The sequence below is a fragment of the Erythrobacter sp. HKB08 genome (assembly GCF_004114695.1).
Classification (GTDB): domain Bacteria; phylum Pseudomonadota; class Alphaproteobacteria; order Sphingomonadales; family Sphingomonadaceae; genus Parerythrobacter_A.
On record NZ_CP035310.1, the window covers coordinates 1765306 to 1819193 of the forward strand.

Below are 53888 nucleotides of genomic sequence, written 5' to 3' on the forward strand. Positions count from 1 at the left end.
GTCCGCTCGTTCATCCCGACCGCAAGGTCACCGGGTTTCGTCCGTTCAAGGCGCTGCACCACTTCGGGAAGCTCACGAAGGACAAGGAAGATACCGAGCAGGTCTTTCACATTATCGAAGCCCTCAAGGGCAAGAAGGGCCTGCACCAGATGATGGACTTCGTGAACACTGACGAGGCGAAGGCATTGATCCGACGCGATGAGGACCTCGTCAGCATGCTCGACGATCACGACCGCTGGGCCGATTGCGCGCCGAATTCGCTCGCCCGGCGCTATGTCGAATTCATGGAGCGTGAAGGGCTCACGGCGGCGGGGCTGGTCGCCGAAAGCCACAAGTTCAAGCCGAAGTCGGAGCGTTTCGACGACATGTACGAATGGTACATCGAGCGCCTGCGCGATACCCACGACCTGTTCCACGTCCTTACCGGCTATGGCCGCGATCCGCTCGGCGAGCTGTGCCTGCTCGGCTTCAGCTACGAGCAGAACCATTCACCCGGGGTGCTGTTCATCGCCTATATGGGCGCACGCCAGATGAAGAAGGAAAGCGGGCTTTCAAAGCCGATTGCCGAGGCGCTGCGTGAAGGGCGCCGACTGGGCAGGGAAGCCAAGAAGCTGGCACACCAGGATCTCCTGCGGATGCTGCCGGACGATATAGACATGGTGCGTCGCCGGCTCGATCTCAGCCCGCCGATTGCCTACCAGCGGGCGCTGAAGATGCTGCGCGATCTCAATCCGGACTACGGCATCGTGGAGCAGCAGCTGGCGAAGGCTGCCTGAGGGTCAGCGATCCTTCTTGGGGATAACGAACTTCAGGCCCGACCAGGTTTCGTCGACCGCACATTTCTTCGTATCGACCAGCCCGGCATCGAGCCCGGCCTTGCGGACCATTTCCTGATCGACTTCGGTTTCCATGCCGGAGGCCTTCTTCGGCCAGCTGACCCATATCTGGCCGGTGGGCCCGATCTGCTGCCTTAGATCCGCAAGCTTGCTGCAGAGCGAGGCTTCGCAGGTAACGAAGATATGTGCTGCATCGATGTCGGCATCGGGCGACGGGCAGCGATGCAGGTCAATTTCCGCTTCTTCGATCTCTGCGAGAATGCTGTCCGGCATATCGTCGAACCAGACGCGCATCCCGTCCTTGAGCGTGAGTTTCTTGGCGAGCGGGGTTCCGGAATAGCCTGCACTCATCAGAGAGTTCCTTGCATCCAGCAGTCGCCCCCATCGACGGCCAGGTGCCAGAGGCATCCGATGCCGATCGCGCGCACCCACCACCTCGGGACGGCAAGCAGGGCGAGATAGAGGGCAGCCGCATAGATCGTGTGCAGCGGGTGGAAGCCGATGCTGCACCTGCCGGGATCGAAGATCGGGTCGGCGAGCAGGTGGTCGAGATCGATCAGGATCGTTGCGGCGATAACCAGGCCCGCCCGCTGCCATTTCTCGCGCCAGATCAGCCACGCGATGAGGAAGGGCGCGAGGAAGTGCCCGCCGTAATGCAGCAGAGGCTGGATCAGCCCCATACGCTAGCCGGTCAGGCTTCCATCCAGTCGCGGAAGAAGCTCTCGTTCGCCTCGCGCAGGTCGGCCAGCGTCGTGCCAAGTAGGCCTTCGCCGCCGACCGTACCGATACGGCGGAAGCCAATCTGTGCGGTTTCGGCGTTCTCCGTGCCCTTCGCCAGCGCCTCGTTGAGCGCCTCGGTATCGGGAACGGTGACGAGATAGCGGCCCTGGTCCTCGCCGAACCACCACTGGGCGGCAGTATATTCCGGGTTCGCTTCGACATCCGCGCCAAGGCCGCTGGCAAGCGCCATTTCGGCAAGGCCCACGGCGAGACCGCCGTCGGAGAGGTCGTGGACCGCGTTCACCAGCCCGTCCTCGATCAGTTCGAGGATGATCTTGCCGGCATTCCGCTCGATCACGAGGTCGGTCGGCGGGGTGCGACCATCGTCGCGGCCATGGACGACCTGCAGCCAGAGCGACTTGCCGAGGTGCGAACGGGTCGGGTCGGGCTTGGCCCAGAATTCCGGGCCAACGAGGTAGATCGCGTCGCCCTCGTTCTTGAAGCCCATGGTCATCATCTTGTCGTAGTCGGAAATGATGCCAACGCCGCCGATTGCCGGGGTCGGGAGGATTGCCGAGCCGCCGCCGGTCGCCTTGCTCTCGTTGTAGAGGCTGACATTTCCGCTCACGATCGGGAAGTCGAGTTCGCGGCAGGCTTCGCCCATGCCTTCGAGGGCATGGACGAACTGGCTCATGATTTCCGGCCGCTGCGGATTGGCGAAGTTGAGGCAGTTGGTCACCGCCAGTGGCTTTGCACCGACAGCGCACAGGTTGCGATAGGCCTCTGCGATTGCCTGCTTTCCGCCTTCGTAGGGGTCGGCATATACGTAGCGCGGCGTGCAATCGGTGCTGATCGCGAGCGCCTTCTTCGTGCCGTGCACGCGCACCACGCCGGCATCGCCGCCCGTCTGCAACGTATCAGCGCCGACCTGGCTGTCGTACTGCTCGTAAATCCAGCGCTTCGAAGCGAGGTTGGGGGAGGCCATCAGCTTGAGCAGGTCGCCGCCGACATCGGTGCTTTCCGGCACGTCGGTCATCGGCTTGATGCCGGCCCAGGCAGAGTATTCTTCCTTGGAGAGATAAGGACGGTCGTATTCCGGCGCATCGGCCGCAAGGGGCCCGAGCGGAATGTCGCAGACGACTTCGCCGTCGAATTCGAGGACCATGTGGCGGGTGTCGGTGACTTCTCCGATGACCGCGAAATCGAGCTCCCACTTGCGGAAGATCTCTTCGGCCATGGCTTCCTTGCCCGGCTTGAGCACCATGAGCATGCGCTCCTGGCTCTCGCTCAGCATCATCTCGTAAGGCGTCATGCCCTCTTCGCGGCACGGCACCTTGTTCATGTCGAGCCGGATGCCCGCCTTGCCATTGGTCGCCATCTCGACCGAGGAGGAGGTGAGGCCGGCTGCGCCCATGTCCTGGATCGCGACGATGGCATCGGTGGCCATGAGCTCGAGGCAGGCCTCGATCAGCAGCTTTTCGGTGAAGGGGTCGCCCACCTGTACGGTCGGACGCTTTTCTTCCGCATCCTCGGCGAAATCGGCGCTCGCCATGGTCGCGCCGTGAATGCCGTCGCGGCCGGTCTTCGAACCGACATAGACGATCGGGTTCCCGACGCCGGTCGCTGCCGAGTAGAAGATCTTGTCCGCATCGGCGACGCCGACGGTCATCGCGTTGACGAGGATGTTGCCGTCATAGGCCGGATGGAAGTTCGTCTCGCCCGCAACGGTCGGAACGCCGACGCAATTGCCATAGCCGCCGATGCCCGCGACCACGCCTTTTACGAGGTGCTGCATCTTCGGATGGTCGGGCCGCCCGAAGCGCAGCGCATTGGCATTCGCCACCGGGCGCGCGCCCATGGTGAAGACATCGCGCAGGATGCCGCCGACACCCGTCGCCGCACCCTGGTAGGGTTCGATGTAGGACGGGTGGTTGTGGCTCTCCATCTTGAAGATGGCGGCCTGTCCGTCGCCGATGTCGATGACGCCCGCATTCTCGCCCGGGCCGCAAATCACCCAGGGTGCCTCGGTCGGCAGTTTCTTGAGATGAAGGCGGCTCGACTTGTAGGAGCAGTGCTCCGACCACATCACCGAGAATATGCCCAGCTCGACAAGGTTGGGCTCGCGGCCGAGCGCATGCAGGACGCGCTCGTATTCCTCGGTGCTCAGGCCATGGGACTCGACGACTTCGGGTGTGATCTCGCTCATGCGAGCGGCATCTAGCGATAGGCGCTCGGAACTGCCAGCCCCACGCGCGATTTGTGCCACCGCGAATCCCCGACCCATTTGGCGATCAGGGTGACGATGCCGAATGCCAGCAGCCCCATGATGAAGAACACGGTCGGCGAAGGCGAAGGCTCGGGACCGAACCAGTTGAAGGCCTGGAGCGCGAGCAGCACGCCGAGCAGCACCAGCGGCGGTCCGACCGGCCCCTTGGTTCGGCGCATGTAATAGACGAAGGCACCGATGATCAGCGCCAGCTCGAGCGGGATGGCGATCAGCGGGTAATTCCACAGGCCGAGCCCGAACTTGTTCTCACCCCCGACGAGGGTGAGGTCGGGCGCATGCACCAGCCAGTCGAGAACGAAGTGCGAGAATACCACCAGGCCGGCGAGGATCGCCGCGCCCGGGTTCCGCCGCATGACCATGATGATAAATGCGAAGACCAGCGCGAACACCAACGTCCCGACCAAGCTGTGTGTGAAAGGCATGTGGTATAGGTCGAGCGGGCTCATGGTCGTGAACCCGGGCACCATGCGCATCTTCTCCAGCCCGACGAGGCCGAAGATCATGAAGCCCCAGTCGACGAGCTGGGCACCGATGAACAGCGTCGAAAGTTTCGGAGCGTCCTTGCTGACGGCTGCTGCCGCCAGTGCCGGTGCCCAGTGACCAATGAACATGCGCGCCCCCTCGCGATTATCTTTCTAGTTGGCGAAGCGCAGCGTTAGCCAGCAAGCGACCCCGCTGGCAACCGATGTTGCGAACGCGCCCCAAAGAATATCGGCGATACTAACATGCGTCGCCCACACTTTCATGACAGCCTGGCTCGTCAGGTCGAAGGTTGCATAGCATAGCGCCCCAAGCAGGGCGCCGTTGAGCATGGCGGTGGCGACATTGCCCGAGGTCAGGCCCGGCTTGATCGCGAACCAGACCATTCCGGCGATGTAGATCAGGTAGAAAGCGGCAGCGGGCGCGATGCGGAACTCGTCGGCCATGATCGACCCGATTGTCGGGCGATAGAGATTGGGGCCGGCCCAGCGCAGCCAGAAGCTGTCGAGCACGCCGAATGTCACGGCAGCTCCGAGATAGGCGATCAACCACTGCATAATTTCTCTCCTCTCGCTGCGCGGCCTTGACCCCGCATTTGTGCAGCGTCAATGCTTCAGCCATGGGAGAAGGTCCGAACGATCTCGCGGAAATGAGCTTCGAGGACGCGCTGCGCGCGCTCGAAGACGTGGTGCGCAAGCTTGAAAGCGGCGATGTGCCGCTCGACGAATCCATCGCGCTGTACGAGCGAGGCGAGAAGCTGCGCCAGCACTGCCAGAAGCGCCTCGATTCGGCGCAGGCGCGGATCCAGAAGATCGTCCAGGGTCCCGACGGGGCCGCCCAAGGCACGGTTCCGCTGGACGCGGACTCCTAAGATGAGCGTCACCACCTTTCCGGACAGCCTGCTGTCGGCTGGCCTCGTGCGCATCCAGCGCGAGGTCGACACGGCCTTCGACATGCTGCTCCCGGTGCCCGACGATTCGCGTTCGCGCCTGGTCGAAGCCATGCGCTACGCCGCAATCGGGGGCGGCAAGCGGGTGAGGCCTTTGCTGCTCGTCTCGACGGCAGAGCTTTACGGTGTCGACCGCGACGCTGCGGTTCGTGCGGCCTGCGCGGTCGAGGCGATCCACGTCTACTCGCTGATCCATGACGACTTGCCCTGCATGGACGATGACGACCTGCGCCATGGCAAGGCGACCGTGCACAAGGAATTCGACGAAGCAACCGCGGTTCTCGCCGGGGACTCGCTCCATGCGCTGGCGTTCGAGATTCTTGCGGATACCGCGACGAGCAGCGATCCGTTTACCCGCGCAGAACTGATCGCGACGCTGGCAACGGCGAGCGGCAAGGACGGCATGGCCGGCGGCCAGATGATGGACATGGCGTCGGAGGCGCAGGACTACGACCTCCACACGATCACGCGCCTGCAGCAGCTCAAGACCGGAGCGCTCCTTGCCGCATCGGTCGAAATGGGCGCTGTATTGGGGCGTGTGCCGCATGAAGGGCGCTCGCACCTCAGGGCCTATGCCCGCGACATCGGCCTCGCCTTCCAGATCGCCGACGACCTTCTCGATACCGAAGGCGACGAGGAGAAGGCCGGCAAGGCGCTTCGCAAGGACGAAGAGCAGGGCAAGCAGACTTTCGTGACGTTGATGGGTGTCGACGGCGCACGCGACCAGGCGCATGCTCTGGTTGAACAGGCCATCGGGCACCTGACGCAATATGGCGCCGAAGCCGAGCTTCTGCGCGCGATTGCCCGCTATATCGTGGAGAGGGACAGATGAGCGAGCGCATCGGGATCTATCCGGGCACTTTCGACCCGATCACATTGGGTCATGCCGACATCATCAGGCGCGGTGCCAAGCTGGTCGACCGGCTGATTATCGGCGTGACGACCAACCCGTCGAAGAACCCCATGTTCTCGACCGAAGAGCGCCTTGCCATGGTCGAGCGCGAAGTCGCCGGGCTCGGCCTCGCCAACGTCGAGGTCAAGGGTTTCAATGCCTTGCTGGTCAAATTTGCCAAACGCGAGAATGCGACGGTCCTCGTTCGCGGCCTGCGCGCGGTGGCCGATTTCGAATACGAGTACCAGATGGCGGGCATGAACCAGCAGCTGGACGATGATATCGAAACCGTCTTCCTCATGGCCGACGTCTCGCTCCAGCCGATCGCGTCGAAGCTGGTGAAGGAAATCGCCTTGTTCGGCGGCGACATCACGCCTTTCGTCAGCAAGCAGGTGTGCGAGGACGTCGTCGCGCGCGTCGAGAAGCGGGGCCAGCTTGGCGACTACTAGTCCCGGTTCATTCATTGTAACGTCAGCGCGCGGGCGCTAAACGCGGCATCCGAATTGAAAGTGTTTTACGAGAACTCCATGATCAAACGTCTCATTGCCGCCGGCGCATTCGGTGCCCTGGTCCTTTCGCCTGTCGCTGCAAGCGCGCAGGACGAAGGTGAAACCGAAGTTGCCGAAACCGTGCAGGAAGTTCCGCGCGTCTACGAGAAGGTGAGCTTCAACATGGAGGAAGATCGCGAGAACATCCTCCTGCTTGACCTTTCGAACGGCAAGCGCGTCGCAATCCGCCTGATGCCGAGCTGGGCGCCGAACCATGTCGAGCGCGTCAAGACGCTGACCCGGCAGGGGTTCTACGACGGGATCATTTTTCACCGCGTGATCGACGACTTCATGGCGCAGACCGGCGACCCGACGGGGACCGGTACGGGCGGTTCGCAGCTTCCCGACCTCGAGGAAGAGTTCAATCCGATGCCGCACCTTCGCGGGACCGTTTCGATGGCACGTGCAGAAGACGAGGACAGCGCGAACAGCCAGTTCTTCATCACCTTCATGCCGCGCTTTTCGCTCGACAAGCGCTACACGAACTTCGGCCGCGTAATCTCGGGAATGGACGGCGTCGACGCAATCACCCGCGGTCAGCCGCCGGCAAATCCGACTCGCATTCTCCAGGCCTCGATCGCGGCGGACAACAAGCCGGTTCCTGTCGGCGAGCAGGAAGCACCGCAGTATGACGGCGTGTCGATCGACGATCTCAACGCGCCGATCGGCGACTAGGCTTCCCTGAACGGGGCTTTGGCCCTAGGGCGCGGCGCATGCGTGTCGAGCTGTTCGATTTCGATCTTCCCCAGGAGCGGATAGCGCTGCGTCCGGTGACGCCGCGCGATGCTGCGCGGATGCTCGTGGTGGAGGGCGACAAGCCCTTTCGCGACATGGGGGTGCGCGACCTGCCCCAAATGCTGCGGGCAGGGGACGTGCTCGTCTTCAACGATACCAAGGTCATCCCCGCACAGCTCGAAGGACGACGCGGCGAGGCGCGAATCGGGGCCACGCTGCACAAGCGGATCGACCTGCGCCGCTGGCAAGCTTTCATCCGCAACGCGAAGCGCCTGCGTCCGGGCGATTTGGTCGAATTCGGCGCGGATGTGACGGCAATCGCCGAGGAGCGGCATGCCGACGGTAGCTTCACGCTGAACTTCCAGGGCGACGAGCCTGTCGAAGTGCTGCTCGAACGGGCGGGGCGCATGCCGCTGCCGCCTTATATCGCGGGCAAGCGCGATACCGACGAGCGCGACCGCAGCGACTACCAGACGATGTTTGCCGAGAAGGAAGGGGCTGTCGCGGCCCCTACCGCATCGCTCCATTTCACGCCGGAGTTGATCGCCGCGCTCGATGAAGCGGGCGTAGAGCGCGAAACCCTCACCCTGCATGTCGGCGCCGGGACATTCCTGCCGGTGAAGGCCGAGGACACGCAGGACCACGTGATGCACGCCGAAATCGGCACGATCGATGCCGAGACCGCCGCGCGCCTCACCGCCGCCAAGCGGGAAGGGCGCCGCATCATCGCTGCAGGCACGACCAGCCTGCGCCTGCTCGAAAGCGCGGCTACCGACGAGGGCAAGATCGAGCCGTTTTCCGGCGAGACCGACATCTTCATTACGCCGGGGTACCGCTTCAAGGCGATCGACGGCCTGATGACGAACTTCCACCTGCCCAAGTCCACGCTGTTCATGCTGGTCAGTGCGCTGATGGGACGCGAGCGCATGCTCGACGCCTACAAGCACGCCATCGCAAACGAATACCGCTTCTACAGCTACGGCGATTCCTCGCTGCTCCTTCCTTGACGGCAAAACCGCTTGGCGGTTCTGGTCCACGCCCCCATAGGTAGCGGATGGAAACCGTTCTCAAGATCGAGGGCCTGACGAAAGTCTACGCCGGGGGCTTCAAGGCGCTGGACGAGGTAGATCTCGAAATCCGCAAGGGCGAGATTTTCGCGCTGCTTGGTCCCAATGGGGCGGGAAAGACGACGTTGATCGGCGCTGTCTGCGGCCTCGTTCGCCCGACCGCCGGAAAGATCGAAGCGTTCGGCCACGACATGGCCCGCGACTGGCGAAGCGGCCGGTCGCGCATCGGCCTCGTGCCGCAGGAACTCTCGACCGACATGTTCGAGCCCGTCGAGCGCGCGGTCGCCTATTCGCGCGGGCTCTTCGGCCTCCCCCCGGACAAGCAGCGGATCGAGGAAGTCCTGCGAAGCCTCAGCCTGTGGGACAAGCGCAAGGAACGCATCATGGCGCTTTCCGGCGGGATGAAGCGCCGCGTCCTGATCGCTAAGGCGCTCGCCCATGATCCGGACCTGCTCTTCCTTGATGAACCCACGGCCGGCGTCGATGTCGAACTTCGGCGCGACATGTGGAAGCTGATCGGGGACATGCGTGAACGCGGCGTCACGATCATCCTCACTACCCATTACATCGAAGAGGCCGAGGAAATGGCCGACCGTGTCGGCATCATCCGCAAGGGCCGGATCCTCATGATCGACGAGAAGGAAGCGATCATGAGTCGCCTTGGGCGGACCGAGGCGATTTTCAGCCTCGCGCAGCCGCTTGATGCAGTACCGGAGGCGCTGGCGGACTATCCGCTTCACCTGGAAGATGGCGGCAGGACGATTTGCTATCGCGGCGGCGACGGCACCGGCAAGGGTAAGGCCGAGGTCGCGGAAGTCAGCAAGCTGCTGGTTCGCGAGGGGATCGACTACGACGGTATCGATATCCGCGATTCCAGCCTCGAGGACATCTTCGTCGACCTTGTTGCCGAACGGGAAGGGGAGCACGCCTGATGCACTTCAATGCCCGCAGCGCCTGGTCGATCTACGTCCGCGAGCTGATGCGCTTCCTGCGCACGGCGTTCCAATCGGTTATCGCGCCGGTCCTGACGACCTCGCTCTATTTCATCGTGTTCGGCGCCGCGATCGGCGGGCGCATGCCGGACCTCGGCGGTGTGAACTATGCCGCTTTCATCATTCCCGGCCTGCTGATGCTGACGCTGCTGGGGGAGACGACCTCGAATTCGAGCTTCGGCATCTACATGCCGCGCTTCACCGGCACGATCTACGAGCTGCTTTCCGCGCCCGTCGGCGTGGCGGAAACGCTGGTCGGTTTCGTCGGCGCCGCGATGACCAAGAGCCTGATCCTCGCGGCGATCATTCTTGCGACTGCAACGCTGTTCGTCGACTACACTATCGCCCATCCGCTGCTCGCGATGCTCTACATCATGCTTGTCGCGGCGAGCTTCAGCCTGTTCGGCTTCATCCTTGGCGTATGGGCAGACAATTTCGAGAAGCTCGGCATCATCCCGATGCTGATCCTGACCCCGCTGACTTTCCTCGGCGGCACGTTCTATTCGATCGAGATGCTGCCGGAGCCGTGGGACAAGATCGCGCTGGCCAATCCGATCGTCTACCTCGTCAGCGGGCTGCGCTGGACGTTCTACGGTTCGGCGGATGTGAACATCGCGATCTCGCTTGGACTTACCCTCGGGTTCCTCGCGGTCTGCGTCGGCATTATCGCCTACATCTTCAAGACGGGATGGCGCTTGCGCACGTGAGGCGCTAGGCGCACGCGCGATGAATCCGCGTTTCGAATTTTCGCTCCACGCCACCGACGGCAAGGCCCGGACGGGCGTCATCCGCATGCAGCGCGGGGAAATCCGCACGCCGGCCTTCATGCCGGTCGGCACGGCCGCGACGGTCAAGGCGATGAAGCCGGAGACCGTCCGCAAGACCGGCGCCGACATCATCCTCGGTAACACCTATCACCTGATGCTCCGCCCCGGCGCGGAGCGTGTCGCCAAGCTGGGCGGGCTGCACAAGTTCATGAACTGGCACCGCCCGATCCTGACCGACAGCGGCGGGTACCAGGTCATGAGCCTTTCCGACCTGCGCAAGCTGACCGAGGAGGGCGTCGAGTTTCGCAGCCACATCGACGGCTCGAAGCACATGCTCACGCCGGAGCGGTCGATGGAAATCCAGCGCCTGCTCGGCTCTGACATCGTCATGGCGTTCGACGAATGCCCGCGCGCAGATCAGCCCCGCGACGTAATTGCCAGTTCGATGGAAATGTCGATGCGCTGGGCCAAGCGCAGCCGCGACGGGTTCGACAGCGGAGAAGAGCACGCCTCGCGTGCGGCGCTCTTCGGTATCCAGCAGGGCGCTCTCGACGAGGAACTGCGCAAGATCAGTGCGGAGAAGCTGATCGAGATCGGCTTCGATGGCTACGCGGTCGGCGGCCTCGCGGTTGGCGAGGGGCAGGAAGCGATGTTCGCGACGCTCGAATTCGCACCCGGCCAGCTACCGCAAGACCGGCCTCGCTACCTGATGGGTGTCGGCAAGCCGGACGACCTGGTCGGCGCGGTCGAGCGCGGGATCGACATGTTAGATTGCGTTCTCCCGTCCCGCTCGGGGCGCAACGGGCAGGCTTTCACCTGGAACGGGCCGCTGAACATGCGCAATGCGCGCTTTGCGGAGGACCAGGAGCCGCTCGACAGCCGGTGTGCCTGCGACACCTGCGGCACCTACAGCCGCGCCTATCTCCACCACCTCGTGAAGGCGGGCGAGATCCTTGGCGCTATGCTCATGACCGAGCACAACATCGCCTTCTACCAGCAGCTAATGCAGTCGATGCGCGACGCCATCGGGGAAGGGCGCTTCGCCGCCTTCGCCGCCGATTTTCGGCGCGATTACCTCGGCTAGAGCGGCTTGCGCCCTTTCGCGAGAAAGGCGGGCAATCGCAAAACCTTCTCGTCGGGCTTCTTGGGCCCGATGCTCCTCGCGAGCTTCTCGATCTGCGATTTCCATTTGGGCAGGTTCTTTTCCGCCTCGCCCTTGCGCACGGTCGCGAGCGCCAGCACGCGTGCTGGTTTGAACCCGCAGAAGCCGAACACCTGCTTCTTCCAGCGGTGGACGATCGAATTTCCGTAGGCGAGCCGCAGGAAGAGCTTCGGCGTGTCCATCGAGATCACTGCATCGGCAGAACGACCCGCCATCAGCTTGTCCCACCACGGGTCGTCCTCGTGATAGGCGAAGGCGAAGCCCGGTAGCAGCAAGCGGTCGAGCAAGCCTTTGAGCAGGGCGGGCTCCGCGCCCCACCACATCGGGAAGAACACGGCGAAGTGATCGCAGGCGTCGAGCTTCTCGGCCAGAGCCGCGATGTCCGGCTCCCACTCGGTCCGCTTGGCGTATCCGTGGCGCAGGTTCGGCGTGAATTCGAGGTCGCGCACGGCAATGCGGGTTACTACCGCATCGGGCGGCAGCGCGGCCTGATAGATATCGAGCAGTGCCGAGGTAAGTCGTCCTTCGTCCGGATGCCCGTCGATCAGCAGGATTTCCATGTCCATTGCCCTCCGGCAGGAAACATAGCCTCGGGCGCCAACGGCACAAAGAAAAAGGGCGGCCCCGCAGGACCGCCCTCTTTTCTTAGCCGGAGACCGGATTAGCGCGAGTAGAACTCGACGACCAGGTTCGGTTCCATCGTGACCGGGTAGGGCACTTCGTCGAGCTTCGGCACGCGGGTGAAGGTCACCTTGTCGTTACCGTCCGGTGCGACATAGTCCGGAATGTCACGCTCGGGCAGGCTCTGCGCTTCGATGATCAGGGCCATTTCCTTGGCCTTGTCGCCGAGGCTGATCACGTCGCCCACGTCGATGCGGCGGCTCGCGATGTTGCACTTCACGCCGTTCACGCGGATGTGACCGTGCGAAACGATCTGGCGCGCTGCGAAGATGGTCGGAGCGAACTTGGCGCGATAGACGACCATGTCGAGACGACGCTCGAGCAGGCCGATCAGGTTCTGGCCGGTGTCACCCTTCATGCGGCTCGCGTCCTTGTAGGTGGACTTGAACTGCTTCTCGGTCACGTCGCCGTAGTAGCCCTTGAGCTTCTGCTTGGCGCGAAGCTGCAGGCCGAAGTCGGACATCTTGCCCTTGCGGCGCTGGCCGTGCTGGCCGGGGCCGTACGAACGCTTGTTGACCGGGGAATTCGGACGACCCCAGATGTTTTCACCCATCCGGCGGTCGAGTTTGTACTTGGCGCTCTTGCGCTTCGACATAAGTCGTATCCTTCAATTTGCTGAGCTACCCCATCGGTAGCCATCCAACCCGGCATCGCACCGACGAAATCCAAGGATCTCGTCGCGGCCACCGCTTCACCGGGGTGCGGGGCCAATCAGCGAAGCGCGCCAAATAGCGTGCGCGCGTCAGGAGTCAAGCTTTCCTGCGCCCTTGCGGGCCGGTTCAGCGGCTCCGGAAAGTCGAGGGCGAACTGGCGAGGCCGTATTTGGCCTGGCTGCTGGTGCCCGTGTTCATGTTTTGCGGGATGAAGGCACGCGGTCCGCGCTTCGGCGCGGAGTTGGCAAGCGCCACGGCTTCGGCCCATTCGCTCCTGACCAGGCAGATCGACTGCCGTTTGCGATCGAGGCAGAAGACCTCTTCGCCGCCCTCTTCGGCAAGGGCGATCTCCGCCTGGTCCGAAACGAAGGTGCGGCGGCGGTCGAAGCGTTCATCCCCTGCAGCGACAGGCACGAGGGGCAAAACGGTGGCGGCGATCAGTAGCGACATATGAACCTCCTTCTCCGACTCCGCACTTTGACGAAGCTTTTCTGTCACTTAGCTGAACGCGGCGCAAAAGTCTCGACATTCCGGATGCTTGCCGCCATTGGCAACCGCCATGACCGACCGCGTGAAACTGCCCGAAGACTGCGAGAACATGAGCGAAGTGCGCGCCGGTGTGGACCGGACCGACCAGCAGATCATGGACCTGCTGGAGAAGCGCTTCGGCTACATGCGCGCGGCCGCACGCATCAAGGCCGAGCGCGGCGCAGTGCGTGACGAGGCACGCAAGGCTGCAGTCATCGCCGCCGTGCGCGAAAGGGCAGAGCGCGACGGTTTGCCGGCGGCCGAAATCGAACGGATCTGGGAACAGCTGGTCGAAGCGTCGATCGCGTACGAGCTGGTCGAATGGGATCGCCTGCGGGCCTGATCGCCTTCTGAAATCGGCTGCTATTTCTCGCGCGGAGGCCTGCCGAGCGAGGACAGTACCCCGCGCATGGTGCGCACTTCGAGGTGGTTCCAGCCCGGCTTGGTGAGCACGGTGCGCAGCGTGCGCTTGGTCGCCTCGGCCCGTTCCTCCGGCAGGAAATAGCCCTTCGGCTCGAGCAGTTTCTCGAAATGGGCGATCAACCCGTCGAGCTCTTCCTGTGAGGCGGGCGGCAGGATCTCTTCCTGCGTCGGCTGTGCGAGCTCTCCGCTGTCCGCCTGCGTCTTCGACCATTCGTAGGCGCAAAGGATCACTGCCTGCGCGAGATTGAGCGAGGAGAACTCCGGATTGATCGGAACGGTCAGGATCGCGCGGGCGAGGGCAACGTCCTCGGTTTCCAGCCCCGAGCGCTCCGCACCGAAAAGGATCGCGCTGCGGCCCGGCTGCGTGACGATCTCGCGTGCCGCTTCCTCGGGCGTGACGACGGGCTTGGTCACCCCCCGCTTGCGCACGGTCGTTGCATAGATGTTCGCGCAATCCGCGACCGCCTCGGCCGTGGTTGGGTAAACTTTCGCCTCGTCGAGCACGATGTCCGCACCGGACGCCGCCGGACCGGCATCGGGGTTCGGCCAGCCATCGCGCGGTGCGACAAGGCGCAGTTCGGTCAGCCCGAAGTTGAGCATCGCCCGCGCGGCCTTGCCGATGTTCTCGCCCAATTGCGGGCGGACGAGGACCACGATCGGCTTGGCCGTCTCAGCCATTGCCGCCATCGCCCTTTGCCGCTTCCTGCACGGTGCTGGCGAATTCCTCGAAATCGCGCGCTTCGCTGAAGTCGCGATAGACCGATGCGAAGCGGATGTAGGCGACCGTGTCGAGCTGGCGCAGGCCGTCCATCACGAGCTCGCCGATCCGCGAGGAGGGGACTTCGGCCTCGCCGGAGGTTTCGACCTGCCGCTGGATACCCGAGACGAGCTGATCGATCTGCTCCTGCGCGACGTCGCGCTTGCGGCAGGCGAGCGATACCGAGTGCTCGAGCTTGCTGCGCTCGAACGGTTCGCGGCGATCGCCGGATTTGACGATGGTCACTTCGCGCAGCTGGACGCGCTCGAAGGTCGTGAAGCGCGCACCGCAGCTGGTGCACTGCCGCCGCCGCCTGATCGAGGTGCTGTCCTCGGTCGGGCGGGAGTCCTTTACCTGGCTGTCGTCATGCGCACAAAAGGGGCACCGCATGCGATATCAACGCCCCGGATAGACGGGGAAGTCGGCGCAGAGCTGCGAAACGCGGTTGCGCACGCTCTCCTCGACCTGCGCGTCGCCTTCGGGGCCGTTCTTCGAAAGCCCGTCGACGACCTCGGCGATCAGCGCGCCGACCTTGCGGAATTCGGCCGGGCCGAAGCCGCGGGTCGTGCCTGCTGGCGTGCCGAGGCGGATGCCGCTGGTCACGAAGGGGCTACGCGTGTCAAACGGAATGCCGTTCTTGTTACAGGTCAGCCAAGCGCGATCGAGGCCTTTTTCGGCATCCTTGCCGGTCACATCCTTCGCGGTGAGGTCGACCAGCATCGAGTGGTTATCGGTGCCGCCCGAAACGATGCGCAGGCCGTTTTCCTCGAGGCTCGCGGCAAGCGCGCGGGCATTCTCGACGACCGCATTGGCGTAGGCCTTGAAGTCGGGACGAAGCGCCTCGCGGAAAGCGACAGCCTTTGCCGCGACGATGTGCATCAGCGGACCGCCCTGCATGCCGGGGAAGACCGCCATGTTGAGCGGCTTGGTCAGCTCTTCGTCGTTCCACAGGATGACGCCCGAACGCGGACCGCGCAGGCTCTTGTGGGTCGTGGTGGTCACGACATGCGCGTGCGGGAAGGGCGAGGGGTGCGCGCCGCCTGCGACGAGGCCGGAGATGTGGCTCATGTCGACCATGAGGTAAGCGCCGACTTCGTCAGCGACCTTGCGGAAGGCTGCCCAGTCCCAGACGCGCGAGTAGGCGGTGCCGCCCGCGATGATGAGCTTCGGCTTGTGCTCCTTCGCGATCGCCATGACATCGTCCATGTCGATGCGCTCGTCTTCCTTGCGCACGCCATAGGCGACCGGATTGAACCACTTGCCGCTCATGTTGACCGGCGATCCATGGGTGAGGTGGCCACCAGAATTGAGGTCGAGACCCATGAAGGTGTCACCCGGCTGAAGCAGCGCGAGGAATACGGCCTGGTTCATCTGCGAGCCGCTGTTGGGCTGGACGTTCGCGAAATTGCAGCCGAACAGCTCCTTCGCGCGCTCGATCGCGAGGCGCTCGACCACGTCGGCATATTCGCAGCCACCGTAGTAGCGCTTGCCGGGGTAGCCCTCGGCATACTTGTTCGTGAAGACGCTTCCCGCTGCTTCGAGGACGGCCTTCGATGCGATGTTCTCGCTCGCGATCAATTCGATCTTGTCGCGCTGGCGGTTGAGTTCGTTCTCGACCGCGGCTGCGATTTCCGGATCGGCGCTCGCAAGGTCGTCGTTCCAGAAACGGCTCATGATGTCGGTGCTGGTGGCTTCGGCGGTGCTCATGGGAATACTCAGTTCGGGTTGGAGAGTTTGTCGACGCGGCGCTGGTGGCGGCCGCCGGCGAATTCGGTCTCGAGAAACGCGGTGACGCAGGCCTTGGCCATGTCGCTGCCCGTCAGGCGCGCGCCCATCGCCAGCACGTTCGCGTCATTGTGTTCGCGCGAGAGGCTGGCCGAAAGCGGTTCGGAGACGAGCGCGCAGCGGACCGCTGGATTGCGGTTGACGCTGATCGAAATACCGATGCCCGAGCCGCACAGCGCAATGCCGCGCTCGGCCGTGCCATCGGCCACGACGCCGGCCAGCTTGTAGCCGAAATCGGGATAGTCGACGCTGTCATGAGTGTCCGGGCCGAGGTCGGCGACCTCGTGACCCTGTTCGATTAGCCAGTCGCGCAATTCGGCCTTGAGGTCGATTGCGGCATGATCGGATGCAATGGCGATACGCATGGCACACCTTGTGTTTCTGGAGGGTGCCCAGACGAGCGGCAAACCACGTTCGCGCTCCACGGCGGTGCTCCGCCTGTCTCGTCAGTCACGCGAACGCGCTCGCTATATTGAAGCACCTCCGGATTCGCAACCCGGAGGGCTTCAATGTTCCCCTACTGGTCGAGGAACGAGCGCATCTTGCGGCTGCGGCTCGGATGCTTGAGCTTGCGCAGCGCCTTCGCCTCGATCTGACGGATACGTTCGCGCGTCACCGAGAACTGCTGGCCGACTTCTTCCAGCGTGTGATCGGTATTCATGCCGATGCCGAAACGCATGCGCAGCACGCGCTCTTCACGCGGGGTGAGCGAAGCAAGGACGCGGGTGACCGTTTCCTTGAGGTTCGCCTGGATCGCAGCATCGACCGGGATGATCGCGTTCTTGTCCTCGATGAAATCGCCGAGGTGCGAATCTTCCTCGTCGCCGATCGGCGTTTCGAGGCTGATCGGTTCCTTGGCGATCTTCATCACCTTGCGAACCTTCTCGAGCGGCATGGAGAGACGCTCGGCCATTTCTTCCGGCGTGGGCTCGCGGCCCTGCTCGTGAAGGAACTGGCGGCTCGTGCGGACCAGCTTGTTGATCGTCTCGATCATGTGGACCGGGATACGGATCGTACGCGCCTGGTCGGCGATCGAGCGGGTGATCGCCTGACGAATCCACCAGGTCGCATAGGTGCTGAACTTGTAGCCGCGGCGGTATTCGAACTTGTCGACCGCCTTCATCAGGCCGATGTTGCCTTCCTGAATAAGATCAAGGAATTGCAGGCCACGGTTGGTATATTTCTTGGCGATGGAAATCACGAGGCGCAGGTTCGCCTCGACCATTTCCTTCTTCGCGATACGCGCCTCGCGTTCGCCCTTCTGCACCATGTTCACGATGCGGCGGAATTCGGGCAGCGCCATGCCGGTCTGGCTGGCGATATCGGCGATTTCTGCGCGGATGCGCTCGATCGCGTCGGCTTCCTTCTCGGCGAAGGCAGCCCACTTCTTGTCCTTCTTCGCCATGTCCTTGAGCCAGCCGTCGTCGAGCTCGTTGCCGATATAGGCATTGAGGAAGTCGACGCGCTTGACCTTGTGACGCTCGGCAAGGCGGAGCATCTGGCCGCCGAGCGCGGTCAGGCGGCGGTTGAAGGCGTAAAGGTTGTCGACCAGGAACTCGATCTTGGTCGCGTGGAACTGGACGCTCTCGACCTCGGCCGTGAGGTCTTCGCGCAGCTTTTCGTACTTCTTTTCCTTCGCGGCCGGGAAATCCTTGCCCGCGGCGAGGGTTTCGACGCGCTCGTTCTGAAGCTTCTCGAAGGACTTGAAGAGCTTGGTGATGCGCTCGAAACGCTCGAGGGCTTCCGGCTTCAGCGCGGCTTCCATCTGCGCGAGGGACATGGTGTTGTCCTCGTCGTCATCGTCGTCGCTGCTCTTCGAGCTGCCTTCTTCGCCGTCTTCGCCTTCGGAATCGTCGTCGTCATCCTCGTCGTCGTCGCGGATCGAGGGGCCGGCGGTTTCTTCCGAAATCTCGCCGTCGTCGTCCTCGTTCTCCTCCTCCATCTTGTCGACGGGAGGTTCCTTGGAAAGCATGGCGTCGAGATCGAGGATCTCGCGCAGCTGCATTTCCTCGTTGTTGAGGGCTTCCGACCAGTGAATGATCGCGTGGAAGGTGATCGGGCTTTCGCACAGGCCGATGATCATCGTGTCGCGGCCTGCCTCGATACGCTTCGCGATGGCGATTTCGCCTTCGCGGCTGAGCAGTTCGACCGCGCCCATTTCGCGCAGGTACATGCGCACCGGGTCGTCGGTGCGTTCGCCGGTCGAGGTTTTCTTGGCAGCAGCGGCAGCGGGCTTCTTCGCGGCTTTGGTATCGCCCGCGCTGATTTCCTCGACTTCGCTTTCCTGCTCGTTCTCTGCTTCGGCTTCCTCGTCGTTCTCGACGATATTGACGCCCATCTCGCTGATCGCGGACATCACGTCCTCGATCTGCTCGGAGCTCATCTGGTCCTGCGGCAGCGCTTCGTTGAGCTCATCATAGGTGATGTAGCCCTTGCGCTTGGCCTTGGTGATCAGCTTCTTGATGTTCGCTTCGTTGAGATCGATCAGCGGAGCATCGTCTTTTTCGGCTGTCTTAGACTTGGAAGCCATAAATCTCGTTTCAGTCCGTTTTGGGGCCGGAGGATGCGGCTTGCGCCGATCGGCCGTCTGAATCACTTCGGGCCGCCGAAGCAGCCCTTTCGCCTACCATTTGCCCGAGTCGCCGCTCGAAATCCAGCTTTCGCTTCAACAGGCGTTGCTGCTCAGCGAAGGCGCCTTCGGGGTCTGTCTCGAACCGCGCGGTCGCTGCCAGCAATGCGGCATCGAGCGCGGGTCGTTCGACCAGCAGGGACACGGCTTCGGCCAGGGCGTCACGGGCAGCTTTCGGATCTGTTCCTTCGCGGAGGAAGGCAAAACGGGTTTCATCCGGCGGCGCGACGAGGCCGTCAGGGAGCAATATGGGGGAATCGCCTCCGTGTTCAAGCGTTTCCGCCGCATCGAGCAGGAAATCGATTGCCGGGGCGAGCGACTGGTCCTGCTCGGCGAAGCGCGAAAGCACGTCGGCGTGGCGGTCGATCTGGTCGGGATGGCGGGCAAGACCGTGGACGACTGCAGAGGCGAGACCTGTCTTCGAGGCGGCACCGCTGGCCTGTTTCAGGCGACGCGCTGCATCCGGGGTCAGGCCGGGGGCGGGCTGCGGAGCACCTTTCTTCCACGGTTGCTTTCCGCCGAATTTCTCGCGTCGCGGGAAGGCGTATGCGGAAAATTTGTCGAGCAGCTCACGCCGGTAGAGCGCGCGGATATCCTGGTCTTCGATCGCATCGACATGCTCGAGCAGTCGCGCCTTCAGTCCGGCCTTCGCTTCGGGCGAGCCGAGCGGTTCCGCCGCGAGTTCATATTGCCACAGCGTGTCGAGCATGGACGCAGGCCGGTCGAGCAACTGTTCCATGGCACCGCGCCCTTTCTCGCGGATCAGGTCATCGGGATCGAGGCCGCTGGGCAGTTGGACGATGCGCAAGGTCTTGCCTGGGCGAAGCAGGGGCAGGGCACGGGTGACGGCGCGCATGGCGGCACGCTGGCCGGCAGCGTCCCCGTCAAAACAGAGGACCGGCGCGTCGACCATGCGCCAGAGCAGGCCGATCTGGGTTTCGGTCAGGGCCGTCCCCAGCGGCGCCACCGCATCCTCTATTCCTGCTGCGGCGAGGGCAATCACATCCATGTAGCCCTCGACGACAACCATCCGGTCTGTCTTGCGCGAGGCGGGGCCGGCACGGTGGATGTTGTAGAGCGTGCGCCCCTTGTCGAAGAGCGGAGTGTCGGGCGAGTTGAGATATTTCGCGACGCCTTCCCGCTTACCCAGGATGCGGCCACCGAATGCGATGACCCGGCCGCGCATGTCCTGGATGGGAAGCATCACGCGGTCGCGGAAGCGGTCGTAATGCTCGCGTTCTTCGGTTTCGATGCGCATGCCGGATTCGACGAGCATCGCCTCGTCGAAATTGGCGAGGCCCGCCTTCAAGGCCTGCTTGTTGTCGGGCGCATAGCCGAAGCCGAACTCGCGCAGGATGGCAGCTGGAAACCCGCGCGAGGCGAGGTATTCGCGCGCTCTAGCTCCCGCATCGGAAGCGAGCTGTTGCACGAACCACTGCTGCGCCGCCTCGGTAACATCGACGAGGCTCGCGCGCTTCTCGGCACGCTGGGCTGCGCGCGGGTCCGGAGCGGGCACCTCCATCCCCGCCTCGGCAGCGAGTTCCTTGACCGCGTCCATGAAGGGCAAGCCGCGCTGGTCGGTCATCCAGCGGATTACGTCCCCATGCGCGCCGCAGCCGAAGCAGTGGTAGAAGCCCTTTTCATCCGAGACGGTGAAGCTAGGCGTTTTCTCGTCGTGGAACGGGCAGCAGGCTTTCCATTCGCGTCCCGCGCGCTGGAGCTTGGTCGTGCGCATGATGACGCTCGAAAGCGTGACACGCGACCTCAACTCGTCCAGCCATTGCGGGGAAAGCGCCATGCCTATGCAATGCGCGGCGCGGGCGCGTTATTCAAGCGGCGCGGTCAGCCGCCTGTGGAACCGGCTGTGGATGGGGGCGAGCAGGCGTTGGTCGCACCTTCGGCATTGGCCGGATAGGGGCCGGTGCCGCGCGCCTCGGTGTAATTGGCGACGAGTGCATAGACATCGGCTGGGCCTGCAGGCGGGAGGGTCGATTGCCAGTAAAAGGTGATCGGCTCCGCCTGTTCCCAGGTGTTGCTCTTGTCGACCGCGTTGATCGTCCACACGATGCTGCCGCCCGAGCAGGTGATCACGACGTCGGCCGTCTCTCCGACCGCCGCGAGCGCTTCCATCGTCGAGTAACCGACCTTGCCGGTGAAGCCATGCGCGGGCTGGAGGAGCTTGAACGCCTCGGCAATTTCGATGTCCGAGGAATCGTTGCCTGTGCCCGCTCCGGTCGTCGGATCATTGTCCTCACCCGGGTAAACCGTGTGGACATAGGTGTAGATCGTGCCCGCCGGCGCAGTCTTCGGATCGCACGGGTCCATGCCTGCCGGACAGGCGACGTAGGAGGTGATGTCGGCGAAATTGCCTTCCGCCGTTGCCAGCGTCGACTTCACTTCCGGCCCCTGCGGCCCGACGATCTTCGCCCCCAGCTGCAAATCCGCGAAATCTCCCGCCTCGAGCGCGCGGGCGAGGGCTTCTGCCTCGCCATTGGTCGTGGCGGTTTCGAGTTCGGTCTTGTCCTCGCGCTCGACGACGCCTTCGCCGCAAGCGGCAAGGGCGATTGAGGCGATCAGCACGGCGGGGGCGAAACGTTTCATCCAAGGCTCTCCTTCACCAGCGAACTGGCTTTGCTCATGTCGAGAACAGTGCCGTGGCGAGCCTTTAGTTCCGCCATTACGCGGCCCATATCCTTAATGGATTCGGCCCCGATTTCCTGCTTGATCTGGTTAATCGCAGCGCGGGTTTCGTCCTCGCTCATCTGCTTGGGGAGGAATTCCTCGATAACCGCCAGCTCGGCCCGCTCCTGCTCGGCGAGTTCCTCGCGGCCACCGTCAACATACATGGTTATCGATTCGCGGCGCTGCTTCGCCATTTTTTGCAAAACATCGATCACCAGCGCATCGTCATCGACCTCTTTCGAGGACGTGCGCATCTCGATATCGCGATCCTTGATCTTCGCGCCGATCAGGCGAAGGGCGGCGGTGCGCTCCTTGTCGCCTGCTTTCATGGCGGAAACTGTGGCGGTCTTGATGTCGTCGCGGAGCATGGATCGGGTCTTTCTTGTGGATGGTTCGGTTCGCGGGGCGCTTAGCCCACATTTCGCCCACGAGATAGGTTGACGGCGGGGCAGGGCAAGCCTAGCGGTCGGCACTTAGCGACATTGCCGGAAAACCCCTGACTCGGAGAGCCGAACATGGCTTCTGCTGCCTTCAATCCTGCGCAACCCAAAGAGGCGACGGGCTGTCTCGTTCTGGCCGACGGAACGGTGATCTGGGGGCGCGGCTTCGGCGCGACCGGTCATGCGGTTGGCGAGGTGTGTTTCAACACCGCGATGACCGGCTACCAGGAAGTGATGACGGACCCGTCCTATGCGGCGCAGATCGTCACCTTCACCTTCCCGCATATCGGCAATGTCGGGGCGAACCCCGAAGATATCGAGAGCAAGGTCGAGGGCGCAGTCGGCTGCGTCGTGCGCGAGCCGATCACGCCGGCGAGCAATTTCCGCAGCACGCAGGAATTCTCCGACTGGATGAAGGCGCAGGGCAAGATCGGCCTCTCGGGCGTCGACACCCGCGCGCTGACCCGCCTGATCCGCAAGTCAGGCGCACCCAATGCGGTTATCATGCATGAGCCGAACGGCGGCTTCGACATTCCCGAACTGATCAAGCGCGCGCAGGAGTGGCCGGGCCTCGAAGGCATGGATCTCGCCAAGCGCGTGACCCGCGAGAAGCAGGAAGACTGGGGCGGCGGCTACTGGCGCCTCGGCCATGGCTACGGCCGCGCGGACTGGAACAACAAGCCGCATGTCGTGGCGGTCGACTATGGTTCGAAGGACAATATCTTCCGCAATCTCGTGAAAGCAGGCGCAAAGGTCACGGTGGTCCCGGCGAAGACATCGCTGGAGGATATCCTCGCGCTCGATCCCGATGGCGTGTTCCTGTCGAATGGCCCGGGCGATCCGGCGGCGACCGGCGAATATGCCGTCCCGGTGATCAAGGCACTGCTCGAGCGTGACATGCCGCTATTCGGCATCTGCCTCGGCCACCAAATGCTGGCGCTGGCGGCGGGTGCGAAGACGACCAAGATGCACCAGGGCCACCGCGGCGCGAACCACCCTGTCCAGCGCGTCGGCGAGGGCTGGGGCGAGACGCAGGGCCTCGTCGAGATCACCAGCATGAACCACGGCTTCGCAGTCGATGCCGACACGCTGCCCGAAGGCGTCGAGCAGACGCATGTCTCTCTGTTCGACGGCTCCAACTGCGGGATCGCGATTAGCGGCAAGAAGGCTTTCGGGGTGCAGTACCACCCCGAGGCTTCGCCGGGCCCGCAGGACAGTTTCTACCTATTTCAGAAGTTCGTCGGGATGCTTGGGTGAAGCTTGTGTACCTGATTTCTACCGTCATCATGATCGCAGCTTGCACAGTGGATAGCAGGCCTGCTCTCACGGAAGCGCAGTTTGCTGAACTTGCCGAGAATTGCGCTCTTCCTTCGACGGTAAGGCTCGAAACCGAAGGTCGCGATCATCCGATGATCGTGCTTTCGGGCTCAAACCTCTCGAATGGTCAAATCGAATGCATTCGTTCCGGACAGGACCGGATTGGCGCAACAGCAGACATGGCGAATTGAATGCCCAAACGCACTGACATCTCCTCGATCCTCGTAATCGGCGCCGGCCCGATCATCATCGGCCAGGCCTGCGAGTTCGACTATTCCGGCACGCAGGCGATCAAGGCGCTGAAGGAAGAGGGCTACCGGGTCATCCTGGTGAACTCCAACCCGGCGACGATCATGACCGATCCGGAATTCGCCGATGCGACCTATATCGAGCCGATCACGCCGGAAATCGTCGCCAAGATCATCGAGAAGGAAAAGCCCGACGCGGTGCTTCCCACGATGGGCGGGCAGACTGCGCTGAACTGCGCGCTGGCTCTGTTCAACGACGGCACGCTCGAGAAACACGGCGTCCAGATGATCGGCGCGAATGCCGATGCGATCGACAAGGCGGAGAACCGCCAGCGCTTCCGCGAGGCGATGGACAAGATCGGCCTCGAAAGCGCGCGCAGCGGCGTCGCGAACACGGTCGAGGAAGCGTATGCGGTGCTCGAGCGCACCGGCCTGCCGTCCATCATCCGCCCGAGCTTTACGCTCGGCGGGACCGGCGGCGGCATCGCCTACAACAAGGCGGAATTCGAGCGGATCGTGCGCGAGGGCCTCGACGCATCGCCGACGACCGAGGTCCTGATCGAGGAATCGCTCCTCGGTTGGAAGGAATACGAGATGGAGGTGGTGCGCGACCGCAAGGACAACGCGATCATCATCTGCTCCATCGAGAACGTCGATCCGATGGGCGTGCACACGGGCGATTCCATCACCGTCGCCCCGGCGCTGACGCTGACCGACAAGGAATACCAGATCATGCGCACCGCCTCGATCGAGGTGTTGCGCGAAATCGGCGTCGAAACCGGCGGATCGAACGTCCAGTTCGCGGTTAATCCGGCGGATGGTCGCCTGATCGTGATCGAGATGAACCCGCGCGTCTCGCGGTCATCCGCGCTTGCGTCCAAGGCGACCGGCTTCCCGATCGCGCGCGTCGCGGCAAAACTGGCCGTAGGCTATACGCTCGACGAGATCGAGAACGAGATCACCGGGGCGACGCCGGCAAGTTTCGAGCCGACCATCGACTATGTCGTCACCAAGATCCCGCGTTTCGCTTTCGAGAAGTTCAAGGGCACCAAGGCCGAACTCGCGACCGCGATGAAGTCGGTCGGCGAGGTCATGGCGATCGGCCGCAACTTCCAGGAAAGCGTCCAGAAGGCGCTGCGTGGCCTGGAAACCGGGCTCGACGGGTTCAACCGCGTGCCGGAGCTCGAAGGCGTCCACCGCGATGTGATCACCGCCGCGCTTTCGCAGCGGACGCCGGATCGACTGCTCAAGGTCGCACAGGCCTTCCGCGAAGGGCTGAGCGTCGAGGATATCCAGCCGATCACCGGCTACGACAACTGGTTCCTCCGCCAGATCGAGGCGATCGTCTACGAAGAGCAGATGATCAGCCACAACGGCCTGCCGAACACGGCAGCCGAGATGCGCAGGCTGAAGTCGATGGGCTTTTCCGACAAGCGCCTTGCGACCCTCGCGGTCCGCTCGGTCGGAGTGGCGGGCGGCATGGCGGAAACGCAAGCGCGCCGCTCGGGCCTGCTGCACGATGCTTTGCGCGCAATGGCCGGCGCGACCAGCGAGCGCGAAGTGCGCGACCTGCGCCGCAAGCTCGGCGTGGAACCGGTGTTCAAGCGGATCGACAGCTGCGCGGCCGAGTTCGAGGCGATCACGCCCTACATGTACTCGACCTACGAAGCACCGACCTTCGGCGAGCCGGAGGACGAGGCCTATCCGTCGGACCGGCGCAAGATCGTCATCCTCGGCGGCGGTCCCAACCGGATCGGGCAGGGGATCGAATTCGACTACTGCTGCGTCCACGCATGTTTCGCGCTGCAGGAAGCCGGGTTCGAGACCATCATGGTCAACTGCAACCCGGAAACGGTTTCGACCGACTACGATACGTCCGACCGCCTCTATTTCGAGCCGCTGACCGCTGAGGACGTGCTCGAAATCCTGCGGGTCGAGCAGCAGAACGGCGAACTCGTCGGCGTCATCGTGCAATTCGGCGGGCAAACCCCGCTCAAGCTGGCGCAGGCGCTGGAAGAGGAGGGCATTCCGATCCTCGGCACCTCGCCCGATGCGATCGACCTCGCCGAAGACCGCGAGCGGTTCGCCAAGCTGGTCAACAAGCTGAAGCTCAAGCAGCCCGACAACGGCATTGCCTACAGCCGTGACGAGGCGGCGGCGGTCGCCCAGCGTATCGGCTACCCGGTGCTGCTGCGCCCGTCCTACGTCCTTGGTGGCCGCGCGATGGAGATTGTCGACAGCGAAGCGCAGCTCGACGACTACATCCGCACCGCGGTCAATGTATCGGGCGACAGCCCGGTGCTGGTCGACCAGTACTTGCGCGATGCCGTCGAATGCGATGTCGATGTCGTATGCGACGGCAACGAGGTCCGCATCGCGGGCGTTATGCAGCACATCGAGGAAGCCGGTGTCCACTCGGGCGACAGCGCTTGCACCATCCCGCCGTACTCGCTCGCGCCCGAAATCGTCGAGGAGATGGAACGCCAGGGCGAGGCTCTTGCTCGTGCGCTCAATGTCGTCGGCCTGATGAACGTGCAGTTCGCGGTTAAGGACGGCGAGGTATACCTGATCGAGGTGAACCCGCGTGCCAGCCGCACCGTGCCTTTCGTGGCGAAAGCCATCGGCCAGCCGATCGCAAAGATCGCCGCGCGCGTCATGGCGGGCGAACCGCTTGCGAGCTTCCCGCCGTTCAAGCGCGATCTCGACTACATGGCGGTCAAGGAAGCCGTGTTCCCGTTCAACCGCTTCCCCGGGGCCGACCCGGTACTTACGCCGGAAATGCGTTCGACCGGCGAGGTCATGGGGATCGATGCCGATTTCCCGGCAGCCTTCCTCAAGTCCCAGCTGGGCGCAGGAGTTCGCCTTCCGCGCAGCGGACGAGCCTTCGTCTCGGTCAAGGAAAGCGACAAGCCGGTCATCCTCCCGGCGGTGCGCATCCTGATTGAGCAGGGCTTCGAAGTCGTCGCCACCGGCGGCACGCAGCGCTATCTCGAGGAGCAGGGGCTCCCGGTCGAGCGGGTCAACAAGGTCGCCGAAGGGCAGCCGCACATTGTCGACCGGATGATCGATGGAGACATCGATCTCGTCTTCAACACGACCGAAGGCTGGCAGTCGCTGGTGGACTCAAAATCGATCCGCGCAACCGCGCTGGAGATGAAGATTCCCTACTACACGACCGCCGCCGCATCGCTCGCTGCAGCCGAGGCAATCCGCACTGTCGAACCGAGCCAGCTTGAAGTGCGCTCGATGCAAGACTATTATAGCTGAAACTGCCGCGTACCACCCCCGACAATTCGGAGTGAAAGGCCACCTAACCGATTAGGTGGAAGGCTTCGAATTGTCGCTAGGTTAGCGCGGCGCTGGAAGGATTGAGGGATTAATGGAAAAGGTTCCGATGCTGGCCGAAGGCTATGAAAAGCTGACGGCTGACTTGAAGGCATTGCGCGCCGAGCGACCGAAGATCGTCGATGCGATCGAAGAAGCGCGCGCGCATGGCGACCTCTCCGAGAACGCCGAGTATCACGCGGCGAAGGAGCGTCAGGGTCAGATCGAAGCGCAGATCGCGGACATCGAAGACCGCGTCAGCCGCGCGCAGATCATCGATCCGACCACGCTTTCGGGCGACAAGGTGGTGTTCGGTGCGACCGTCACCTTGCTCGACGAAGACGACAAGCCGGTGAAATACCAGATCGTCGGCCAGACCGAGGCCGATGCAAAGGGTGGCCGGATTTCCTACAACTCGCCGCTCGGCCGTGCGCTGATCGGCAAGCGTGTCGATGACGAGATCGAAGTGACTGTCCCTTCGGGCGACAAGTTCTACCTGATCGAGAAGATCGAATACATCTGATCCGGCTGACGGCAGATACAAAGAGGGCGGCCTTCGCGGGCCGCCCTTTTTCGTTGGTGGTCAGCCTTCCGGGGTGAGCAGTTCGTGGACCGGAACCACGACATATTTCATTTCCGCATCGTCGACCGTGCGCTGCGCATTGGCGCGCCATGCTTCGACGGCATTGTCGTAATCGCTGAACACGCCAACCACGTGGATGCTTTCGGGATCCTGGAATTCGAACGAGCGCGGATCGGTCACGCGGCCGCCCATCACGAGGAACAGCTTCTGGACTGGTTTGATATCGGACATTGGGGTTGTTGCCTTTGCCTGGGGAGAATTCGAGGGCGCACATAGCGAAAACGGCGCGTCGGGCAAGCCCGCGCGCCGTTTCCAACTACGTATTCAAGCTGCTCAGCGGCCGAGGCGCGACTTCACATTGCGAACCGAACGGCCGGCCTGGCGCGCTGCCTTGCGACCGAGGAATCGGACGTTATCCGCCCCGTCGCCCGCGAGATGGGCTGCGCTGCGCTTGGCCGAACGGGCGCTGTGCGCAACGTCGTCACCGAAATCTTCGAGCTTGTCGCGGCCGGTACGCGCGGCATCGCCTGCCGCATCGAGCATGCCGGTCGCATAAGCGAGGCCGAGTTCTGCAGCCACCGACGCAAGCGAGCTTGCACGGGCGCCAGCCTGGCGCGCAACGCGGCGACCCGGGCGCGTCATTGCACCGATAGCGAGGCCGATGACGGCGACGCCGGCAACGGCGGTAATCGGGTGCTCTTTCACGAACTCGGTCGCGCTATTGGTGGCATCGCGAGCATAATCGGCGACCGAGCGCTGCGCATTGCGCTGCTCGCCCGCTTCGATCTTGGCTCTCAATTCGTCTCTCTTGGCATCGTCAACCACGGGGCTTCTCCAATTTCTCTAACTATAGTCGAACCGAGGGGGCCGGTTCATTGTTCCTCGTCAAATGGCGCTTCGTCGTATTCGTCCCAGAATTCGCCCTGTTCGCCATCTTCGTAGTCTTCTTCCTCGCTCGCGAACTCGTCATCGAACAGGCTCATGATCGGGTTGCGCGCGAACCAGAGCACGACCGCTGCAACCAGCGCAGCGAGCAGGCCCTTGTTGTCGTCGGCGACCTCTGCAGCATCTTCATATACGTCGGTCGCGCCTTCGCTCATGCGCCGGGCGAAGCGGGAGACCAGGCCTTCGGTGCTGAAGTCGGTCTTCACATGCTCGACGTCCGCCTTCACCAGGGCGAGCGCGGCATCGCGCAGCGCGCGATCTTCGAGCAGCTGCCGGTCGATCGACTTGCTCATGACGACTTCTCGTCGAACGCTTCGGGAATGCGGCCAAAGCGCTTCTTCGCAAGATATCCGAGCAGGCCCACAATCAGGAGCAGCACGCCGACAACAGCGAGCGTTGCGAGCAGCGGCCCGATAATCGGCGACAGGCTGAGGATGGCGCCAACGGTAAGCCCGATAAGCGCCATGTGGAACAGGAATACCGCTCCGATACCGAAGGCCGCACCGGCCTTAGCATGGGTCGATACGAAGCGAGCCCGCGTTTTCTGATACGCGAGCTCGGCTTCGACATAAGTCTTGCCGTCTTCGTAAAGCGCCTCGACATCCTCGGCGAGGGAGCGGATCGGCTGATCCTCTACCCCCTCGTCAGGTGTCGTATACGGCGTTTCCGGTCCGGTGCTCTCCCCGTCGAGCATTCAGCGCGCGCCGCTCAGTCGCGGCTGCCGCCGAACATGCGGGCGAGCATGAATCCGGCGACCGCAGCAAGGCCGACCGCGAGGCCCGGGCTCTTGCGAACGAATTCGCGGGCATCTTCGCCGATTTCGTCGACGCTCTTGTTGTCGAGCTTCGCGGCGGTTTCCTGCAGGCTGCGCGATGCGCTGCGAGCATAGTCGCCGTATTTCTCGCCGAAACGATCGTCGAGCTGGCCGGCATTGTCGCCGACGACCTTGCCGAGCGAGGAAATCGCATCGCTGGCCTTGGTCTTGCCTTCGGTCGCGAGTTCGCGCGACTTGGTTTTGGCATCGCTCGCCCAGTCCTGCGACTTGCCCTTGGCCTGGTCGCGATAGGCAACGGCACGGCCGGTCGCTTCGTCCTTCAGCGCAGCAGCGCCCGCCTTCGCTTCTTCGAGCGCGGCGTTGAACCGGGTCTTCGCTTCGGCCTTGTTATCGGTCGCAGCAGTGGTCGTGCTCTTGGTGGATTTGGTCGCAGCCTTTTTCGCAGGCTTGCGCTTCGATGTGGTCGCTTCTGCCATGTTTCTTCCTTTACCCTCGAATTCAATGGGATGGCAGGTCTGAAAACCTATTCCGTCCCGTCAATGCTGCAACGCAACTTGCGCGGTTTTGTTCCGCGGCATAGAGCGCCTGCAAGACCCATATGGGGCTGTATTAACTCATTACAACACCTTCCCGGCTCGGAGCAAGTCATGACGCAGATCATCGATATTCACGGACGCGAAATTCTCGATAGCCGGGGCAATCCCACGGTCGAGGTCGATATCCTCCTCGAAGACGGCAGCTTCGGCCGCGCCGCAGTCCCCTCCGGCGCTTCGACCGGCGCGCACGAGGCTGTCGAACTTCGCGACGGCGACAAGACGCGCTATCTCGGTAAGGGCGTGACCAAGGCGGTGGACGCGGTGAACGGCGAGATCGCCGACCACATCCTCGGCCTCGATGCCGAAGACCAGCGCGATGTCGATCTTGCGATGATGGCGCTCGACGGGACGGAGAACAAGGGCCGCCTCGGCGCCAACGCGATTCTCGGGACCAGCCTCGCGGTTGCGAAGGCTGCCGCCAATGCGCGCGGCCTGCCGCTCTACAGCTACATTGGCGGCGTCGCAGCCCATGTCCTCCCGGTCCCGATGATGAACATCATCAATGGCGGCGAGCATGCCGACAACCCGATCGACATCCAGGAATTCATGATCATGCCGGTGGGCGCGGAATCGCTCGCTGAGGGCGTGCGCTGGGGTGCCGAGGTGTTCCACACGCTCAAGAAGGGCCTGTCGGAAAAGGGGCTGTCCACGGCGGTTGGCGACGAAGGCGGCTTCGCTCCGGATCTCGCCAGCACGCGTGATGCACTCGATTTCATCATGGAATCGATCGAGAAGGCCGGGTTCAAGCCGGGCAGCGACATCGCGCTCGCTCTCGACTGCGCTTCGACCGAATTCTTCGCCGATGGTCGCTACGACATGGCGGGCGAGGGCACTTCGCTCTCCTCGCAGGAAATGGCGGAGTATCTCGCCAAGCTGTGCGACGATTATCCGATCCGTTCGATCGAGGACGGCATGGGCGAAGACGATTTCGAAGGCTGGAAGGCGCTGACCGATCTCATCGGCGACCGGGTCCAGCTGGTCGGCGACGACCTCTTCGTGACCAATCCTTCGCGCCTTACCATGGGCATTGGCAAGGGCTTGGCGAACTCGCTGCTGGTGAAGGTCAACCAGATCGGCACGCTGACCGAGACGCTCGAAGCGGTGAATATTGCTCACCGTGCCGGCTACACCTCGGTCATGAGCCACCGTTCGGGTGAAACCGAGGATGCGACGATTGCCGACCTCGCGGTCGCAACCAACTGCGGGCAGATCAAGACCGGTTCGCTCGCACGGTCGGACCGGCTTGCGAAATACAACCAACTCATCCGCATCGAGGAGGAGCTGGGTGACAGCGCGCTCTACGCCGGCAGCAACTGCTTCGGCCGGATCGCGGGCTAACCGCTTCCGCTCTTCTCACGGTTCTTGGGGTGGAACCAGTACTGGTAGACACCCCAACCGTTGATCAGCAGCAGCACTGCGTTCATCGCGGCAATGGGCATCGCGTCGCTTGTCAGGCCGACGATGATCCAGATGAGCGAGACCACGCAAAAGAGCACGAAGCCCCAGGCCGTCGCACGCCTGCCGAGGTCGAATGCAATCATCGCGGCCGCTACGACCGTCCCGATGCTCGCAATCCATTCGAATGGTCCGTTCATGATTGCTAGAGCGGCAAACTCTCCATAAGGTTCCAAAACCTTTGGGAGAGGGTATGAGCGATTTTCCTTCGCATCCGGATGCAGTTACGCCGGATTGGCTGACCGATTGCCTGCGCCGCGACGGGCGCTGGAACGACGTGGTGGTGAACGATGTTGGCTGGCAGGCCATCGGCACCGGCCAGGTCGGTGACAGCGTGCGCTTCACCTTGAGGTGCGACGGGGAAGGGCCTGCGACGCTAGCGGGCAAGTTCCCCGCGGCCGACGAAACGAGCAGGGGTACTGCGGTCGGTTTCGGTCTCTATGCGAAAGAGGTCGGGTTCTACCGAGAGATCGCGCCTCACCTTGCTACCCGCACGCCGCATTGCTTCGCCGCTCACGTGTCGGATGACGGCAGCGAGTTCATCCTCCTGATGGAAGACTGCGGTCCGGCAGAGCAGGGGAACCAGCTCGAAGGCTGCAGCGACGATCACGCGCGCGAGGCCATGCGGCAGCTGGCGGGACTGCACGGACCTAGCTGGGGCAAGCAGGAATGGTTCGCCCACGACTGGCTCGACCAGAAACCCGAGATGAAAGCGATGCTCGCCGCAGCCTATCCGCAGGCAACGGCGGTCTTCGCGGATCGCTACAGAAACGATCTCCCAACCGAATTGATGGAAATTTGCCACGCGCTCGGTGCGCATGCGGAAGGGTGGGTCCAGCGCGAGGCCGACAAGCGATGCCTCGTCCATGGCGACTTCCGTCTCGACAACATGCTGTTCGACATTCGCGGCGGGGCCGAACCCATGGCGACGCTCGACTGGCAGACACTCGTCGCGAGCGATGGGCTGGTCGATGTCGGCTATTTCCTCGGTGCAGGGATCAAGCCCGAGCAGCGCGAGCGGATCGGCGACGAACTGCTCGGCATCTATCGCAAGTCTCTCGCCGCGCATGGCGTTGAGCGAGACGAAGAAGAGGAAGCGCGCGGTCTCAGGTGGGGCGCGCTGCATGGCGTTTCGACCGCCGTGTTCAGCGCCGCTTTCGTCGAGAGGACCGAGCGCGGGGACAAGATGTTCCTCGCCATGGCCGATGGAGCAACGAGACTGGCGCGCGAGCTCGATGCGCTGCAGGTTCTGGAGGAATTGTAGAGATGCTGACCAAGGGCGACGAATACCCGCTTCACCAGACACCTGAGCCGATCGCCTATTCCGGTACGGACCGGAATTTCTACGACCGCTATTTCTTCAATGGATATGCGCCGGACGGCTCAGGCTTCTTCGCGCTCGCTTTCGGGGTCTATCCGCATCTCGACGTGGCGGATGCGCATTTTTCCTGCATCCGCGACGGCAAGCAGCATTCGATCCATGCGAGCCGGGAACTGGCGATGGAGCGGCTCGACCTGCACTGCGGCCCGATACGCATCGAAGTGGTCGAACCTCTCAAGAAACTGCGCCTCATCGTCGAAGATTTCGAAGGCATTTCCGCCGAGATCGATTTCACTGCGCGGGGATTCCCGCTGGAGGAGCCGCGCTTCACCCATCGCATCGGCCCGCGTACCTTCATGGACTACACAAGGATGACCCAGAACGGGCGCTACTCGGGCTGGATCAGCGTCGATGGTGAAAGGCGCGAGATCGGCGAGGGCACATGGGGCACGCGCGATCGTAGCTGGGGTGTGCGCCCGATCGGCGCCCGCGACATGCAGCCCATGCCCGGCACGCCGATGCCGAGTTTCTTCTGGCAGTGGACGCCGGTGAACCTGCCGAGCGGCAGCCTCTTCTTCCACATCAATGCGGAAAAGGACGGTCACGCCTGGAATACGCGCGCGGCGTGGTTGCCCGAGGGCGGCGACGTCGGTGACATCGTCGAAGGTCACGGCTTATTGGAAGCCAAGCTGGTGACGGGAACACGCTGGCCCGAGAGCGGCATCCTCGAGCTGGATATTCCCGGGGGTCCGAAGAGGATCGAATTCGCGCCGGTCGAGCGATTCCAGATGCGAGGGCTAGGATACACGCATCCGGAATGGGGCCACGGCATGTACCATGGTGCGCTGAAAGTCGCGCGGGAGGATTTCGCACTGGACGAGGTCGAGCCGCTACAGCCGGATAACCTGCACGTCCAGTCGATCTGCGAGGTTACGAGCGATACCGGCGAAACGGGAACCGGTGCGTTCGAACAGCTGATTATCGGGCCATATAGCCCGCTTGCCCTGAACGAGTTCCTCTCCGGCGCTGACTAGCCTGCAAACCGGCCCTGAAGATCGAGCAGAGAAAGAGCCGCTTCGGCCGCTTCGCCGCCCTTGTTCTTCTGCGCCGGATCGGCACGGACGATGGCCTGCTGTTCGTTCTCGACGGTGAGGATACCGTTACCGATTGGAATGCCATCCATGGTCAGCGCCATGATGCCGCGCGCGCTTTCACCGGCGACGATCTCGAAGTGATAGGTCTCGCCGCGAATGACAACGCCGATAGCAACGAAGCCGTCGAACTGGCCGCTTTCGGCGGCAAGCGAGATTGCGCCCGGAATTTCGAGCGCCCCGGGAACGGTCAGGACCTCGACCTCATGTCCAGCCTTCTGCAGCGCGGCTTTCGCGCCGGCGATGAGCATGTCGTTGAGGTGGTCGTAGAACCGGGCTTCGACGATCAGGAAGCGCGCCATGAATTTCTCCGCAAATCAGGTTGCGGCGCGGGTAGCGGCGTTTCCGGCGATTGGGAAGGGGGGAAGGATGGTGGACGCACTAGGGCTCGAACCTAGGACCCGCTGATTAAGAGTCAGCTGCTCTACCAACTGAGCTATGCGTCCACACTTCCTTGCGGAAAACCGGAGGGGATACGAATCACCGCGTCCGGGGAGGCGCTGCATATAGCGAGTGTTTTGCCGATGAAAAGGGCAAAACGCACTTGCTGGATGCGCTTACCGGGATGACAGCCGGATGATCGAACCCAACGGGTCGTGAAGGGTCTCCTCGACCTCGATCATACCGGTGCGCTGCAAAGCCTCAACGGCCTTCAGCACGCGCGGTTGCGAGACGCCTAGGATGCCGTGGAGGTCGCGGATTGCGATCCCTGCGTCGGGGGCGCTCAGCGTCGACAAAGCGGCCGAGATCGCGGCCTGCGTTTCAAGCACGGGGTCGGTCTCGACCCTCGTCGTGCCGTGGCGTTTCAGACGTGCAGGAACCCTTGCGACCCTGCTCCAGATTGCTTCGATCATGTCCTGGCTTCACGCAATGCCACGCGCATCCGACGCTCGGATGGAACTGTGGCTGTATCTGTTGTTGCAGTCGAAGCGCTCCTCGATGCCGGGAGCCATTTGTCATTCGACAAAAGCGCGTTATTCTTTCGGGGTTCTTTCCTCAAGTCCTACAGGAGGGGGACAGGGTGGGTCCTGAAACGAGCCTGGAGCGCGAGATCGCGCAGGAAGATGACGTGGCCAGCGTCCTCCAGCTTGTGCGCGATGAAGCCGAGAGGCTGGGCTTCATCCGCGAGGCCTATCATTTCTATCCGCGCTTCGACGTGCCGACATCGCCGCGGGCCATGATCTATGCCGACGGCTTCCCAAAAGGATTTACGGACAGGTATGGCGACCCCGATTTTCGCGCGAAGGACCCCATACCCCAGTACGTGATGAAATCGGGCAATGTCGCCTTCTGGAAAGACATTCTCGAGGAATGCAAGGACGTACCCGGAGTCGCTGAATTCACGCAGCTCGCAGTCGAGGAGGGGCTGATCCACGGTTTCGGGGTGCCACTGTTCGGGCCCAACAACCGCAACGCCTATGCCAGTTTCGACTTCGGCAGGCCGGTCACCAGCGAGGACGAAGACGCCATCCTGCGCATAAGGACCTTCGCCCAGATCGCGCATCAGCGAGTTTGCGTGCTGCTCGACAAGGCGAAGGAGGGACCGGAGCTTTCCGAGCGCGAGATGGAGGTCTTGCGCTGGATCGTGAACGGCAAATCATCCGGCGATATCGCAACGATCATCGGTATCTCGCCCGAGACCATCCGGACCTACACGAAGCGGATCTATGCGAAGTTAGGCGCACATGACCGCGTGGGCGCGACGCTTAAGGCGCTCAAGCTCGGCCTCGTGATTCCCAGCTGAGCCGGCAGGGCAAGGTTCAGTCGGAAACGATCCCGCTTTTCTTGCGGTTCCATTTGTCGATCATCATCAGGCTGCCGATGCAGATCATGTTGGTCATCATCGACGATCCGCCATGGCTCATGAACGGCAGCGGGATGCCGACGACCGGCGCCAGGCCCATGACCATCATCAGGTTGATCGCGACGTAGAAGAAAATCGTTGCGACCATGCCGACGGCCATCAGGCGCGAGAACCTGTCTTTCGCGCGCCCCGCGACCTGGATGCCCCAGCGAAGTATCAGGCCGAAGAACAGGAGGACGACGAAGCCGCCGAGCAGACCCCATTCCTCTGCCATGGTCGCAAATACGAAATCAGTATGCGGCTCGGGCAGGTAGTTGAGGTGGCTTTGCGAGCCCTGGTTGAACCCCTTGCCGGAGAAACCGCCCGAACCAATCGCAATCTTCGACTGGGTGATGTGATATCCGGCCCCCAGCGGATCGCTTTCGGGGTCGAGGAAGGTCGTCACCCGGCGCTGCTGGTATTCCTTGAGGCCGAAGAAGAACGCGAGCGGCGCTGCGATTGCTGCAGCGACCCCTCCCATCACGAACCAGCGCAGCGGGAGGCCTGCCACGAACATGACGACCGCCCCGCCGAACGCGATGGCGAGCGAGGTGCCGAGATCGGGCTGGAGCAGGACCAGTGCCATCGGGAATGCAATCAGGATCCCCGCAGGCACGAGCGAGCGCCAGCTCTGGATCAGCCCCGACGGCAGGTTCGAATAGAAATGGGCGAGGGCGAGGACCAGCACCGGCTTCATCAGCTCGGAAGGCTGGATGCGAATGAAGCCGAGTTCGAGCCAGCGCTGGCTGCCGCCGCCCATGGCCCCGATCGCCTCCACCGCCATCAGCAGCAGCAGGGTGATGCCGTAGGCGGGGAAGGCCATGAACTGGACGAAACCGCGCGAGAATTGCGTCATCACCACCGCCATCGTCAGGAAGACGGCGAAGCGGATCAGGTGCGACGAGGCGAAAGGCTGCATATTGCCGCCAGCGGCGGAGAACAGCACCGCAGCGCCGAATGTCACCAGCAGGAACAGTGGGATGAGCATCGCCCAGGGCTGGCGGGCGATGGGCGCGGGAATGATCGAGTTCATTCCGCTTCCTCGATCGCTGACGAATCCACGTTGCGCGAGCGGTTTTCGGCAGCGTCGGCAGCCCGGGTCGCGGGCTGGGCGGCCTCCATGCGGGCTTCGGCATCGACGCGGTCGAAGATGTCCTCCTCGCGGCGCGGCACCGGCGGGACCGCTTCACCCGCTTCGGCCGCGTAGGCTGCGTATTTGCGGGCGAGACGCTCCTGCGCAGTACCGCCCCACTGCTTTTCAAGGGCGTAGAGCGCTTCGAGGCCTTTTTGCGGGTCGAACAGGAATGTCGTGACGTCGCGCGCGATCGGGTAGGCCGCGCCCGAACCACCGCCATGCTCGATAACCACGGCGCCGGCATATTTCGGCTTGTCGAAGGGCGCGAAGAAAATGAACAGCCCGTGGTCGCGATACTTCCATGGGCCGGACTTACCGTCCGAAACGCTGAGCGAGACGACCTGGGCAGTCCCCGTCTTGCCCGCGATCAGGATATCGTCGAACGGCAGCCTGCCGCGTCCCGCCGTGCCGGGACCGTTTACGACGTCGCTCATCGCCTGTCGGATGTAGGTTTTCTGGTCGAGCGGGAAATTGAAGGGTGCGAAGCTCGGCTTCTTCCGGTCCGCGACCAGCTTGGGCATGACCTGCTGGCCCGTCGCGATACGCGCAGACATGACCGCAAGCTGAAGCGGATTTGCCAGCATGTAGCCTTGCCCGATGGTCGCGTTGACGGTGTCGAAGGTCTGCCATTCGCGGCCATACTTGTTCTGCTTCCACACGGGGTCCGGGACCGTGCCGTAGAACTGGCTGACGACCGGGAGGGGGAACTCCTGCCCCATACCGCAACGCCGCGCCATGTTGGCGATCGGGTCCATGCCGACCCGCTGCGCCATCGCGTAGAAATAGACGTCGCAGCTTTGGTAGATGCCCTTGGCCATATTGACCGCACCATGGCCGCGCCGGTTCCAGCAGCCGAAGACGCGATTGCCGACCCTGAGACCGCCGCCACAGAAGACCGTCTCCTCAGGGTCGATGCCCTGTTCCATCAGCGCCATCGAAACCATGGGCTTCACGGTCGACCCAGGCGGGTAAAGGCCTTTGAGGACCTTGTTACGCAGCGGGACGCGCTCGTCGTCGCGCAGCATGGCATATTCGACGCGACCGATCCCGTCGGAGAAGCTGTTCGGGTCGAAGCTCGGCATCGAGGCCATGCAGAGGAGGTCGCCGGTCTCGCAGTCCATCACGACCACGGAGCCGGATTCGAGGCCGATGCGCCGCGCGGCATAATCCTGCAGCGGACCGTCGATGGTCAGGCGAACCGGATCGCCCTGAACGTCCTCGCGCGTGTCGAGATCGCGCACGATCCGGCCCGATGCCGTCACTTCGACACGCCGCGCACCGGGGACACCGCGCAGGGTCTGCTCGAATTGCTTCTCCAGCCCGTCCTTGCCGATCTTGTAGCCCGGCGTGATCAGCAGCGGGTTGCGGTCGACCTCGTATTCTTCCGCCGATGCTGGGCCGACATAGCCGATCAGGTGACCGACGCTGGGACCGGTGGGGTAGAAGCGTGAGAACCCGCGCTGCGGGACGACGCCCGGCATATCGGGCAGGCGAACGCTGACAGCAGCGAACTGGTCGAAGGCAAGACCGCTTGCGACTTCGATCGGGGCGAAGCCGCGCGATTTGGCCACCTCGTCCTTCAGGTCGCTGATACGCGCGGCATCGAGCGAGAGCAGTTGGCCCAGCTGGTCGATCGTCGCATCGGGATTGGGTGTGCGTTCGGGAATGATGTCGACGCGGAAATCCGCACGGTTGGAAGCAAGCGGGGCGCCATTGCGATCGAGAATCCAGCCGCGGCGCGGAGGAATCAGCGTCAGGTTGACGCGGTTGCTCTCCGACTCGGTCTCGTATTTCTCATTCTCGGCAATGGCGATGTAGGCCATTCGCGCAGCGAGCAGCGTGCCCACGCCAAGGCCGCCCGCCGCAATCACGAAAGTGCGGCGGTCGAAGCGGTTCTGCAGGATAGTCGGGCTGACCGGAGGGGCCGGCCGCTTGCGAAACAGCATTAGACGACCCTGAAGCGCGTGAGTCTCAGCCTGTCGAGCCTTGCAACCATGCGGGCCACCATCGGATAAAGTACGATGGAGAGCAAGATTTGCGGTCCCAGTGCGATCAGTCCGGGAATACCGGGAGCCGCGCCCGACAGAAGCGCGCAGACCAGGATGTAGATCGTCGAAAGGACCGCGAAGGTCAGCCAGTTCTGGCCGAACCCGCGCCACGGAAAGCGCACTTCGATGATCTCGAGCAAGAGAATGGTGAGCGACCAGAGCATGATCGCCGAGCCGAACGGCTGCCCGCTGTAGAGATCGTCGACCAGTCCGAGCGGAATGCCGGCCCAGAGCGCCAGGACGCTAGGCTGGTGAATGCGCCAGGCGACCAGCATCATGAAACCGAGCGGCGGGAGGTAGGGAAGCCCGCTCGCAATGGGCAGGAACTGCAGGAGCGATGCGACGACGATCGAAACCGGCGGGATGATCATCACCAGCGCAGGCGAGGGCATCCGGTTGATCCGGCTGCCATAGGCGTCGCGCCGGGCCTGCGGGTTCAAACGCTCCATTATTCTTCGAACGGTTCGTTGGCCGGCGTGCGGGCCGCTTCGACCGTTTCCTGCTGCCAGACCGGCTCGACCGCGACATAGCCGGTTGCGGCCGGATCGCTCACCGGGCGGGCGAGGGCGCCGTCGCCCGTCACTTCGTCGACGATCGCGACCGCGATGCCGGGCTGGTAATAGCCTCCGGTGCCGCTGGTCACGAGAATGTCGCCCACTTCGAGCGGATTGATGCCGAGATTGATCAGGCGGATGTTCACGCGCCCGTCACCGCGCCCTTCGGCAAAGGCGACGACGTCGCGGTCTTCGCTCGCAAGGCGCACGGGAATGACGCTCTGACTGTCGGTGATGAGGAGAATGCGCGAGGTCGAACTGCCGACTTCGAGCACGCGCCCGACGACACCGCGCGGGCTGCGGACCGGCATGCCGACGGCCACGCCCTCATCGCGCCCGGCACCGATATAGCCGAAGCGGCGGCTGCTGGTTGCGGTCGAGCCGATCAAGCGGCTTACGGTCACGGGCGGCGCATCGCCTTCAGAAAAGCCGAGCAGGTTCCTGAGGCGCGCGTTTTCTTGCTTGACCGCTTCTGCCTCGGCCAACCTGATGCGTGCGAGTTCGACTTCGCGCTTCAGCTCGGCATTCTGGCTGCCGGCACGGAAATATCCCGCGATGCTTTCGAAGAAGCCCTGGCTTTCGGTCCGTGCGCTCGCAGCGGCTTCACCGACGGGTGCGACGGCATCGGTTGCGACGGTGCGCGGACCGTCGAAGGTCTCGCGGCCGGTGAGGGAAAAGAACAGCAGGACAGCGCCCAGCAACGCGCCGGCGGACGCCAGCACGTAACCGGTAAAGAGCGAATACTGGACCCGGCGGGAGCTGCTCGAGCGCCGGGAGGTTTTCGGCGCCATGCCTGACCCCCCTTTCCCCTTATGCCGTCATCAGGACGCCGCGGTAGATCGGGTCCTCCATCGCGCGGCCGGTGCCGACAGCGACGCAGGAAAGCGGATCTTCCGCAATGGTGACAGGAAGGCCGGTCTCTTCGCGAAGGTGCACGTCGAGGCCCTGGATCAGCGCGCCGCCGCCGGTCAGGACGATGCCCTGGTCGACGATGTCGGCTGCGAGTTCCGGAGCGGTGTTCTCGAGCGCGATGCGCACGCCCTCGACGATCGCGCCGATCGGTTCCGACAGCGCGTCGGCGATATGCGCCTGGTTGATCGTGATTTCCTTCGGAACGCCGTTCACGAGGTCACGACCCTTGAGCGTGATCGTCTCGCCGATGCCGTCTTCCGGAGCGGTCGCGACGCCGTAGTCCTTCTTGATCCGCTCGGCCGTGGCTTCACCGATCAGCAGGTTGTGGTGACGACGCACGTAGGAGACAATCGCTTCGTCCATCTTGTCGCCGCCGGTGCGGACCGACGTGGTGTAGGCGAGACCGCGTAGCGAAAGGACTGCGACTTCGGTCGTGCCGCCGCCGATATCGACCACCATCGAGCCGACCGGTTCGGTCACCGGCATGTCGGCGCCGATTGCGGCGGCCATGGGTTCGAGGATCAGATAAACTGCCTTCGCGCCCGCATTGCTGGCTGCATCGCGGATCGCGCGGCGTTCGACCGAGGTCGAGCCGGAAGGAACGCAGATCGTGATCTCGGGATAGCTGAACAGCGTGTTGCGGCCGTTCACCTTCTTGATGAAGTACTCGATCATCTTCTCGGCGATTTCGATGTCGGCGATGACACCGTCGCGCAGCGGGCGGATCGCTTCGATGCTGTCGGGCGTCTTGCCCATCATCATCTTCGCTTCGTCGCCAACCGCCTTCACGCGCTTGAACCCCTCGACCGTCTCCATCGCGACGACGGACGGTTCGTTGAGGATGATCCCCTCATCCGGGACGTAGACCAGCGTGTTTGCAGTGCCGAGGTCGATGGCGAGGTTCTTGGCACCGAATTTGAAGAGATTGGACAGGAAGCTCATTATTGCGACATTCCGTAATAATTCAGGGTTGTTGCCGCGGGAATCTGCGGCTGTTGCGACCCGGATATGACAGGGATGCGCAAGCCTTACAAAATGGCAGGGCAAAACGCCAAAAGTTTATCGCGGCAAACGGCGGAAAATCGCACCGCCGACCTCGTCTGAGCGGCGTTTCATCGCTAGGCTGGTTCGCCCATGCCCCAAATACGCCGACTCCCGGAAAATCTCGTCAACCGTATCGCCGCCGGCGAGGTGGTCGAACGTCCGGCTGCCGCGCTCAAGGAATTGGTCGAAAATGCCATTGATGCCGGGGCTACCCGCATCGTCGTCTCGCTGGTCGATGGCGGGCTGACGCGGCTCGAAGTGACCGACGATGGGTGCGGGATGAGCGCAGACGAAATGTCGCTTGCGCTCGAACGTCATGCGACCTCCAAGCTGCCCGATGACGCGATCGAGCAGGTCGCGACGCTCGGTTTCCGGGGAGAGGCTCTCCCGTCGATTGCGAGCGTGTCGCGCTTTACGCTGGAAAGCCGCGTGCGCGGCACGGACGAAGGCTGGCGGCGGGTGGTCGATCACGGTGCGGTCGTCGCCGACGAGCCATGCGCGCTCCCGCCGGGCACGCGGGTTACGGTCGAGAAAGTGTTCGACAAGATTCCCGCGCGCCGCAAGTTCCTGCGCACGCCGCGCAGCGAATATGCTGCCTCGCTCGACGTGGTGCGCCGACTTGCAATGGCGCGGCCCGATATCGGCTTCGTACTCCAGCATGGCGAGCGGCGGGTGCTCGACCTGCAACCCGGCCAGACTATCGAGACGCGCGTGCCGGCGACCATCGCGCGTGAACTGGCCGACAACGGCGTGTCCATTGATCTCGAACGCGGCGAAATGCGGCTGACCGGGCTCGCGGGTCTGCCGACCTACAATCGCGGCGTGGCGGATCATCAGTATCTCTTCGTCAACGGGCGGCCGGTGAAGGACCGCTTGCTCACAGGTGCGGTGCGCGGTGCCTATGCCGACATGCTGGCGCGAGACCGCCATGCGGTGCTGGCGCTGTTTCTCGAAGTTCCGCCCGAAGAGGTCGACGTAAATGTCCATCCGGCGAAGACGGAGGTTCGTTTCCGCGACAGTGCGGGGGTGCGGGGCTTTATCGTTTCGGGCTTGCGGCAGGCTCTTTCGACCGGCGATCGCCGCAGTGCGCAGACGCCGGATAGCGGGGCAATGTCTCGCTGGCAGCGGGAGCCTGCAGAGCCGGCACCGGCCTTTCGCTCGATCTTTGAGGGCCGCGACTGGAGTGCGCCGCAGTCGCGCGTTTCCGAAGCGCCATCGCCCTACAATCCCCAGACCGGCGAGGTCCTGGCCGAACCGCAGGGCAGGGCGGAAGTCGCCGAGCAGCCGGTAGCGAAGTACCCGCTCGGCGTGGCGCGGGGGCAGGTCGCCAACACCTATGTCGTGGCCGAGGCCGAGGACGGGCTGGTCATCGTCGACCAGCACGCGGCGCACGAGCGGCTCGTCCTCGAGCGCCTGCGTGCGGCAGGGGCAGAGGATGCGATCAAGCGCAGCCAGGCCCTGCTCATGCCCGAAGTCGTCGAAATGGACGAAGCGGACTGCGACCGGATCGAAGGCGCGATCGACAAGCTTTCCGAACTCGGCCTCGTTGTGGAGCGCTTCGGGCCGGACGCGATGCTTGTCCGCGCCGTCCCCCATGCGCTGCGCAAGGCCGATCCGCAGGCGCTCCTGCGCGACATTGCAGACGATATTGCCAAGCATGGCGAGGCGATCCTTCTCGGCGAGAAGCTCGACCTTGTGCTTGCTACCATGGCTTGTCACGGCTCGGTTCGCGCCGGGCGGACGCTCTCGGTCGAGGAGATGAATGCCCTGCTGCGCGAAATGGAGCGAACGCCTCGTTCGGGCCAGTGCAACCATGGGCGGCCGACGTGGGTCAAACTCTCGATGGAAGACGTCGAGAAGCTGTTCGGGAGGCACTGATGCGGATTGCTCTCATGCTTGCCACGGCCATTGCCTGCGCCGCTTGTGCCGAGGCCGAGCCGGAAGAGCCGATCGACATCGAGCAGATGAACCGCGATGCTCTCGGTCCGCCGGTCGCGATCGAGTTGCAGCCGATGACTTTCGAGGATTTTGAAGAGCAGGGGCTGCTCGGTGCCGGGTGCAATTTCGCGATGGAGGACGCCGGCGACATCCTCCTCGTTGCGGGGCCGGAGATCGCTGCGTTCAAGAGAGACGGCGAATTCGTCACTGCAGCCTCGGATACCGGCTCGCAGCAGCTCCCTTACGGCGCGTTCGAGAAATACAGCGGTCTCGCCAATGCCATCCGCATCACGGTCGATCCCCAGACCGGCAATCGACAGGCGCCCGAACTGACCGACTATGCCGGATCGCTGACGATTACCGACGAATACGATCGTCCTGCGCTGGAACTGGACGGCGTCTGGGAGTGCGGGGCTTAAGCCGCACGGGCTTCATTCGATCGGTGCTTCGGGATCGCGCACGCGGATGAGACCGGTCGATTCCATCTCAAGCACGATCTCGTCATTCTGGTTGAAGGTGCGGCTGCGCGATTGGAACAGGCCCATTTCCGGCCGTGACTTGCTGCGGCGCTTTGCGAGGATTTCTGTTTCGACGCGCAGTGTGTCGCCCGGATAGACCGGCTTCACCCAGCGCAGCTTGTCAATGCCCGGCGATCCGAGGCCCGCCTGGCGGTTCACCTCCATGTTGTCGACCATCATGCGCATGGTCATCGAACCGGTGTGCCAGCCGCTGGCGGAAATCTTCCCGAAATGTGTCTCCGCAGCCGCCTCGTCGTCGAGGTGGAACGGTTGCGGGTCGTAGCGCGAGGCGAATTCGATCACCTCCTCGCGGGTCACTTCGTATGCGCCGAAGGACTGGCGTGATCCGATTTCGAGGTCTTCGTAGAACAGCATCGCGCTTCTATGGCGTCACATCGTCGGACGCACCAGCATCCAGATCGCCATACCCACCATGGCGAGGTTCTCGCTCAAGGAGATAAAGCCGAGCGGGACATTCCCGCTCCCGCCGACGCAGGCGCATTTGATGTCGCGCTTCTGGATATAGACCGCGTAGAACACGCTGATCGCGCCGATGGAGCCGATAACGAACGCCACCGGAATCGAGATCCAAGGCAGGATTCGCCCGGCCATCAGCACCGCTGCTGTCGCCTCCAGATAGGGGTAGGCGTATGCATAGGGGACGAAGCGGCGGCCGAGCAGGTCGTATCCGACGAACATGGTCGAGAATTGCTCGACATCCTGCAGCTTGAGCATCGCCAGCATCGCCATCGAGAAGGCGACGAACCATTCCGCCGTGCGGACGGTGAAAGCAGTGCCGAAGGAAAACAGGCTGAGCGAGACGGCCAGCGCCAGCCCGACCGCGAAGACTGCCAGCACGGGCCGGTAGGTCTTCTTGTTCGGGTCGCGCGCCTTGCCGAAGAACTCTCTCAGCGCCTCGTGACCGCCGATCCGCTTGCCGTCGATGAAGGTCTGCGGGGTCGTCTGCACGTCATGCTCGCGCTTGAACGCGTCGGTTTCTTCGCGGGTCGTGAGCCAGTGGTCCTCGACCGAGTAGCCCTTGCTCTCAAGCAGGTGCTTCGACTTGATGCCATAGGGACAGACATGCTTGTCCATCACCATGCGATAGAGTTTCGCGGTCTTGCTCATGGAGGCTATGTATACCCCCAGGGGGTATTTTCAAGCAAGCGATCAGGCGCGGAACGAGGGGACCCGGCCATCTTTCCCGAGATCGGGAATGATCCGGTAACGCGCGAGCACCAGGCTGAAGATGCCGAAGATCAGCAGGCCGACTGCCGTAAGCGTGAACAGCGTGCCGTTGCCCGCGAGCGATGCGACTGCATCCCCCAGCGTCTTGACCTGGCTCGCTCCGCTCGACCCGAAGCCTGCCTTCATGAGCGACCAGCCGATGACCACGAAGACGATGGTGCGCGCCGAATAGCCGATCCGTCCGAGCAGCTTGGTTTGCGAGGGCGCGCCATGTGCAATGCGGTTCATGAAACTCGCAGTGTAGGCCTTCTTCGCCTGATTGAACGCGGCGAGGAAGAAGGCGATGCCGAGAATGCCGATCACCAGCCCGCCGAATTCGATCGAGAGGACGCCGGCCGCAGCTTCCTGCGCACCGCCACCCGATCCGCCGCCGCTGCCATTGGCAAAGGCGAAGGCCGAATAGGCGAGGGCAAGGTGCCCGATGGCGCTACCCGCATGGCCGAGGCGCTTGCCCCAGCCGATCGTGTCGGAACCATGGTTCTCGATATCGAAGAAGGTCGAGCAAAAGCGGAACAGCGCATAGGCGAGCAGCCCGACGACCATAAGCCACAGAACGAGGCTACCCAGCGGGAAGTCCTCGATCGCTTTGAAGATGCCGTCGGTGCCTTCGCTGATCTGTCCGGCGTTGGTGAGGGCGATCAGCCCCAATACCGAATACAGGATCGCGCGGCTGAAATAGCCGATGCGAACTAGCCAGCTGAACTTTTCCGATTTGTCGACCATGGCATTTTCCCCGAAATCCTTGTTCGAGGGGCCAACGGTCAAATGCGAAAAACGGTCCCTAGACGTTGAACTTGAAGAGCATGACGTCGCCGTCCTGCACTTCGTACTCCTTGCCTTCCTGACGCAGCTTGCCGGCATCGCGCGCACCGCTCTCGCCGCCGAGCGTGACGTAGTCGTCATAGGCGATCGTTTCTGCACGGATGAAGCCGCGTTCGAAGTCGGTGTGGATTTCGCCCGCCGCCTGCGGAGCCTTCGCGCCGGCCGGGTAGGTCCAGGCACGGGCTTCCTTGGGGCCAGCGGTGAAGAAGGTCTGCAGACCGAGCAGCGCGTAACCGGCCTTGATCACGCGCGCGAGGCCGCTTTCTTCCAGACCGAGATCGGCGAGAAACTCGACGCGATCTTCCGGCGGCATGCCGACCAGTTCGGCTTCGATAGCGGCGGAGACGACCACGGCTTGCGCGCCCTCTTCTGCGGCCTTGGCGAAAACCTGCTGCGACAGGGCATTGCCCTCGGCTGCATCCTCCTCAGCCACGTTGCAGACATAGAGCACCGGCTTGGCGGTAAGCAGCTGGGCCTGCGCGAACAGGCGCGCTTCTTCGTCGTCCTTCGGTTCGACGAGACGTGCAGGCTTGCCGCTCTTGAGCAGGTCGAGCGCCTGGCCGAGCACGCTGGCGAGCGCCTTTGCTTCCTTGTCGCCACCGGTTGAGCGGCGCTTGGCGTTCTCGACGCGCTTTTCGAGGCTTTCGATGTCGGAGAGCATCAGTTCGGTCTCGACGACTTCGGCGTCGGCGATGGGATCGACCTTGTTGCTCACGTGCTGGATGTCGTCGTCCTCGAAGCAGCGCAGGACGTGCACGATTGCGTCGACTTCGCGGATGTTGCCGAGGAACTGGTTGCCTAGGCCTTCGCCCTGGCTCGCACCCTTAACGAGGCCGGCAATGTCGACGAACGCGAGCTGGGTCGGGATGATCTTCGCCGACTGCGCAATTGCGGCGATCTTGTCGAGCCGTTCGTCAGGCACCGACACCTGGCCGACGTTCGGCTCGATCGTGCAGAACGGATAGTTGGCCGCCTCTGCCTTCTGCGTTTCGGTCAGGGCGTTGAACAGGGTGGACTTGCCGACGTTGGGCAGCCCGACGATTCCACAGCGGAAACCCATCGAATACTCCGGATTAAGAACTGGCGGCGGCCTTTAGCCTTGGCGAGCGGTAAACGCCAGCTTCACGAGTTCTTTAGCCTCCGCGGCTACGGCGGAGGGATGAAAACCATCCGCAATTTGGCCCTCGTCGCTTTGGCCAGCGCTGCCCTTGCCGGCTGCGGCATGACGCCGGAAGAAAAGCAGACGCGTGCCGAAGAGAACATGGCGCAAAACCTGTATTCGCAGGCGCGCCTCGATCTGGTGTCGGCGCTCAAGGACAAGCCGGGTGACGAGACTATGCTGCGAATGCTCGCCGAGGCACAGCTCGCGATCGGTGACGGGGAGGGTGCGGCCACCACGCTCGACAAGCTGCCTGCAGGTGATGAAGTCACCCTGATGATGGCCGAGGCGGATGTGCTTCGGGGCCGTTTCGATGCGGCGATCGAGAGGCTTTCCGGCAGCGGGGGCGCCGATGCGTCACGCTTGCGGGTTCTCGCCTTCATTGGCGAGGGCAAGGTGGTGAAGGCTTCCGAGGAATTGGAGCGCAGCCTGGCGGAAGCCGGCGCCAACGACGCAAGCCTGCTCGCGACCGCTTCGCGTTTCGAATTGCTGCGCGGCGACCGTCAGAAAGCCCGCGAATTTGCAACTCGCAGCCTCGCGGCGGATGCCGGGAACCTCGAAGGCCTGCTGGTAAGCGGCGATATCGCATCGGGCGACAACCGGCTTCCTCAGTCACTGGCGCATTTCGAGAAAGCGCATGACCGCTATCCGGAAAGCGTGGCCGCACTGCTCGGTCGCGCAGGTGCGCTGACGGAAAGTGGCCGTTTCGACGATGCGGCGGAGGTTTTGGACAATCGCAGCGGTAATTTTGCGACCGATGCGCGCATCACCGGGCTCAGGGCGCGCGTTGCCGCAGGCCAGGGCGAGTGGGAGAAGGCGCGCAGCCTGCTCCAGAAGATCGAACCTGAAATGCGTGAAAACCCCGGGCTGCAGCTGGTCTATGCCGAGGCGCTGTTGCGCGTCGGACAGGTCGAGCAGTCCCGCACATGGCTCTCTCCGCTCGTGTCGCGCAGTCCCGCTTCGCGCAAGCCGCGCGGACTGCTCGCCGAGGCGAAGCTTGAAAGCGGGGACGCCGCTGGTGCGCTCGCGACGATCCGCGCGATTGCCGAGCGACCCGATGCGACGCCTGCCGAACTCGAAATTGCCACCAAGGCGGCAAGGGCTCTGAAGGATCCGGCTGCAGAACGCTTTGCGACGCGCGCGCGGCAACCTTCGCCCGAGTGGATTGGCGGCGAATTGGCGAAGGGCGACACGGCCTTGCGCAATCGCCAGTGGGCTAAGGCCGTTTCCGCTTACGAGGCGATCGATGCGCGCAGCCGTACGCCCAATGCAATGGTGCTCAACAATCTTGCCTTCGCCAAATCGCAGCTCGGCGAAAAGGCGGAAGCGACCGATATCGCTCTTCGCGCGCTCGAGATTGCGCCGGATCACCCGTCGGTCATGGACACCGCGGGCTGGCTGTTGTTCTCGACCGGTCGCGACAAAATGCGGGGAACACAGCTATTGCGCCGCGCCAGTGCGCTCGACCCCGACAACACCGCAATCGCCCAGCGCCTGGCAAAAGCCGAACGCGGCTAGCGCTACAAAGAGAAAGCCCCGCTTGTGCAAGCGGGGCTCCCTGGGTCAGCCCGATGCGTACGTCAGGCTAGAAAAGCGTCATGCAGTCTTGCGACGGCGGCGAGCCAGGCCGAGACCGATGAGCCCGAGGCCGAAGATGCCGAGCATGCCCGGAGCCGGAACCGGCGTACCGCCGCTCGAGGACGAACTGCTCGTCTGGCGACCGCTTGCCGAGGTGACACCGTCGATGCCGCTGATCGACTGGTAGCGCACGAAGAAATCGTCGAGCGTAATCGAAGTCGGGGCAGTGCCGAAGTCGAGGATCAGCGAACCGCTGCCGGTCTCACCGGCGAAAAGGCCGCCCGAGTTGCCTGCGCAGCTGTTGGTGCGTGCTGCCTTGAAGCAGACGTCGACCGTGCCGATGCCGTTCGGATAGTTCGAATCGGTCACGACGAAGTTGTAGAGGCCGGTCGAGCTTGCGCCGACGATGTCGGGGTCGGTGTTGAATGCGAAGCTCGAAAGACGCGAGTCGACACCGGCACCGTCCGTGGTGTTGGTGACCGTGTAGTCGAACTCGTAGGTCGAGCCGTCGATTGCCGTCAGCGTGAAGGTCGTCGAGGCTGACAGGCCGCTGAGGGTCGTGCCGTCCGCGAAGCCATCGTAATCGATGGTGAAGCTGTCGCCGATATTGCTGCTGTCGAGCAGGATCGGCTCCGCCATTGCAGGCGTCGCCATTGCGGCGCTGGCAGCGACGGCCGTTGCAAGGATCAGGCGGTTGAACATTCGGATACCCTCCACGATGGTTTACGCAAGACGATGCAACGAATGTGCCACGTGCCGTTTTGTGCGGGTTTCGAAGGTTAACCGCGCACGCGCGCATCGCGGATTGTCAAGAATTTCGACGCGCGCTCAGCGACTTGAACGACGTAGCAGGGCGGCTTCACCGAAACTTTAGACGGTTTGGTTAAAGCGAGAGCATGTTGAAGAACCGCACGCTCACGACTGCGCTTGGTGCGCTCGTCCTGCTCGCCGGCTGCAGCCAGTCGCCCGAGGAGAAACTCGCCGATGCGCAGGCCTATTTCGCCGGGAACGAATACACGGCGGCGCGGCTCGAGCTGACGAGCGCGCTCAAGGACAATCCGTCGGATGTGGTCCTGCTCGAATTGCTCGCCAGGACACAGCTCAAGCTACGCGACGGGGAGGGCACCCTTGCGGCTCTCGAGCGCCTGTCGGCAGAAGGTGTCGAGCTTGGCGATGCATCCCTGCTGAGGGCGGAGGCCGAAGTCCTGCGCGGTCGGCCCGAGGATGCGCTGGCCTTGCTGGCGGATATGTCGAGCGCGGAAGCTGCCCGTATCCGTGCCCTCGCGCTGGTCGCCGACGACCGGATCGACGAGGCACGCGAGGCCATGAAGGCTGGATTGGAGGCCGATGGGCCGAAAGCGGCGTTGCATGCTGACTATGCCCTGTTTGCGCTGGCCGATGGCGATCGCGAAACGGCGGCGACCTATGCGGCTTCCGCTTACGCCGAGGATCCGAAGGCCCTGGGCGCGCTGCTCGCCAAGGCGGGAGTTGCAATCGCCGAGGGCAAGGGTGCGCAGGCGCTCGCACATTACGAGACTGCCAGCAAGCTCTATCCCGAGAGCCGCGATGCAATGATCGGACGTATTCGCCAGCTGGCCGAAAGCGGGCGCGTCGACGAGGCTGCGCCGCTGATCGAAGACGCCTATGCGAAGGCACCGCAGGACGTTGACTTCGCTTTCCTTGCTGCACGGCTCGATGTCGAGCGGGGCGAATGGGACGATGCCCGCAGCAAGCTCCAGCGGGTCGAACGCGACATGCGCGACAATCCCGACGGGCAGCTGCTCTATGCGCGCACTCTGCTCGAGGCGGAACAGGTCGCGCTTGCAGAATCGATCCTGCGCCGCCTCAACGCCCGTTTCCCGGAGCATCCGGGTAGTGCGGCGCTGCTTGCGGAAGTCTTCCTCAGCCGCGGTGACAACGCCAATGCGCGCCGCGTGCTTGTGCCCGTGGTCGCGCAGGCCGGTGCTCCCGATTACGTGCGCGACTTGGCGCTCAAGGCAGGAATCGAAAACGCGGGCCGACCCTGAGGCCAGCCCGCGCTTTCCAGTTTTCGAAGCTTGCTATCAGCCGCGGCGATTGCGGCGACGGGCGAAGCCGAGACCGATCAGGCCGAGACCGAAGATGCCGAGCATGCCCGGTGCCGGAACCGGCGTACCGCCGCTCGAACCGCCCGAGGTCGTCGAACCGCCCGAAGTGGTCGAGCCACCGGTGGTCGTAGAGCCGCCCGAGGTCGAGCTGTAACCGCCCGACGAGCTGCCGGTGTAGTGGCCGCAGCCCTTGTAGTGGCTGTGCGAACCGCCGGAATACCAGCTACCGCCCCAGCTACCGCCCGAGCTACCGCCCCACCAGCTCCAGGTAGCAGCAGCAGGTGCCGCGATACCGACCGAAGCGACTGCCGCGAGGGCGATCATCTTCTTCTTCATGCTCATTCGTATTCCCCCAGTCTCTCGAAAGCGTCGAACAATGGTTTACGCTGGAGGACGCAAGGGCTGTGCCAAATGAGGGACTGTGCGGGCTTCAGTGGTTAATGCACCTTACCGCAGCAGGTCGATGTAAGAGTTTCCGACAGGCCGGAGAACGCTAGGACCGGTTGTGGACGGCCTTGATCATCGGGCCGAAGGGCGACTGGCCGAGCCATTCGGTCTGCACCTTCGCCGTCACCTCGTTGATCGGGATCTGTGGCTTGGCCCCCGGATGGACCGGCATGCGCAGCGGACGGGTGCCGGGCGGCATGGCAAGGACGCGCGCGATCGCATTGGGCACATCCATCGGATCGGCTGTGCGGCGCGAGCCGTCTTCCTCTCCCATCCGTGCAACGACCTGCTGGTAGCCGTCGGTATGCGCCGCCGAAGCGCGCTCCTTCAGCGCCTTGGTGTAGATGTTGCGATTGACCCAGACCTCGGTCGGATAGCCGCCGGGTTCGATGATCGTGACGTCGATATTGTGCGGCACGAGCTCATAGGCGAGCTGCTCGCCCATCGCTTCGAGGGCGAACTTGGTCGCGGAATAGTGACCCGCATAGGGCACGATCACCCGGCCGAGCTGCGATGAAATCTGGAAGATCGCGCCCGATTTCTGCGATCGCATGCCGGGCAGGACCGCGCGCACCATGCGATGGCAGCCGAGCACGTTGGTATCGAAGATGAGCTTGGTCGCTTCCATGTCCTGGACTTCGACCGGGCCGGACACGCCGATACCGGCATTGTTGACCAGCACGTCGAGCGGGCCGCCATTGATCCGCTCGGCCTCGGCAACCCCGGCTGCGACCTGCGCATCGGAAAGCACATCAATTTCAATGACGTGAAGGTCGAGATTCTCATCCCTTGCCAGCTGGCGAAGCTCGTCGGATTCAGGGCGGGGCAGGTTGCGCATGGTCGCGAATACCTTTGCGCCCCGGCGTGCGTAGTGCTCGGCTCCCAGCCTGCCGAAACCCGAGGAACAGCCGGTGATGATGATTGCCTTGCCCGACAGATCGGGCTCGGCCTGGACCATGTCGTCCTGCGACCGGGCGGCAGTGGCGGCCAGTGCGGTTGTTGCGGCGGCTCCGGCCAGAAGCGTGCGGCGGTCGATCGATGGCATGCAGTCTCTCCTATGGCTCCCCTCGGAGCGGAGAAAATCAGTTTTGCATGCGAAGCGCAACATCGCTCATGAAGCGCGCGTCATCTCCTGCAGCGAGCCATTCCGCCTCGGCCCCGATCGCGCCGAGCATCTGGACGAGGTCGTCCTGTTCCGCCTTGGCGTAATTGCCGAGCACATGACCATGAACCCGCTCCTTGTGCCCGGGGTGGCCGATGCCGATGCGAACGCGGCGGAATTCCGCGCCGAGGTGCCGGTCGATCGAGCGCAGCCCATTGTGCCCCGCATGCCCGCCGCCACGCTTCACCTTTACCTTGAACGGTGCGAGGTCGAGTTCGTCATGAAAGACGGTGAGGGCGTCGAGGTCGAGCTTGTAGAAGCGCATTGCCTCGCCGACGCTGCGGCCGCTCTCGTTCATGAAGGTCGCGGGCTTGAGCAGGATGATCTTCTCGCGCCCGATCCGGCCTTCCTGGACCCACCCCTGGAATTTCTTCTGCACCGGCCCGAAACCGTGCATTTCGGCAATGACATCGCACGCCATGAATCCGACGTTGTGCCGGTGCATGGAATATTGCGGTCCGGGGTTTCCTAGGCCTGCCCAAATCTGCATCGGTCGCCTTTAGCATGCTGCGCGAGCCCCTCAAGCGCTGGAGGGAGGGCGTTCGACAGCCCGCGGATAAATGTGCCGGACAAACAAAAACGCCGGCCCATTCCTGGACCGGCGCCTTTGGTGATCTTGCCTGAAGCGAGGATCAGTCGTCGGACTGTTCGCTCTCGCCTTCGACGGTCTCAGCGTCCTGCTCGGTGACTTCGGTCTCTTCGACCTCATCCTCGGCAGCAGCTTCGTCTTCGGACTTCTTCAGCGCCGACGGAGCGACCAGAGTCGCGATGGTGAAATCGCGGTCGGTGATGGCGCTCTCGCTGCCTTCCGGCAGCTTGACTTCGCTGATGTGGATCGAATCGCCGACTTCCTTGCCGGTGACGTCGATCTCGATTTCGCCCGGGATCTTGTCCGTTTCGCAGACCAGCTCGAGTTCGTGGCGAACGATGTTGAGAACGCCGCCCTTCTTGAGGCCCGGCGAAGCTTCTTCGTTGACGAACACGACCGGGACGCTGACGTCGATCTTCGCGCCCTTTGCGAGGCGCAGGAAGTCGACGTGGGTCGGGCGGTCGGAAACCGGATGCAGGGCGACGTCCTTGGGCAGGGTGCGAACCTTGTCCTTGCCGAGCTCGATCTCGACGATCGAGTTCATGAAGTGGCCCGTCATGAGGAGCTTGGTAAGCTGCTTCTCTTCGACGTGGATGGTAGTCGGTTCATCCTTGCCGCCGTAGATTACAGCGGGAACACGGCCTTCACGACGCAGTGCACGGGAGGCTCCCTTGCCAGCCCGTTCGCGCGCCTCGGCCGGCAGTGTCAGAGCGTCGCTCATGATCGTTACCTTTCGAAATGCGTTATTGGTACTTTTTCGCGCCACGCCTCCAGGGATGCACATGGCCGCGAAGGGCGCGCCATTACGGGCAAACGCAGCGCAATGCAAGCGAACCTTGCGAGGTCGTGGTTACTGGATGCGGCGGATGGAGTAGCCGCGCTGTTCAAGAAGGGTAAGGATACCGTCTTCTCCCGGCAGATGCGCGGCTCCCACCGCGACGAGCATGGGCGGCCGCGCCTTCGCAATGCTGTCCAGCTTGCCAGCCCAGGCCCGGTTCCTTTGCGTAAGAAGTGCATCGCGCAGTTCAGGGTCGGACAGGAGACCCATGCGGCCTGCCTGCTCGATTTCGTCGATC

The 53888-nt window shown here is 63.3% G+C and carries 61 protein-coding genes, 1 tRNA gene and 1 riboswitch (2 of these 63 only partly in view); of the genes, 22 read left to right on the forward strand and 40 right to left on the reverse strand.

Translation table 11 applies throughout. From position 1 onward, the window contains the following. Positions 1-776, forward strand: partial view of a Coq4 family protein gene (locus EO245_RS08455; RefSeq protein WP_128892505.1) — the 3' portion only. The gene continues 16 nt to the left of window position 1, outside the view; the window shows 776 of its 792 coding nt (coding positions 17-792); its start codon lies beyond the left edge, outside the window; its stop codon occupies positions 774-776. A 3-nt stretch (positions 777-779) separates the two neighbouring features. Here the strand turns inward: EO245_RS08455 and EO245_RS08460 are convergent, their stop codons facing one another. From EO245_RS08460 to EO245_RS08480, 5 genes are read right to left on the reverse strand one after another with little or no spacing between them, the layout of a single operon-like run. Beyond that, a complete protein-coding gene (locus EO245_RS08460; protein WP_128892506.1) occupies positions 780-1187 on the reverse strand; it encodes a DUF3052 family protein in 408 nt (135 codons plus the stop codon). Continuing rightward, complete coding sequence (locus tag EO245_RS08465; protein WP_128892507.1) at positions 1187-1516, reverse strand: DUF6122 family protein; 330 nt, start codon at positions 1514-1516, stop codon at positions 1187-1189. Before EO245_RS08465 ends, EO245_RS08460 begins: the two co-directional genes overlap by 1 nt. Positions 1517-1527: 11 nt before the next feature. Then, the gene (gene purL, locus EO245_RS08470) at positions 1528-3762 is read right to left on the reverse strand and encodes a phosphoribosylformylglycinamidine synthase subunit PurL (RefSeq protein ID WP_128892508.1); all 2235 of its coding nucleotides are present in this window, start codon (positions 3760-3762) and stop codon (positions 1528-1530) included. A gap of 11 nt (positions 3763-3773) precedes the next feature. Next, positions 3774-4454 (reverse strand): hypothetical protein, encoded by a 681-nt coding sequence (locus EO245_RS08475; protein WP_128892509.1) that lies wholly within the window; start codon positions 4452-4454, stop codon positions 3774-3776. Positions 4455-4478: 24 nt separating this feature from the next. Beyond that, positions 4479-4880, reverse strand: a complete 402-nt coding sequence (locus tag EO245_RS08480; RefSeq protein ID WP_128892510.1) for a DUF2177 family protein — start codon at positions 4878-4880, stop codon at positions 4479-4481. 62 nt (positions 4881-4942) lie between these two features. Here EO245_RS08480 and EO245_RS08485 point away from each other — a divergent pair, with 62 nt between their 5' ends. From EO245_RS08485 to tgt, 8 genes are all read left to right on the forward strand, one after another. Then, entirely contained in the window at positions 4943-5194 is a 252-nt protein-coding gene (locus EO245_RS08485; protein WP_128892511.1) for an exodeoxyribonuclease VII small subunit, read from the forward strand. A 1-nt stretch (position 5195) separates the two neighbouring features. Then, positions 5196-6104 (forward strand): polyprenyl synthetase family protein, encoded by a 909-nt coding sequence (locus EO245_RS08490; RefSeq protein ID WP_128892512.1) that lies wholly within the window; start codon positions 5196-5198, stop codon positions 6102-6104. Then, on the forward strand, positions 6101-6613 hold the full coding sequence (coaD, locus tag EO245_RS08495) for a pantetheine-phosphate adenylyltransferase (RefSeq protein WP_128892513.1): 513 nt from the start codon (positions 6101-6103) through the stop codon (positions 6611-6613). The genes EO245_RS08490 and coaD overlap by 4 nt, the downstream gene beginning before the upstream one ends. Before the next feature lie 78 nt (positions 6614-6691). After that, a complete protein-coding gene (locus EO245_RS08500) occupies positions 6692-7387 on the forward strand; it encodes a peptidylprolyl isomerase (RefSeq protein WP_128892514.1) in 696 nt (231 codons plus the stop codon). Between the two features lie 38 nt (positions 7388-7425). Continuing rightward, positions 7426-8454 carry a tRNA preQ1(34) S-adenosylmethionine ribosyltransferase-isomerase QueA gene (queA, locus tag EO245_RS08505; RefSeq protein ID WP_128892515.1) on the forward strand — a complete coding sequence of 343 codons (1029 nt, stop codon included), beginning with the start codon at positions 7426-7428 and terminating at the stop codon, positions 8452-8454. Positions 8455-8501: 47 nt separating this feature from the next. Beyond that, complete coding sequence (locus tag EO245_RS08510; protein ID WP_128892516.1) at positions 8502-9446, forward strand: ABC transporter ATP-binding protein; 945 nt, start codon at positions 8502-8504, stop codon at positions 9444-9446. After that, positions 9446-10213, forward strand: coding sequence for an ABC transporter permease (locus EO245_RS08515; protein WP_199798640.1), 768 nt, complete (start codon positions 9446-9448; stop codon positions 10211-10213). The genes EO245_RS08510 and EO245_RS08515 overlap by 1 nt, the downstream gene beginning before the upstream one ends. 19 nt (positions 10214-10232) lie before the next feature. After that, positions 10233-11357 carry a tRNA guanosine(34) transglycosylase Tgt gene (gene tgt, locus EO245_RS08520; protein WP_128892518.1) on the forward strand — a complete coding sequence of 375 codons (1125 nt, stop codon included), beginning with the start codon at positions 10233-10235 and terminating at the stop codon, positions 11355-11357. On the opposite strand, the gene EO245_RS08525 is transcribed toward tgt, so the two are convergent. The 3 genes from EO245_RS08525 to EO245_RS08535 all read right to left on the reverse strand — a co-directional run bounded on the left by EO245_RS08525 (position 11354) and on the right by EO245_RS08535 (position 13219). After that, positions 11354-12001, reverse strand: coding sequence for an NAD(P)H-dependent oxidoreductase (locus tag EO245_RS08525; protein WP_234026861.1), 648 nt, complete (start codon positions 11999-12001; stop codon positions 11354-11356). The genes tgt and EO245_RS08525 overlap by 4 nt on opposite strands. Positions 12002-12096: 95 nt before the next feature. Continuing rightward, positions 12097-12711, reverse strand: a complete 615-nt coding sequence (rpsD, locus tag EO245_RS08530) for a 30S ribosomal protein S4 (protein WP_128892519.1) — start codon at positions 12709-12711, stop codon at positions 12097-12099. A gap of 184 nt (positions 12712-12895) precedes the next feature. After that, positions 12896-13219 (reverse strand): hypothetical protein, encoded by a 324-nt coding sequence (locus EO245_RS08535; protein ID WP_128892520.1) that lies wholly within the window; start codon positions 13217-13219, stop codon positions 12896-12898. Positions 13220-13328: 109 nt separating this feature from the next. On the opposite strand from EO245_RS08535, the gene EO245_RS08540 reads away from it, so the two are divergent. Next, complete coding sequence (locus EO245_RS08540) at positions 13329-13640, forward strand: chorismate mutase (RefSeq protein WP_128892521.1); 312 nt, start codon at positions 13329-13331, stop codon at positions 13638-13640. 20 nt (positions 13641-13660) lie between these two features. Here the strand turns inward: EO245_RS08540 and EO245_RS08545 are convergent, their stop codons facing one another. The 8 genes from EO245_RS08545 to EO245_RS08580 form a co-directional block, all read right to left on the reverse strand. Further along, a complete protein-coding gene (locus EO245_RS08545; RefSeq protein WP_128892522.1) occupies positions 13661-14398 on the reverse strand; it encodes an RNA methyltransferase in 738 nt (245 codons plus the stop codon). Then, entirely contained in the window at positions 14391-14867 is a 477-nt protein-coding gene (nrdR, locus tag EO245_RS08550) for a transcriptional regulator NrdR (protein ID WP_128892523.1), read from the reverse strand. The genes EO245_RS08545 and nrdR overlap by 8 nt, the downstream gene beginning before the upstream one ends. 6 nt (positions 14868-14873) lie before the next feature. Next, positions 14874-16184, reverse strand: coding sequence for a serine hydroxymethyltransferase (gene glyA / locus EO245_RS08555; protein ID WP_128892524.1), 1311 nt, complete (start codon positions 16182-16184; stop codon positions 14874-14876). Positions 16185-16192: 8 nt separating this feature from the next. Continuing rightward, positions 16193-16627 (reverse strand): ribose 5-phosphate isomerase B, encoded by a 435-nt coding sequence (rpiB, locus tag EO245_RS08560; RefSeq protein ID WP_128892525.1) that lies wholly within the window; start codon positions 16625-16627, stop codon positions 16193-16195. Positions 16628-16645: 18 nt separating this feature from the next. Beyond that, positions 16646-16726, reverse strand: a riboswitch (ZMP/ZTP riboswitch). A gap of 53 nt (positions 16727-16779) precedes the next feature. Continuing rightward, positions 16780-18792 (reverse strand): RNA polymerase sigma factor RpoD, encoded by a 2013-nt coding sequence (rpoD, locus tag EO245_RS08565; RefSeq protein ID WP_128892526.1) that lies wholly within the window; start codon positions 18790-18792, stop codon positions 16780-16782. Between the two features lie 10 nt (positions 18793-18802). Continuing rightward, positions 18803-20689, reverse strand: a complete 1887-nt coding sequence (dnaG, locus tag EO245_RS08570) for a DNA primase (RefSeq protein ID WP_128892527.1) — start codon at positions 20687-20689, stop codon at positions 18803-18805. A gap of 44 nt (positions 20690-20733) precedes the next feature. Beyond that, a complete protein-coding gene (locus tag EO245_RS08575) occupies positions 20734-21492 on the reverse strand; it encodes a hypothetical protein (RefSeq protein ID WP_164931290.1) in 759 nt (252 codons plus the stop codon). Next, positions 21489-21941 (reverse strand): GatB/YqeY domain-containing protein, encoded by a 453-nt coding sequence (locus EO245_RS08580; RefSeq protein ID WP_128892528.1) that lies wholly within the window; start codon positions 21939-21941, stop codon positions 21489-21491. Before EO245_RS08580 ends, EO245_RS08575 begins: the two co-directional genes overlap by 4 nt. A 147-nt stretch (positions 21942-22088) precedes the next feature. Between EO245_RS08580 and carA the strand changes: the two genes are divergently transcribed. The 4 genes from carA to greA all read left to right on the forward strand — a co-directional run bounded on the left by carA (position 22089) and on the right by greA (position 27425). Continuing rightward, positions 22089-23270, forward strand: coding sequence for a glutamine-hydrolyzing carbamoyl-phosphate synthase small subunit (gene carA / locus EO245_RS08585; RefSeq protein WP_128892529.1), 1182 nt, complete (start codon positions 22089-22091; stop codon positions 23268-23270). Then, positions 23267-23521: a hypothetical protein gene (locus EO245_RS08590; RefSeq protein ID WP_164931291.1), complete on the forward strand. Its 255-nt coding sequence runs from the start codon at positions 23267-23269 to the stop codon at positions 23519-23521. The genes carA and EO245_RS08590 overlap by 4 nt, the downstream gene beginning before the upstream one ends. Then, the gene (gene carB / locus EO245_RS08595; RefSeq protein WP_128892531.1) at positions 23522-26845 is read left to right on the forward strand and encodes a carbamoyl-phosphate synthase large subunit; all 3324 of its coding nucleotides are present in this window, start codon (positions 23522-23524) and stop codon (positions 26843-26845) included. Between the two features lie 112 nt (positions 26846-26957). Next, entirely contained in the window at positions 26958-27425 is a 468-nt protein-coding gene (greA, locus tag EO245_RS08600) for a transcription elongation factor GreA (protein WP_128892532.1), read from the forward strand. A 60-nt stretch (positions 27426-27485) separates the two neighbouring features. Here the strand turns inward: greA and EO245_RS08605 are convergent, their stop codons facing one another. The 5 genes from EO245_RS08605 to EO245_RS08625 form a co-directional block, all read right to left on the reverse strand. Further along, complete coding sequence (locus tag EO245_RS08605; RefSeq protein ID WP_128892533.1) at positions 27486-27716, reverse strand: DUF4170 domain-containing protein; 231 nt, start codon at positions 27714-27716, stop codon at positions 27486-27488. A 102-nt stretch (positions 27717-27818) separates the two neighbouring features. Then, the gene (locus tag EO245_RS08610; protein ID WP_128892534.1) at positions 27819-28310 is read right to left on the reverse strand and encodes a hypothetical protein; all 492 of its coding nucleotides are present in this window, start codon (positions 28308-28310) and stop codon (positions 27819-27821) included. A gap of 47 nt (positions 28311-28357) precedes the next feature. Continuing rightward, the gene (locus EO245_RS08615; protein WP_128892535.1) at positions 28358-28723 is read right to left on the reverse strand and encodes a hypothetical protein; all 366 of its coding nucleotides are present in this window, start codon (positions 28721-28723) and stop codon (positions 28358-28360) included. Beyond that, complete coding sequence (locus EO245_RS08620; protein ID WP_128892536.1) at positions 28720-29124, reverse strand: phage holin family protein; 405 nt, start codon at positions 29122-29124, stop codon at positions 28720-28722. The genes EO245_RS08615 and EO245_RS08620 overlap by 4 nt, the downstream gene beginning before the upstream one ends. A gap of 14 nt (positions 29125-29138) precedes the next feature. Continuing rightward, positions 29139-29681 (reverse strand): hypothetical protein, encoded by a 543-nt coding sequence (locus EO245_RS08625; RefSeq protein WP_128892537.1) that lies wholly within the window; start codon positions 29679-29681, stop codon positions 29139-29141. A gap of 171 nt (positions 29682-29852) precedes the next feature. Here EO245_RS08625 and eno point away from each other — a divergent pair, with 171 nt between their 5' ends. Next, positions 29853-31139, forward strand: a complete 1287-nt coding sequence (gene eno / locus EO245_RS08630; protein WP_128892538.1) for a phosphopyruvate hydratase — start codon at positions 29853-29855, stop codon at positions 31137-31139. Here the strand turns inward: eno and EO245_RS08635 are convergent. Continuing rightward, entirely contained in the window at positions 31136-31396 is a 261-nt protein-coding gene (locus EO245_RS08635; protein WP_128892539.1) for a hypothetical protein, read from the reverse strand. The two genes, eno and EO245_RS08635, sit on opposite strands and share 4 nt — an antisense overlap. A 53-nt stretch (positions 31397-31449) precedes the next feature. Here EO245_RS08635 and EO245_RS08640 point away from each other — a divergent pair, with 53 nt between their 5' ends. Together EO245_RS08640 and EO245_RS08645 are read left to right on the forward strand one after the other, a co-directional pair. Then, positions 31450-32520, forward strand: coding sequence for a phosphotransferase (locus EO245_RS08640; RefSeq protein WP_128892540.1), 1071 nt, complete (start codon positions 31450-31452; stop codon positions 32518-32520). 2 nt (positions 32521-32522) lie between these two features. Next, positions 32523-33611, forward strand: a complete 1089-nt coding sequence (locus tag EO245_RS08645; protein ID WP_128892541.1) for a hypothetical protein — start codon at positions 32523-32525, stop codon at positions 33609-33611. On the opposite strand, the gene ribH is transcribed toward EO245_RS08645, so the two are convergent. From ribH to EO245_RS13400, 3 genes are all read right to left on the reverse strand, one after another. Further along, complete coding sequence (gene ribH, locus EO245_RS08650) at positions 33608-34030, reverse strand: 6,7-dimethyl-8-ribityllumazine synthase (RefSeq protein ID WP_128892542.1); 423 nt, start codon at positions 34028-34030, stop codon at positions 33608-33610. The two genes, EO245_RS08645 and ribH, sit on opposite strands and share 4 nt — an antisense overlap. 68 nt (positions 34031-34098) lie before the next feature. Then, positions 34099-34174 (reverse strand) — tRNA-Lys (locus EO245_RS08655). A 111-nt stretch (positions 34175-34285) separates the two neighbouring features. Next, positions 34286-34582, reverse strand: a complete 297-nt coding sequence (locus EO245_RS13400) for a hypothetical protein (RefSeq protein ID WP_164931292.1) — start codon at positions 34580-34582, stop codon at positions 34286-34288. A 167-nt stretch (positions 34583-34749) separates the two neighbouring features. Between EO245_RS13400 and EO245_RS08660 the strand changes: the two genes are divergently transcribed. After that, positions 34750-35472 (forward strand): LuxR family transcriptional regulator, encoded by a 723-nt coding sequence (locus EO245_RS08660; RefSeq protein ID WP_164931293.1) that lies wholly within the window; start codon positions 34750-34752, stop codon positions 35470-35472. A 16-nt stretch (positions 35473-35488) separates the two neighbouring features. Here EO245_RS08660 and rodA read toward each other — a convergent pair whose 3' ends face one another. The 5 genes from rodA to EO245_RS08685 are packed head-to-tail and all read right to left on the reverse strand — an operon-like array spanning position 35489 to position 41162. After that, positions 35489-36604: a rod shape-determining protein RodA gene (rodA, locus tag EO245_RS08665; protein WP_128892544.1), complete on the reverse strand. Its 1116-nt coding sequence runs from the start codon at positions 36602-36604 to the stop codon at positions 35489-35491. Next, entirely contained in the window at positions 36601-38652 is a 2052-nt protein-coding gene (gene mrdA / locus EO245_RS08670; protein WP_128892545.1) for a penicillin-binding protein 2, read from the reverse strand. The genes rodA and mrdA overlap by 4 nt, the downstream gene beginning before the upstream one ends. Next, positions 38652-39203 carry a rod shape-determining protein MreD gene (gene mreD, locus EO245_RS08675; RefSeq protein ID WP_128892546.1) on the reverse strand — a complete coding sequence of 184 codons (552 nt, stop codon included), beginning with the start codon at positions 39201-39203 and terminating at the stop codon, positions 38652-38654. Before mreD ends, mrdA begins: the two co-directional genes overlap by 1 nt. After that, positions 39203-40099 carry a rod shape-determining protein MreC gene (gene mreC / locus EO245_RS08680; protein ID WP_128892547.1) on the reverse strand — a complete coding sequence of 299 codons (897 nt, stop codon included), beginning with the start codon at positions 40097-40099 and terminating at the stop codon, positions 39203-39205. Before mreC ends, mreD begins: the two co-directional genes overlap by 1 nt. Positions 40100-40118: 19 nt before the next feature. Further along, positions 40119-41162 carry a rod shape-determining protein gene (locus tag EO245_RS08685; protein WP_128892548.1) on the reverse strand — a complete coding sequence of 348 codons (1044 nt, stop codon included), beginning with the start codon at positions 41160-41162 and terminating at the stop codon, positions 40119-40121. A gap of 192 nt (positions 41163-41354) precedes the next feature. Between EO245_RS08685 and mutL the strand changes: the two genes are divergently transcribed. Further along, positions 41355-43142: a DNA mismatch repair endonuclease MutL gene (gene mutL, locus EO245_RS08690; RefSeq protein ID WP_128892549.1), complete on the forward strand. Its 1788-nt coding sequence runs from the start codon at positions 41355-41357 to the stop codon at positions 43140-43142. Then, positions 43142-43621, forward strand: a complete 480-nt coding sequence (locus EO245_RS08695) for a hypothetical protein (RefSeq protein WP_128892550.1) — start codon at positions 43142-43144, stop codon at positions 43619-43621. The genes mutL and EO245_RS08695 overlap by 1 nt, the downstream gene beginning before the upstream one ends. A 12-nt stretch (positions 43622-43633) precedes the next feature. Here the strand turns inward: EO245_RS08695 and EO245_RS08700 are convergent, their stop codons facing one another. From EO245_RS08700 to ychF, 4 genes are read right to left on the reverse strand one after another with little or no spacing between them, the layout of a single operon-like run. Continuing rightward, positions 43634-44095 carry a MaoC family dehydratase gene (locus tag EO245_RS08700; RefSeq protein ID WP_128892551.1) on the reverse strand — a complete coding sequence of 154 codons (462 nt, stop codon included), beginning with the start codon at positions 44093-44095 and terminating at the stop codon, positions 43634-43636. Between the two features lie 15 nt (positions 44096-44110). Further along, positions 44111-44848 (reverse strand): MauE/DoxX family redox-associated membrane protein, encoded by a 738-nt coding sequence (locus EO245_RS08705; protein WP_199798641.1) that lies wholly within the window; start codon positions 44846-44848, stop codon positions 44111-44113. A gap of 42 nt (positions 44849-44890) precedes the next feature. Continuing rightward, complete coding sequence (locus EO245_RS08710) at positions 44891-45691, reverse strand: DUF1206 domain-containing protein (RefSeq protein WP_128892553.1); 801 nt, start codon at positions 45689-45691, stop codon at positions 44891-44893. A 58-nt stretch (positions 45692-45749) separates the two neighbouring features. Further along, complete coding sequence (gene ychF / locus EO245_RS08715) at positions 45750-46850, reverse strand: redox-regulated ATPase YchF (RefSeq protein ID WP_128892554.1); 1101 nt, start codon at positions 46848-46850, stop codon at positions 45750-45752. Positions 46851-46949: 99 nt separating this feature from the next. Here ychF and EO245_RS08720 point away from each other — a divergent pair, with 99 nt between their 5' ends. Continuing rightward, positions 46950-48467: a tetratricopeptide repeat protein gene (locus EO245_RS08720; protein WP_128892555.1), complete on the forward strand. Its 1518-nt coding sequence runs from the start codon at positions 46950-46952 to the stop codon at positions 48465-48467. A gap of 78 nt (positions 48468-48545) precedes the next feature. On the opposite strand, the gene EO245_RS08725 is transcribed toward EO245_RS08720, so the two are convergent. Further along, positions 48546-49244 carry a cistern family PEP-CTERM protein gene (locus EO245_RS08725; protein WP_234026862.1) on the reverse strand — a complete coding sequence of 233 codons (699 nt, stop codon included), beginning with the start codon at positions 49242-49244 and terminating at the stop codon, positions 48546-48548. 179 nt (positions 49245-49423) lie between these two features. Here EO245_RS08725 and EO245_RS08730 point away from each other — a divergent pair, with 179 nt between their 5' ends. Continuing rightward, positions 49424-50554 carry a tetratricopeptide repeat protein gene (locus tag EO245_RS08730; RefSeq protein ID WP_128892556.1) on the forward strand — a complete coding sequence of 377 codons (1131 nt, stop codon included), beginning with the start codon at positions 49424-49426 and terminating at the stop codon, positions 50552-50554. Between the two features lie 36 nt (positions 50555-50590). Here EO245_RS08730 and EO245_RS08735 read toward each other — a convergent pair whose 3' ends face one another. The 5 genes from EO245_RS08735 to EO245_RS08755 form a co-directional block, all read right to left on the reverse strand. Then, a complete protein-coding gene (locus EO245_RS08735; protein WP_234026863.1) occupies positions 50591-50956 on the reverse strand; it encodes a PEP-CTERM sorting domain-containing protein in 366 nt (121 codons plus the stop codon). A 151-nt stretch (positions 50957-51107) separates the two neighbouring features. Continuing rightward, positions 51108-52106 carry an SDR family oxidoreductase gene (locus EO245_RS08740; RefSeq protein ID WP_128892557.1) on the reverse strand — a complete coding sequence of 333 codons (999 nt, stop codon included), beginning with the start codon at positions 52104-52106 and terminating at the stop codon, positions 51108-51110. A gap of 37 nt (positions 52107-52143) precedes the next feature. Next, on the reverse strand, positions 52144-52713 hold the full coding sequence (gene pth / locus EO245_RS08745; RefSeq protein WP_128892558.1) for an aminoacyl-tRNA hydrolase: 570 nt from the start codon (positions 52711-52713) through the stop codon (positions 52144-52146). A 142-nt stretch (positions 52714-52855) separates the two neighbouring features. Beyond that, the gene (locus EO245_RS08750; protein ID WP_128892559.1) at positions 52856-53533 is read right to left on the reverse strand and encodes a 50S ribosomal protein L25/general stress protein Ctc; all 678 of its coding nucleotides are present in this window, start codon (positions 53531-53533) and stop codon (positions 52856-52858) included. A gap of 129 nt (positions 53534-53662) precedes the next feature. Beyond that, positions 53663-53888, reverse strand: partial view of a TraB/GumN family protein gene (locus EO245_RS08755; protein WP_164931294.1) — the end only. 545 nt of this gene lie beyond the right edge of the window; 226 of the gene's 771 nt are visible here — the last part of the coding sequence; its start codon lies off the right edge, out of view — the gene reads right to left on this strand; the stop codon is at positions 53663-53665.

Coding starts and splice junctions, on each gene's coding strand:
- EO245_RS08460 (WP_128892506.1), bottom strand. CDS start 1,187: ATGAGTGCAGGCTATTCCGGAACCCCGCTCGCCAAGAAACTCACGCTC.
- EO245_RS08465 (WP_128892507.1), bottom strand. CDS start 1,516: ATGGGGCTGATCCAGCCTCTGCTGCATTACGGCGGGCACTTCCTCGCG.
- purL (WP_128892508.1), bottom strand. CDS start 3,762: ATGAGCGAGATCACACCCGAAGTCGTCGAGTCCCATGGCCTGAGCACC.
- EO245_RS08475 (WP_128892509.1), bottom strand. CDS start 4,454: ATGTTCATTGGTCACTGGGCACCGGCACTGGCGGCAGCAGCCGTCAGC.
- EO245_RS08480 (WP_128892510.1), bottom strand. CDS start 4,880: ATGCAGTGGTTGATCGCCTATCTCGGAGCTGCCGTGACATTCGGCGTG.
- EO245_RS08485 (WP_128892511.1), top strand. CDS start 4,943: ATGGGAGAAGGTCCGAACGATCTCGCGGAAATGAGCTTCGAGGACGCG.
- EO245_RS08490 (WP_128892512.1), top strand. CDS start 5,196: ATGAGCGTCACCACCTTTCCGGACAGCCTGCTGTCGGCTGGCCTCGTG.
- coaD (WP_128892513.1), top strand. CDS start 6,101: ATGAGCGAGCGCATCGGGATCTATCCGGGCACTTTCGACCCGATCACA.
- EO245_RS08500 (WP_128892514.1), top strand. CDS start 6,692: ATGATCAAACGTCTCATTGCCGCCGGCGCATTCGGTGCCCTGGTCCTT.
- queA (WP_128892515.1), top strand. CDS start 7,426: ATGCGTGTCGAGCTGTTCGATTTCGATCTTCCCCAGGAGCGGATAGCG.
- EO245_RS08510 (WP_128892516.1), top strand. CDS start 8,502: ATGGAAACCGTTCTCAAGATCGAGGGCCTGACGAAAGTCTACGCCGGG.
- EO245_RS08515 (WP_199798640.1), top strand. CDS start 9,446: ATGCACTTCAATGCCCGCAGCGCCTGGTCGATCTACGTCCGCGAGCTG.
- tgt (WP_128892518.1), top strand. CDS start 10,233: ATGAATCCGCGTTTCGAATTTTCGCTCCACGCCACCGACGGCAAGGCC.
- EO245_RS08525 (WP_234026861.1), bottom strand. CDS start 12,001: ATGGACATGGAAATCCTGCTGATCGACGGGCATCCGGACGAAGGACGA.
- rpsD (WP_128892519.1), bottom strand. CDS start 12,711: ATGTCGAAGCGCAAGAGCGCCAAGTACAAACTCGACCGCCGGATGGGT.
- EO245_RS08535 (WP_128892520.1), bottom strand. CDS start 13,219: ATGTCGCTACTGATCGCCGCCACCGTTTTGCCCCTCGTGCCTGTCGCT.
- EO245_RS08540 (WP_128892521.1), top strand. CDS start 13,329: ATGACCGACCGCGTGAAACTGCCCGAAGACTGCGAGAACATGAGCGAA.
- EO245_RS08545 (WP_128892522.1), bottom strand. CDS start 14,398: ATGGCTGAGACGGCCAAGCCGATCGTGGTCCTCGTCCGCCCGCAATTG.
- nrdR (WP_128892523.1), bottom strand. CDS start 14,867: ATGCGGTGCCCCTTTTGTGCGCATGACGACAGCCAGGTAAAGGACTCC.
- glyA (WP_128892524.1), bottom strand. CDS start 16,184: ATGAGCACCGCCGAAGCCACCAGCACCGACATCATGAGCCGTTTCTGG.
- rpiB (WP_128892525.1), bottom strand. CDS start 16,627: ATGCGTATCGCCATTGCATCCGATCATGCCGCAATCGACCTCAAGGCC.
- rpoD (WP_128892526.1), bottom strand. CDS start 18,792: ATGGCTTCCAAGTCTAAGACAGCCGAAAAAGACGATGCTCCGCTGATC.
- dnaG (WP_128892527.1), bottom strand. CDS start 20,689: ATGGCGCTTTCCCCGCAATGGCTGGACGAGTTGAGGTCGCGTGTCACG.
- EO245_RS08575 (WP_164931290.1), bottom strand. CDS start 21,492: ATGAAACGTTTCGCCCCCGCCGTGCTGATCGCCTCAATCGCCCTTGCC.
- EO245_RS08580 (WP_128892528.1), bottom strand. CDS start 21,941: ATGCTCCGCGACGACATCAAGACCGCCACAGTTTCCGCCATGAAAGCA.
- carA (WP_128892529.1), top strand. CDS start 22,089: ATGGCTTCTGCTGCCTTCAATCCTGCGCAACCCAAAGAGGCGACGGGC.
- carB (WP_128892531.1), top strand. CDS start 23,522: ATGCCCAAACGCACTGACATCTCCTCGATCCTCGTAATCGGCGCCGGC.
- greA (WP_128892532.1), top strand. CDS start 26,958: ATGGAAAAGGTTCCGATGCTGGCCGAAGGCTATGAAAAGCTGACGGCT.
- EO245_RS08605 (WP_128892533.1), bottom strand. CDS start 27,716: ATGTCCGATATCAAACCAGTCCAGAAGCTGTTCCTCGTGATGGGCGGC.
- EO245_RS08615 (WP_128892535.1), bottom strand. CDS start 28,723: ATGAGCAAGTCGATCGACCGGCAGCTGCTCGAAGATCGCGCGCTGCGC.
- EO245_RS08620 (WP_128892536.1), bottom strand. CDS start 29,124: ATGCTCGACGGGGAGAGCACCGGACCGGAAACGCCGTATACGACACCT.
- EO245_RS08625 (WP_128892537.1), bottom strand. CDS start 29,681: ATGGCAGAAGCGACCACATCGAAGCGCAAGCCTGCGAAAAAGGCTGCG.
- eno (WP_128892538.1), top strand. CDS start 29,853: ATGACGCAGATCATCGATATTCACGGACGCGAAATTCTCGATAGCCGG.
- EO245_RS08635 (WP_128892539.1), bottom strand. CDS start 31,396: ATGAACGGACCATTCGAATGGATTGCGAGCATCGGGACGGTCGTAGCG.
- EO245_RS08640 (WP_128892540.1), top strand. CDS start 31,450: ATGAGCGATTTTCCTTCGCATCCGGATGCAGTTACGCCGGATTGGCTG.
- EO245_RS08645 (WP_128892541.1), top strand. CDS start 32,523: ATGCTGACCAAGGGCGACGAATACCCGCTTCACCAGACACCTGAGCCG.
- ribH (WP_128892542.1), bottom strand. CDS start 34,030: ATGGCGCGCTTCCTGATCGTCGAAGCCCGGTTCTACGACCACCTCAAC.
- EO245_RS13400 (WP_164931292.1), bottom strand. CDS start 34,582: ATGATCGAAGCAATCTGGAGCAGGGTCGCAAGGGTTCCTGCACGTCTG.
- rodA (WP_128892544.1), bottom strand. CDS start 36,604: ATGAACTCGATCATTCCCGCGCCCATCGCCCGCCAGCCCTGGGCGATG.
- mrdA (WP_128892545.1), bottom strand. CDS start 38,652: ATGCTGTTTCGCAAGCGGCCGGCCCCTCCGGTCAGCCCGACTATCCTG.
- mreD (WP_128892546.1), bottom strand. CDS start 39,203: ATGGAGCGTTTGAACCCGCAGGCCCGGCGCGACGCCTATGGCAGCCGG.
- mreC (WP_128892547.1), bottom strand. CDS start 40,099: ATGGCGCCGAAAACCTCCCGGCGCTCGAGCAGCTCCCGCCGGGTCCAG.
- EO245_RS08685 (WP_128892548.1), bottom strand. CDS start 41,162: ATGAGCTTCCTGTCCAATCTCTTCAAATTCGGTGCCAAGAACCTCGCC.
- mutL (WP_128892549.1), top strand. CDS start 41,355: ATGCCCCAAATACGCCGACTCCCGGAAAATCTCGTCAACCGTATCGCC.
- EO245_RS08695 (WP_128892550.1), top strand. CDS start 43,142: ATGCGGATTGCTCTCATGCTTGCCACGGCCATTGCCTGCGCCGCTTGT.
- EO245_RS08700 (WP_128892551.1), bottom strand. CDS start 44,095: ATGCTGTTCTACGAAGACCTCGAAATCGGATCACGCCAGTCCTTCGGC.
- EO245_RS08705 (WP_199798641.1), bottom strand. CDS start 44,848: ATGAGCAAGACCGCGAAACTCTATCGCATGGTGATGGACAAGCATGTC.
- EO245_RS08710 (WP_128892553.1), bottom strand. CDS start 45,691: ATGGTCGACAAATCGGAAAAGTTCAGCTGGCTAGTTCGCATCGGCTAT.
- ychF (WP_128892554.1), bottom strand. CDS start 46,850: ATGGGTTTCCGCTGTGGAATCGTCGGGCTGCCCAACGTCGGCAAGTCC.
- EO245_RS08720 (WP_128892555.1), top strand. CDS start 46,950: ATGAAAACCATCCGCAATTTGGCCCTCGTCGCTTTGGCCAGCGCTGCC.
- EO245_RS08730 (WP_128892556.1), top strand. CDS start 49,424: ATGTTGAAGAACCGCACGCTCACGACTGCGCTTGGTGCGCTCGTCCTG.
- EO245_RS08735 (WP_234026863.1), bottom strand. CDS start 50,956: ATGAGCATGAAGAAGAAGATGATCGCCCTCGCGGCAGTCGCTTCGGTC.
- EO245_RS08740 (WP_128892557.1), bottom strand. CDS start 52,106: ATGCCATCGATCGACCGCCGCACGCTTCTGGCCGGAGCCGCCGCAACA.
- pth (WP_128892558.1), bottom strand. CDS start 52,713: ATGCAGATTTGGGCAGGCCTAGGAAACCCCGGACCGCAATATTCCATG.
- EO245_RS08750 (WP_128892559.1), bottom strand. CDS start 53,533: ATGAGCGACGCTCTGACACTGCCGGCCGAGGCGCGCGAACGGGCTGGC.